Origin of the sequence: Paractinoplanes hotanensis (assembly GCF_023717965.1) — a bacterium.
GTDB lineage: Bacteria > Actinomycetota > Actinomycetes > Mycobacteriales > Micromonosporaceae > Actinoplanes > Actinoplanes polyasparticus.
Map to the genome: position 1 here is coordinate 115344 of NZ_JAMQOL010000041.1, position 54750 is coordinate 170093.

The following is a 54750-nucleotide window of genomic DNA, read 5'->3' on the forward strand; positions in this document are numbered from 1 at the left end:
AGGAGCCGTAGTCGGCGAGAGAAACATCGTCGGCCACGGCCGCATGCCAGATCCGTGCGCCGTCGCAGTGCAGCCCGACGCCGGTTCTGTCCGACAGGCCGCGCAGATCTCGCAGCACCGACAGCGGCACCACTGTGCCGCCGCCCAGGTTGTGGGTCTGCTCGACGGCGATCGCCCGGGTCGGCACCGACGGATAGCCCAGCGGCCGGATCATCGTGGCGATCTGCTCGACGTCCAGCTCGGCGCCGACCGACGGCCAGGTGCGGGTGCTGATGCCGCCCAGAGCCGCCGCTGCGCCGAGCTCGTACGTCACGACGTGCGCGTCCCCGCCGGCCAGCAGCTCACCCCCGGCCGGCACGTGCAGTTGCAGCGCGATCTGGTTGGCCATCGTGCCCGAGGGCGCGAACAGCGCCGCCTCGTGCCCGAACATCTCGGCCGCGCGCGCTTCCAGCCGCAGGACCGTCGGGTCGTCGCCGAAGACGTCGTCGCCCACCTCGGCGTACGCCATGGCCTCACGCATCGCCGGGGTGGGCCGGGTGACCGTGTCGGACCGAAGATCAACCACGAAGCATCTCCGCCACCAGGAACGCGAGCTCCAGGCTCTGCTGGGTGTTCAGCCGAGGGTCACAGGCCGTCTCGTAGCGGCCGGGCAGATCGAGGTCCTCGATGCCCTGCGCGCCGCCGAGGCACTCGGTGACGTCCTCGCCGGTCAGCTCGATGTGGATGCCGCCCGGGTGGGTGCCGAGGCCGCGGTGCACCTCGAAGTAGCCCAGCACCTCGTCGACGATCCGGTCGAAGTGGCGGGTCTTGTAGCCGTTGGACGACTCGTGGGTGTTGCCGTGCATCGGGTCGCACTGCCACACGACCTTGGCGCCGGCCGCGGTCACCTTCTCGACGATCGGCGGCAGCGCGTCGCGGACCTTGCCGTTGCCCATCCGGCTGATCAGCGTGAGCCGGCCCGGGATGTTCTGCGGGTTCAGCTTCTCGCAGAGCTCGATCGCCGTCTCGGGGGACGTGCCGGGGCCGAGCTTCACGCCGATCGGGTTGGCGATCCGGCTGATGAAGTCGATGTGGGCGTGGTCGAGCTGGCGGGTGCGTTCCCCGATCCACAGGAAGTGCCCGCTCAGGCCGTACGCCTTGCCGTCGCTGACCCGGGTGAGCGCGCGGTCGTACTCGAGCGCGAGCGCCTCGTGGGAGCAGTAGAGGCTGACCGTCCGCAGGGCCTCGCTGTCGGTCATGCCGCAGGCCCGGATGAAGTCGAGGGCGCGGTCGATCTCGCGGGCGATGGCGTCGTACCGCTCACCGGCCGGCGAGGCCCGGACGAAGTCCTTGTTCCAGTCGTGCAGACCGTGCAGGTCGGCGAGGCCGCCGGCCAGGTAGGCCCGCAGCATGTTCATCGCTGCCGCCGAGTTCGCGTAGGCCCGGATCATGCGCTGCGGGTCGGCCACGCGCGCCGCCTCGGCGGGCTCGAGCGAGTTGATCAGGTCGCCCCGGTAGGCGGGCAGGCCGAGCGAGTCGGTCGGGGCGGAGCGGGGCTTGGTGTACTGCCCGGCCACGCGCGCCACCTTGACGACGGGCATCGAGGCCCCGTACGTCAGCACGACCGCCATCTGCAGCAGCGTGCGCGCGTTGGCCAGCAGGTGGCTCTCGGTGTTGTTGTCGAACGTCTCGGCGCAGTCGCCGCCCTGGAGCAGGAACGCCCGCCCCTCGCAGACGTCGGCCAGTTTGGCCCGCAGCTGGTCGACCTCGTAGGGCGCGACGATCGACGGCACGTTGTCGAGGACCTGGCAGACGGAGGCGACCTCGTCCGGGTCGGCCCACGGCGGCATCTGCACCCGCGGCAGGGTGCGCCAGCGGTCGAGGCCGAGCGCCTCGTCCTCGGCCGAGTCGGTGGACGGGCGGGAGGTCTGGACGGCCGAGTTGCCCACCCCCGGGTAGCTGAGCTGATGCCACTCTCGCTGCATATCCCAAGCGTACGGAAGCGGGGCACCAGCCTTGCGGCCGGTGCCCCGCTTCCTTACTGAGGAGGAATATGGTCTTCAGTCCGCTTCAGGGGCGGAGGTCGGGGTGGTTGGAAGGGCTACAGGTTGTTCTTGATGGCGCTGATCAGTTCGCCGTTGCTGGTGTCGCCGGAGAACTCCCAGAAGAAGGCTCCGCCGAGGCCCTGCTGCTTCACGTACGACATCTTCCCGGCGATGGTCGACGGGGTGTCGTAGCTCCACCAGTTGCTGCCGCACTTGGCGTACGCGGTGCCGCCGACCGTGCCCGTGGCCGGGCAGCTGTTCTTGAGCACCTTGTAGTCCTCGATGCCGGCCTCGTAAGTGCCCGGCGCCGCGCCGGACGCCGAACCACCCGGGGCGGCCTGGCTGACGCCCGTCCAGCCGCGGCCGTAGAAGCCGATGCCGAGGAGCATCTTGCTGGCCGGAACGCCCTTGCTCTTCAACTTCTGGATCGCCGCGTCGGACCAGAAGCCCTGCTGCGGGATGCCGGCGTACGAGTTGAGCGGCGAGTGCGGTGCGGTCGGACCCTGCGGGGCGAAGGCGCCGAAGTAGTCGTACGTCATCGGGAAGACCAGGTTCAGCTTCGAGATGCCGGCCGCGTAGTCGGCCACGTCCAGCTTGCCGCCGTTGGAGCCGTCGGCCGAGATGGCCGAGGTGACCAGGAAGTTGTTGCCGAACTTGTTCCGCACCGCGGTGATCACGTTGTTGTACGACGCGGGACCGCTGGCGTCACAGGTCAGGCCACAGGCGTTCGGGTACTCCCAGTCGAGGTCGATGCCGTCGAAGACGTCCGACCAGCGCGGGTCCTTGATCAGGTTGTAGCAGGAGTTGGCGAACGCGGTCGGGTTGGCCGCGGCCTGCGTGAAGCCACCGGACCAGGTCCAGCCGCCGAACGACCAGATCACCTTCAGGTTCGGGTACTGCTTCTTGAGCTTGCGCAGCTGGTTGAACGAGCCGCGCAGCGCGCCGGCGTCCCAGGTGTCGGCCACGCCGTCCACACTGTTGGCCGCGGTGTAGGCCTGGTCGTAGTCGGCGTAGGCGTCACCGATCGAGCACTGGCCGCCGGTGGTGTTGCCGAAGGCGTACAGGATGTGGGTCAGCTTGGCCGCGGAGCCCGACGTGACCAGGTTCTTCACGAAGTACTGGCGGCCGTAGACGCCCCACTCGGCGAAGTAGCCGACCACGTTCTTGCCACTGGTGCCGGGCGGTGTCGTCGTCGGCGGCGTGGTGGGCGGGGTCGTCGGGGGTGTCGTCGGCGGGGTGGTGGGGGGTGTGGTGGGGGGCGTCGTGCCGCCGCAGACACCGTTGTCGATCCAGACGGCCCACTGACTGCTGTTCGTGGCCGGAGACTCGTTCTGAGTCCACCACTTGGCGGTGTAGTTGTGGCCGTTCTGGGAGGCGACGTTGTCCTTGACGTACACAGCACTCGAGGACCACGCGGGGGCACAGGCCGCAGCAGCCGAAGCCTGGGTCGCCGGGATCGCGGCGGTGGCAGCCACCAGCACGATCGCCGACGCCCAGGTGGCGCGGCGGAGGGATTTCTGCACTGGGTCTCCTCATGGAACAGTTAGGAAACTTTCCAAAAAGTTCGTTGGGAGTGACCGTAGTCATAGGAATTCACACTCGTCAAGATGTCCCGGCGGGATTGCCCCAACGCTTGACTTTGCGACCACCGCCGCTACGGGGTGCACACTTACGGACACAGCGCGTAGTCTGCGAGCATGACCATCTCCGACGCTGTAGTCACTGAGGCCACACGCCGCCGATGAGCATTCGTGTGATCGGAGTCGATGCGTACGCCCTCGGCTGGGTCGGTGTCGAGCTGCGCGACGGCGCGTTCGGCCGAGCTGTCCTGGCCTCCACGCTCTATGAGATCGTCGCCGGCAGCTCGGGCGCCTCGGTCATCGGCGTGGACATCCCACTCGGCATGCTGCCCGACCGCTGGCGCGCCGCCGACACCCTGGCCGCCGACCAACTGGGCCCGCGCCGCGGCAGTGTCTTCCGGGTGCCCCCACGCGCGGTCTGGCAGGAGGCCGAGTTCACCACGGCCAACCGGCTCTGCCGCGAGCTGACCGGCGCCGGGCTGAGCCGGCAGTCCTGGGCGTTGCGGCCCAAGCTGCTCGAGGCCAACGCGATCTGGGAACGGCATCCCGGCCTGCTCTTCGAGGCGCACCCCGAGGTCTCGTTCCGCACGATGGCGGGCGAGCCCCTGCAGTACGCGAAGAAGACGTGGACCGGTCAGGCCCGGCGCCGCGAGCTACTGGCCCGCAACGGCATCGTGCTGCCCGACCAGATCGGCCCGGCCGGCCAGGCGCCGCCGGACGACATCCTGGACGCGGCCGCCGTCGCCTGGTCGGCCCACCGCATGGCCACCGGGGCGGCCCTGAGCCACCCCAGCCCGCCGGAGGAGAACAACGGCAGCAAGATCGCTATCTGGTACTGAGACGGCTGTCGCGTCCTACCGGCCCGGGCCCGCCATGTCGCTCGCGATCTGACGGGCCCGGTCGCGGGCCGCCTCGAGAGCGCCGAGAAAGGCCGCGCGCACGCCGCCGACCTCGAGTTCGCGCAGAGCCGCGGCGGTGGTGCCGGCCGGGGAGGTCACCGACTCGCGCAGCTTGGCCGGGTGCTCCCCCGAGTCGCGGAGCATGACGGCCGAGCCGACCGCGGTCTGCACGGCCAGCTCGTGGGCGACAGTGCGCGGCAGTCCGAGCAGCACGCCGGCCTCGATCATCGACTCGACCACGAGATAGAGGTACGCCGGGCCGGAGCCGGAGAGGGCGGTGACCGCGTCCTGCTGGTATTCCGGGACGCGCAGGGTGCGGCCGATCGGCTTGAAGATCTCTTCGGCGGTCGCCAGGTGCTCCTCGGTGGCGTGCGCGCCCGGCGACAGCACCGACATCGCCTGGTCGACCAGGGCCGGCGTGTTTGTCATGACGCGGACGACGGGGACGCCGTCGGGCAGCCGCTCGGCGAAGAAGCTCGTGGGCAGGCCGGCACAGAGCGACACGACCAGCTTGTCCGCCGTCACCTTGCCGCCGACCTCGTCCAGCAGCTTGCCCGCGTCCTGCGGCTTCACGCCGACGACGAGCACATCGGCCCGGGCCACGGCGGCCTCGTTGGACAACGGGCGGATGCCGTAGCGCTCGGCCAGCTCGGCCGCCCGCTCGGGGCGCCGCGCGGTGGCGAGCACCTGGTCGACCGGCCGTCCCGAGCGCAGCAGTCCGGCGAGGACCAGTTCGCCCAGCTTGCCCGTGCCCATCACCGCGACGCTCATGCCCGCCCCCTTCGACAAGCAAGGGGCGACCATGGCGGCCGCCCCTTACTGCAATGACAAGATCAGCTGCCGAAGAAGACTTCGGCCTCTTCGTAGCGCGACAGCGGAACGGTCTTGAGCTCGCCGGTGCCGTCGATCAGCGGCACGCGCACGATGTCGGTGCCCCGCAGCGCCATCATCTTACCGAAGTCGCCCTCGTGGACAGCGTCGATGGCCTGCAGGCCGAAGCGGGTCGCGAGCACCCGGTCGAACGCGGTCGGCGTGCCACCGCGCTGGATGTGACCGAGGACGACCGTGCGGGCCTCCTTGCCGGTCTTCTCCTCCAGCTGCTCGGCCAGCCACTGGCCGATGCCGCCCAGGCGGACGTGACCGAAGGAGTCGAGCTCCTTGCTCTGCAGCGACATCTGGCCGTCGAGCGGCTGGGCGCCCTCGGAGACGACGACGATCGGCGCGTACTCGACCTGGAAGCGCTTGGTCACGTACGTCGCGACCTGCTCGACGTCGAACGGGCGCTCGGGCAGCAGGATCACGTTGGCGCCACCGGCCAGGCCGGCGTGCAGGGCGATCCAGCCCGCGTGGCGGCCCATGACCTCGACGACCAGCGTGCGGTGGTGCGACTCGGCCGTGGTGTGCAGCCGGTCGATCGCCTCCATCGCGATGTTGACCGCGGTGTCGAAGCCGAAGGTGTAGTCGGTGGCGTTCAGGTCGTTGTCGATCGTCTTGGGCACGCCGACCACGTTGACGCCCAGGTCGTTCAGCTTGGTGGCGACGCCGAGGGTGTCCTCGCCGCCGATCGCCACGAGCGCGTCCACGCCCTGCTCGGCCAGGTTGGCCTTGATCTTCTCGACGCCACCCTCGATCTTGAACGGGTTGGTTCGCGAGGAGCCCAGGATGGTTCCACCCCGGGGCAGGATGCCGCGGACCTCGGCGATGCCGAGCGGCTTCGTCAGACCCTCGAGCGGGCCCTTCCAGCCGTCGCGGAAGCCGACGAACTCGTGACCGTACGCGGCGACGCCCTTGCGGACCACCGCCCGGATCACCGCGTTGAGACCGGGGCAGTCGCCGCCGCCGGTGAGCACGCCGATACGCATGTTGCTCGTCCTCCCTGTAACGGGGTTTGCGAGAAGCTGTTCGAGCCCGTCGAGCCCCAGGGAGAAGTGAGTCGGCAGCGCTGCCGAAATTTCCCGTTGCCGGGCCTTGGGGCGGGCTTGCGACCCGAACTTTAGTCGCCGCCCGCCGCCTGGATGCAGCCGCCCCGCTAAAGCCGCACAGTTTCGTTCTCGCCCACGTCGGGCGTCTTTCCGGTAACGGCCGCTTTGGCCGCACCCAGCAGCGTGATCACCTTCGAGCTGTGCGCGGCCTCCCAGTACTCGGCCGTGTCGGCGTGCACCTTGACCAGGGTCAGGTTGGGCGTCTCGAGGCCCTCCGGGAACCACGCCTTGAGGAACGGGTTCCACAGCTCCTTGGCCTTGGCCGGATCGTCCGTGCGCACGGCGCGGCCGGCGATGGAGATCCAGTTGTTCTGCTTCCGGTCGCTGAACGACACGTTCACCTCGGGGTGCACGGCGATCTGCTCGACCAGGTCGGAGTCGGAGTACGTGAAGAACCACAGGTCGCCGTCGAACTCGACGTCCTGCAGGGCCATCGGCCGGCTCACGTGCTTTCCGTCCGTCGTCATGGTGGTCAGCATGCCGATGCGGGCATCCTCGACCATCTCCTTGACCTTGTCGCGGCGTTCCTGCTCGTTGTCGGTCATGCCAGTCCACTGCCCGTGAATCGACCGGTCAAACGGTGCGGCGTCGGGGTTCGTCCGGGGTTCCGCCGCGGGCAGGCTCAGCTCTCACCCGCCCATGGCGCGCCAGCGGGCCAGGTTGTGGCGGGCGTCGACCAGCGCGTCGTGCCGGCCCGACATGGTGGGCAGCGCCGGGCGGCCGCGGTCGTCCCAGAGCTGGCGCAGATCCTTGGTGAAGCGCGGGATGTCGCGGGGCAGGGCCGGCATCGCGCCCCACAGCTGGGCCAGCGCCACGTGGTCGTACGCGGCGAACCAGGCCCACAGCTCGATCTGCTCGTCGCGCCCGGCCACCGGCTCCTTCAGGAACGCGTACAGGTCGTCGCGGATCCGCTCGCGCGAGCGCCACGCCTTGTCGGAGGGCGACGGCAGCTTGTCGAGCACGTTGCGGCGCACCCAGGGGATCGCGCGGCTGTCGTCGAACTCGGTGCTGACCGCGTAGAACTCGCGGCCGAACTCGTCGACCACGCCGATCGAGACCAGGTCGACCAGGCGCCCGTCCTCGATGAACTCGCAGTCGTAAAAATATCTGTACGGCCCCATCCGACCTCCCCTCCACCGCCCCTGACCCGACTGAAGACTGATCATCTTCTCCTATTGTTCCAGGGCCGTCCGGGCCCGTCGCAGCGCCTCCACGCATCCGTAGCGGGCCGCCCGTTCGGCCTGCACAGCCCAGCGCAGTCGCAGCAGCACCGGGAGCACGGCGTGTAGTTCGTCGGCCTCCACCGGCCCGGCCGCGAGGTAACCGTCGATCAACTCGCTCGAGTGCGCGGGCCCGCCGGCGTAGACCACCGCCGCGGCCACGTCGTAGACCAGCGGCCCGACCCCGCTCGCCCCGCAGTCGAGCAGCCCGGCCCGGCCCGTGCCCGGGTCGACGACGAAGCCGCCGGGCGCCGGGTCGCCGTGCAGCACCCCGTACGTCAGCCGGTCGGTGACCGTGAGGCGCTTGGCGGCGGCGGACGCGTCGGTGACGGCCGCACGCAGCCACGGCTCGGCGTCGAGGTGACCGGCGTCGGGGTCGATCGGCTGCCAGGCGCGCAAGCCGGGGTGATGGAAGCCCTGCAACGCGCGGTGCACGGCGCCGAGCCGGTCGCCCCACCACTGCTGGTCGACCGGGTCGGCGCCGTCGAGCCGGCGGCCGGGCACCCGGCGCAGCACGGCGAACGCGCCGGCCTCGGTCTGGGCGGTGAGCCCGCCGGCCAGAGTGCGCACCGGTTCACCGGCCGGGATGTCCCGGCCCCGCAGATGTTCGGCGGCGACCAGGCCGGCCTCCACCGGGAGACGGGCGCCGGGTTCACTCAGCCGGACGACGTACTGGTCACCCGCGACGGTCACCTCCCATCCGTGTGACAGCAGCACGTCGTCGAGGGCAGTGATGTCGCTCGGGACGAGATGCCACTCGTCCCGCAGCGTCGTTCGAAGCAGTTCGGCATCCGGCACCGCGGGATTGTCAGGGCAGATGACGTAAATCTGACGGACAACGGGGGTGACCTCGGGCGGGCGATCACTCTTGGCATCCAGAGGTTTACAGATAGCAACAGGAGCGGAATGATCCTATGAGGCGCTCGCGGTGCAGGTGCGCAGAAATGGCGCTGGCGGGTTGCTGTGTGCTAAGAGTGATCGTTCGCGTCGTGGGGCCGGCGCGGCCACTCGTCGCTACGGCTCCCACCGGGGGAGGGATGACGCCGTGGACCATCGCATGCCGGACAATGGCGACGCGCTGACCGGGGTTGAGATGTTTGCCGGTCTCGAGCCTGAGGTCCGCCAGCGGGTGATCGCCACCGCGGTCCCACGCACGTACCGCAAGGGCCAGATCATCTTTGTCGAGCACGACCCCGGCGAATCCTTGATCATTCTCAAGCGCGGCGCGGTTGCCATCTTCCGCACCGCGCCGACCGGCGAGCGCGCGGTGCTCACCGTCGTCCGCCCGCCGGACGTGCTGGGTGAGGTGTCCCTTCTGGACGCGTCGGCCCGCAGCGCGTCGGCCGAGGCGATCGAGGACTGCCAGGCGCTGAGCCTCTCGCGGTCGGCCTTCATCGACCTGGTGCACGCCAACCCACGGATCCTCGACGCCGTGATGCGCTCGGTCGGCGCCCTGATCCGCCGCCTGACGGAACAGAACACCGACCACGTCTTCCTCGACCTGCCGGGCCGGGTGGCCAAGACGCTCGTACGGCTGGCCGGCGAGAGCCAGGCTCCGATGATCACCATCGAGCTCAACCAGAGCCAGCTGGCCGAGATGGCGGGCGGCTCCCGGCAGAGCGTGAATCAGGCCATCGGCTCGTTCGCCAGCCGCGGCTGGCTGCGCACCGAGGGCCGCCGCATCGTCGTCACCGACCTGCAGGCTCTCCGCCGTCGCGCCGGGATGAGTGTGGGCTGAGCCTGACGGCCTCGCTCCGCTCGGCCGGGCACTGCGCCCCGAGAGGTCGTTGTCAAGGCCACCGAAAAGGCCTCGGCCTTCGCCTAGCCTTTTTCGGCGCCCTCGACAACGACGGGCGGAGTGCGACTTTGGTCGCGGCTGCCGGGAGACTCGACAGACGTCTTCAGCTTTGAGGCGTACACATCGACGTACTCGCGGCCGGACATGGCCATGAGCTCGAACATGATCTCGTCGGTGATCGCGCGCTCGACGAAGCGGTCGCCCTTGGCCTGGGCGTAGCGCGAGAAGTCGAGCGGCTCGCCGAACCTCATCCGGACCCGCTTGACCTTGGGGATCAGCGTGCCGGTGGGCTGGATCTCGTCGGTGTTGAGCAGCGCCACCGGCACCACCAGCGCGCCGCTCTCGAGCACCAGGCGGGCCACGCCGGTCTTGCCGCGGTAGAGGCGCCCGTCGGGCGAGCGGGTGCCCTCGGGGTAGATGCCCGCGACACCGCCCTCGCGCAGCACCCGCAACAGCGTGTTCAGAGCGGCCTGGGCCGCCCGGCCACCCGAACGGTCAACGGGAATCGTCCCGGTTCCGCTGAAGAACTGGCGCATGAGCCAGCCTTTGATGCCTTTACCGGTGAAGTACTCCGCTTTGGCGACGAACGTCACCCTGCGGCCGACGACCAGGGGTGTGAAGATCGAGTCGGAGAAGGAAAGGTGGTTGCAGGCCAGAATCACCGGCCCGCTACGGGGCAGGTGGGGCAGGCCGCGAACATCGGGGCGGAAGAGGAGCTTCAGCACCGGTCCGAGAACCACATACTTGAGCAACCAGTAGAACACGGTGTCCTTTCCTGGACGGCCGGGCGTCTTGGAAGCGTACGAAGCGGGGCGGCGCGCCACAACGCACTCCCGCAACCTGTCCATGTCGTGTCACCATTCAAGGCACGGTCGGCGAGGGAGTGTGCAGGGGTGACAGCGGGTGGTGCCCGCCGCGGGCGGCGGGACAACGGGCTCGACGCGGCCGATTACGCGGTCGCGGGTGACGTGGATCCACGCGTCGGCGAGCACCTCCTCGATGTGCTGGCAGCGGGCGGCATCGCCGCGTATCTGCAGCCCACGGCCGATCTCAATCCCATCTTGCGCGCCACCACTCTGCCCGCGCGGCCGATCGACCGCCTTTATGTAGACCGGGCCCATCTCGAGGTCGCGCGCGAGCATCTGCACAGGGCGACCGACGGTGAACCGCCCACGCCGCCCGCTCCCCCGGCCGACCCGACGGCCGCCCCGGCCACCGAGCCCGACATCGAGGCCGAATGGGCCAAGATTGTTGCCGGTTTCCACAACTCGGTCGACCCCACCGCCGCGCCGTGGCCGGCCTCCGAGGCCATCGAAGCGCCCAAGGAGCCGCCCCGTGCCGGCGGCCTGTCGAACGCGTCCGACTTCTCCGGCGTCTCGCTCAACCGCCGCCGCACCGACCGCCCCGCCCCCGGCGAGCAGGATCCGTCGCTGCTCGACGGCCTCGACACGTTCGGGGCCGGACTGCCCGACGACGAGGACGACGAGGGCGAGGACGAGCGCTACGTCCCGCCGCCCCCGCCGCCGCTTCCGCGTTTCTCCAAGTACGCGATCATCGGCGTCCTCTCCGTGGTGGTCGGCTTCCTGCTCTTCCTGTTCCCGACGATGCTGCCGATCGACCGCGACTACGTGACGCTGCTCGGCTTCGCGGCGATCGTCTCGGGCGCGGTCATGCTGGTCTGGCGGCTGCGGTCGGGCGACGACGAGGACGACTACGACGATGGCGCGGTCGTCTGACACATTGGCCGAAAATTAAAACCATGTTTAATCGATGGCCGTCGCTCTCATTGCGAGTAGCCATCCGATAACCTTCGGTGATGCGTCAGAGCTCGCTGGTCGTCGTGGCCAACCGTCTCCCGCTCGATGACAACGTTGCGCCGGACGGCGCGTGCGAATGGCGCCGAAGTCCCGGCGGTCTGGCCGGCGCGCTGCACGCGATCCTCGAACAGACCCCGGCCACCTGGGTCGGCTGGAGCGGCGCCATCGGCGAAGCCCCCCGCCTGCCCGACATCGGCACGCTGCGGCTGCGTCCGATGTCGATCAGCGAGGACGAACTGCGCGGCTACTACGAGGGTTTCGCCAACTCGACACTGTGGCCGCTGTATCACGACGCGGTCGAGCAGCCCGTCTTCGACCGGGGCTGGTGGGAGACGTACCGCTCGGTCAACCGGCGCTTCGCCGAGGCCGCGGCCGAGGTGGCCGAGCCGGGCGCCACGGTCTGGGTGCAGGATTACCACCTTCAGCTCGTGCCGCAGCTCCTGCGCGAGATGCGGCCCGACGTGGTGATCGGGTTCTTCCTGCACGTGCCGTTCCCGCCGCCCGAGCTGTTCATGCAGCTCCCCCGCCGGCTCGAGCTGCTGCGCGGCATGCTCGGGGCCGACCTGGTCGGATTCCAGCGGCCCCAGGCGGCCCACAACGTCGCCCAGCTGGCCGCGAAGCTGCTCGGCGCCCACGGCGCCGACGACGCGATCACGATGGATGCCAGTCCAACCGCCCCGCCCGCCACCCATAACCGGACTGAAGGCCAACGTATCGTGCGCACAGGCGCGTTTCCCGTCTCGATCGACGTGGCCGAGATGCGGTCGCTCAACGCCCGGCCGTACGTGGTGAATCAGGCCCGCCGCCTGCAGCGCGACCTCGGCTCGCACAAGCGGGTGCTGCTCAGCGTCGACCGCCTCGACTACACCAAGGGCATCGAGCACCGGCTCACGGCGTACTCGGAGCTGCTGCGCGACGGCCTGGTCAAGGTGCGCGACGTGGTGATGGTGCAGGTGGCCGTGCCCAGCCGCGAGCGTGTCGAGAACTACCGCGGCCTGCGCGACCGCATCGAGCGCGAGGTGGGCCGCATCAACGGCGAGTACGGGCGGGTCGGCGAACCGGCCATCCACTACCTCAACCAGCCGTTCGACCGGGCCGACCTGGCCGCTCTCTACCAGACGGCCGACGTCATGGTGGTGACCCCGCTGCGCGACGGCATGAACCTGGTCGCCAAGGAGTTCGTGGCGGCCCGGCGCAACGACACCGGCGCGCTGGTGCTCAGCGAATTCGCCGGCGCCGCGGCCGAGTTGGAGGACGCCTTCCTGGTCAACCCGCACGACGTCGACGGCCTGAAAGAGACGCTGCTGCACGCCCTGGCGGCGGACCCGGCCGACCTGGCCGCCCGCATGAAGGCGATGCGCGCCTACATCACCGCCAACGACATCCACGCCTGGGCCCGCGCGTACCTCACCGAGCTCGACCTAGCTCGTCCCCTGGTCTCCTAGGGTCTTGTCGAGCCAGTCGAGGATCGCCTCGATCGGCTCGGCCCGCGCGACGTCGAGCATCAGGTCGTGGCCCATGCCGGGGAAGAGCAGCGGCGCGCCGCCGTAGCGGGTGGCGGTGCGGTCGAGCGACGTCCGCGGCACGACGCGGTCGTCCGGGCTGCCTATCACCAGCACCGGCGGATCGCCGACCGGGCGCGGTGCGGGGTCGTGCGTGACCAGTTCGCGCCGGGGCCGCGCGACGATGCGGTCGAGGTGCCGCTGGGCGTCCTCGGCGGGCATCTCGGGGCCGAAGAGCTGTTTGCGGCTCAACCTCAGGCGGCCGCCGAACAGCGCCGGCAGCGTGCCGAACGGATTGGTCCGCAACGCCGCCCCCAGCGTCGGCCAGCCGTCCATCACCGGCGCGGCGAGCACCGCCGCCCGGACCGGATAACGGCCCATCGCGTACGCGACCACGAGCGCACCGGCGCCCTGGCCGACCAGCACGGCCTGCCGCGGCAGGGACGCCGCCACCTGCACCACGTCGTGCACCTGGGCCCGCAGGTCACCGCCCGGCCGCGGGGTGACCGCATGGGCCGCGTAGCCCCGCGACGCGGCCTGCGGCAACCAGTGCTCGGCGAACGCCCACGCGCCGTGGCCGAGCCCGGGCACGAACAGCATCGGCGGCAGGTCGGCCCGGGCGTCCGCGGTGAGCGAGACGACCTCACGCTCGACCGGCGGCACCGGGTCGGTCCAGTCCTCGAAGCGCAGCAACCCCGACCTCACGAAACCGGCTCCATCTCGCGCAGCAGGCCCTCGACGGCCCGCAGGTAGTCGGTGTGGTCGACCTCGAACCAGTGGCGGGCGGTGGGCACCACCCGGCGCCGCGACCAGCTCGCGACCGGACGGACCGACTCCTTCTGCTGCACGGCGGCCGCGCGCTGCGGATCGGTCACGCGCAGCCGCAGCCACCGCGCCACCGCCACGCTCTGCCAGTGGGCCAACGGGAACAGCCCGAAGTCGGCCTGCACCAGCCCGACCACGGCCAGTGTCGGGTGCTTGCGGGCGAACGCGTGCAGATGCAGGTCGGGGCGCCCGTCCTCGGCGGTGTCGAGCAGTTCGGGCGCGAGGAACTCGAAGCGCGGACGATAGCCGGTCGCGGTGATCACCAGGTCGGGCTCCACGCGGCGGCCGTCGGCCAACACGGCCGAGCCGCCGTCGAAGGCGGTCACGTCGGGCACCGGCGTGATTCGGCCGTGGCCCAGGTAGTACGGGAGCTGGCTGTTGACGATCGGGTGGCTCTCGTACGGCTGGTGGTCCGGCGCCGGCAGGCCGTAGCGGGTCAGGTCGCCGGTGGTCAGCGCGACGGCCCGGCGATAGAGCCACTGCCGCAGGCGCAGCGGGAGGCGCAGCTTCAGCATCCGGTCGTTGACCTGGTCGGCCGGGCGGCCGATGAGGTATTTCGGCGCGTACCAGTAGCCGCGCCGCGTCGAATGCCACACCGTGCCCGCCTGCTGGGCGGCCTCGACCGCGATGTCGCAGCCGGTGTTGCCGCCGCCGATCACGAGAACCTTGCGGCCACGCAGCTGGGCCGGGTCCTTGTACTGGGCCGAGTGGATCACCTGGCCGCGGAAGTCACCGGGGATCTCGGGCCGGGCCGGGGACCAGTTGTGCCCGTTGGCCACGACCACCCCGGCGTACCGCTGCACCCGCGACGAGCCGCCGCCGGTGCTCTGCGTCGTGACGTCCCAGCGGCCGTCACCGGCCGGCGCGACCGACACCACCTCGGTGCCGAACCAGACACTCGTCTCCAGCCCGAAATGCGCCGAATAACGCTCCAGGTAGGACAGCACCTTCCGATGGTCGGGGTAGTCCGGCCAGGTGTCCGGCATCGGGAAGTCGGGGAACTCGGTCAGCGGCCGCGAGGTGATCACATGGGTGCCGGCGTAGACCGGGCTGCGGTCGTGGCGCCAGTTCCACGCGCCGCCGACCGACGTCTCCCGCTCGTAGCAGTCGACCTCGAAACCGGCCTCACGCAGGTTCTTGATTGCGGCGAGACCGCTGGCGCCGGCCCCGATGACGCACACGGCGTCTCGACGATCGGCTATGTCGGGAGTGTCGGGCACCCGGCGATATTGTCAGACCGGCCGCTCAGGTGGAAGGGAGCTGGACGTCGGCGACGACGGGAAGATGATCACTCGCGCGGCGGGCCTGCTCGGACTCGACGACTTCGTACTTCTCGATCGTGATGTCGGGGGTCAGGAAGATCCCGTCGATGCGGCGGTTGGGCAGCGTGGCCGGGAAGGTCGGCGGCGCCTCCGGGAACGAGACGAACCCGTCCTCGACCGTGCGCCACGCCCCGCCGCCGGGCCCCTCGTTGAGGTCGGCGGCGGCGATGACCGGCCCCTCGGCCCGGCTCAGCTCCTGCTTCCAGAGCGCCGCCTGGACCGGCCGCTCAGCCGGATCGGTGGCCAGGTGCGAGCCCGAGACGGTGAACTGGCCGCCGCGTACCGAGCCCCGGGCGAACGCGGCCCCGCGCAGGTGCCGGCCGGGGGTGAGCGGGTAGCGCATGCACCAGGTCTCGTGCACGGCCACCCGCAGGCTCACCAGCAGCAGGTTGCCCAGCGAGGGAAGCCCGCCGGCGGCCACCACCATGCCCACGTCGTCGGCGAGGGCGGCGCACTTGTGCCGCCAGCGGAACCGGCGCGGCGCCTCCTGCACGACCAGCACGTCGGGCGCCAGCTCCCGGATCACCCCGGTCAGGGCGGCCCGGTCGTCCTTCAACCCGTGGACGTTGTAGCTGACCACCCGCAGGCGCGCGCCGGACATCAACCGCGTCGCGCCAGGTCGGCCGCCCCCACCACGCCGGCCGTGTTGCCCGTCTCGGCCGCCCGGAGGTCGGCCACCGGGAACCGTCCGCGCTGCTTGAGCTGGTCGCGATAGGTGGTCTGGGTCGGGACCATGAGCAGGTCGCCGGCGTCGACCACGCCGCCGCCGACCACCAGGATCTCGGGGTCGAAGCTCTGCGCCAGGTCGGCCATCGCGACGCCGAGCCAGTAGCCGATCTGGGCGAAGGCGTCGCGGGCGACACCGTCGCCGGCGTGGGCGGCCTCGGTGATCTGCCGGCCGGTGATCGCCAGCGGGTCGCCGCCGGCCAGTTCCAGCAGCTTGGCGGCGCGTTCCGGTTCCTGCCGCGCGCCCGCCCGGGCGAAGCGGACCAGGGCGTTGCCGCTCGCGTACTGCTCGAGGCAGCCGAGCCGGCCACACCCGCAGGGGTGGCCGTCGGGGACCGACTGGATGTGGCCGAGTTCGGCCGCGATGCCGTTGGCGCCGCGCCACAGCTTGCCGTCGAGCACGATGCCACCGCCGATGCCGGTGCCGACGGTGATCATCACCATGGAGTCGGCGTGCCGGGCGACCCCGAACCGGAACTCGGCCCAGGCCGCGACGTTGGCGTCGTTCTCGAGCACCGTGGGCAGGCCGACGGCCTTGGCCACGTAGTCGCGCAGCGGCTCGTCCCGCCAGGCCAGGTTGGGGGCGAACAACACGGTGGAGCCGGCCGCGTCGATCCAGGCCGCCGCGCCGATGCCGATCGCGGTGGCCTGCGGGAAGTCCCGCGCCAGCTCGGCCGCCACCTCGACGATCGTGTCGCGGGTGCCGGCCGGGTCCTCGGCAGGGGTGTCGCGGCGGTTCGAAGCCAGCACCGTGCCGTGCTCGTCCACCACCCCACCGGCCACCTTGGTGCCGCCGACGTCGACTCCGATGGTCAGCGTCACGCTGCCCGTCCCCTCATAAGCTCGCTATGCCGCGCCGTCGCCACGGGCTTCGTCGCCCGCCCCGCCGGCACCCTCGGCGCCCGTGTCCCCGGCCGCCGCCTCACCACTGTCTCCACCCGGCGTCGCGCCACCCGTGTCGCCGGCAGCCGCGTCGCCCACGCTGGTGCGCGTGGCGCCGCTCTCACCGGCCGGCTCGTCGCCCGCCACATCATGATCCATCGTCCCGGCCGAAGCCACGGCGTCAACACCCGCATCGGCGGTCGCCGCCGCCCACACATCCAACCTTCGTGCGCCGCGGGCGCCCGGCGCCACCGGCCAGGACGTGTCGCCCGTCTCGTGGGCCGCGGCGGCCGCCTCGCGTCGAGCCTTGGCCTGGGCTGCGGCCTCGGCCACCCGGCGCTCGGCCTCCGCGGCCGCCCGCAGCGCCGCCGCCCGCCGCTCGGCCAGCTCGGCCGCATAGTCGGCAGCCACGCTCGCGGCGCTGGCCGTGGTCGCGGCCCCCCACGGGTCGTCGCTCCGGACCCCGGCCCCGCCGCCATTGGTGGCCGCCGCCCACGCGCCGTCGGCGTTGTTGAGGCCGGCCCCACCCGTCTGGTCGAGCTCGCCGTCGTCGACGTCACCGGATTCGCCCCGGCCGCCGCTGCCTGTTCCGCCGGGGTCGACGCCCGGTCGGGCCGCGCGGGTGGCCACGGACCACGCCTGGTCGGCGTTGGGCGCCGGCGGAGGCGGTGGCGGCGTCGCCGGCCGGGGCCGCTCGCCCACGACGGCCGAGACGGAGCGCAGCAGGCCTGCGACCGACCCCGCGAGGTCGCCCGCGCTGCCGGCCAGCCGCGCCGCCGTCTCGGGTTTCGGATCGCGCACGGCCGCGATGGCCTTGCACACCGGGCACACGCAGCACTCCGGCTCGCCGGTGGCCCACCGCTCCCCGAACACTTGACCCGTCACGGCCCGCGCCAGCACCGATGCGACGAGCCGCTCGGCCTCTTCACGCGCTGATCCGGCCATCGAATCCTCCCCGCCTGTCAGCTCACTGGGCCGGAAGGCTCTCGACCCGGCGCTTGAGCTGCTTCAGCGCCGTGTCCATGATCATCTTTTCGGCCTTCCGGCGGAACATGCCCAGCATGCCGATCGAGAGCTCGACCTCGAGCGTGTAGGTCACCGTGGTCACCCCACCCGGGCCCTCGGCCAGGTCGTACGAGCCGCGCTGCGACTTCTGCGTCTTCGAGGGCTCGACCAGGTGCCACTCGATGCGGGAGAGGTCGTCGGCATACGCGTACTCGAGCGTGTAGTCGTCGGCCATGACCCCGGCGTCGATCACGAAGCGCACGCGGTAGGCGTAGCCGTCCTCGTACTCCTCGAGGACCTCCACCCGCTTCATCGCCTCGGCCCACTCGGGATAGCGCGCGAAGTCGCTGATCACCGCGGCCACACGGTCGAGGGGCGCATGGACCTGGATCGACTGCGTCGAGGTATCCGCCATGCACGGAGGCTACCTCCCACGACCCACAATCCCGGCGGCCGGGCCGGGCGGAGAAGCCAGATGGTCGGCAGGCGGCTACCATCCGTCAGGTGCCGCTCCTTGCCAACGTCAACGCGCGCGTCCAACCGCTCGCGGTGGCCGCGCGCATCGTCATGCTCGCGCTGGTCGCGGCGCTCACGCTGATCGCCACCGGCGATCCCGCGCAGCTGGGCTGGATCGCCCTTCTCGCGGTCGCCGCGCTACCCGCGGTCATCGCCCCCGATCATCACCTCTTCGCCCCGCTGGGCCGCTTCGCCGAGGTGGTGATCACGGGCCTCGCGGCCGGATCGATCGCCGTCGCCAGCGACCTCAACAACACATTGGACGCGGGCTTCGGCGCCGAGGCGATCCTGCCCTATCTGGCCGTGCCGCTGCTCACCGCGGCGCTGCGCCGGCGCCCCACCGAGGGCACCGCCCTGCTCGGTGTCGCGGCGGTCGCGCTGGTCGTCGGGGGCACCCTGGTCGGCGAGGTCAGTCCGATCACGCAGCCCGGCTTCCTCGCGGCCAGCGGTCAGTGGCTGGTGCTGGGCGCGATCATCACGTTCGCGGCCGACACCATGCGCCAGTTCATGCAGCCGACGGAACCGACCCCCCAGCCGTACGCGGAAGCCACTCGCCTTCTCACCCAGCTGCGCAGTGTGGCCCGCTCGCTGCCGGGCGCCACCCTCGACCCGGGCGGCATCTCGGAGCACCTGCTCGAGGAGTTGCGCCTCGTCAAGCCGTCCGACCGGGCTGCCGTGCTGTCGGCCAGCGGCGGCGGCCGGCTCGTCGTGCTCGCTCAGACCGGCGCCGAGCGCGTCGACTGGGAGGTCACGCTCGACGCCGACTCCGCGATCGCCGACGCCTGGGCCAGCCAGCAGCCGCAGACGGCCAGCCGCTCGCAGGCCCGGTCGAGCCGCCGCGGCGATGTCTCGTCGCTGGTCGTGCCGCTGGTCGCCGGTGTCCGCACGATCGGGCTCGTCGTTCTGGAAAGTGACGTCACCAACGCGTACCCGAAGGAGACCGTCAACGAGGTCACCTGGGTGACCGACGCCGCCGCCCTGCGGCTGGAAGCCGCCCTGCTCTTCGACGACGTCCGCTCGCTGGCCACCAATGAGGAACGTCAGCGGCTCGCCCGCGAGATCCACGACGGGGTCGCGCAGGAGCTGGTGATGGTGGGTTACGGCATCGACAACGCGCAGGCGACCCTGCCCGAGGGCGCCGAGGAGACGGCCGAGGAGCTGCGCTCCCTGCGCGCCGAGGTGACCCGTGTGATCACCGAGCTGCGGCTGAGCCTGTTCGAGCTGCGTTCCGAGGTGGATCGCAACGGTGGCCTGGCCGCCGCGATCGCCGAGTACGCCCGCACCCTGGGCACCTCGGCCGGCCTGCGGGTGCACTTCACTTTTGACGAATCGACGGCCCGCCTGCCCGCGGCCACCGAGGCCGAGCTGCTGCGCATCGCCCAGGAGGCGATCACCAACGCGCGTAAGCACGCCGGAGCCTCTAATCTGTGGGTTACCTGCACCGTCGACCCGCCGTACGCCGAGATCGAGGTCTCGGACGACGGCCGGGGCTTTGCTGACGACCGCCCGGACGGCCGGTACGGTCTGACCATCATGGCCGAGCGGGCCGAACGGATCCGGGGCCGTTTGAAGATCACGCCGCGACACCCCAGCGGGACAACCGTTGCCGTAGTGCTGGGATCTTCCGCTAGGCGCGATAGCGTGCGGAATAGCGTTTCCGCTCCAGAAGGGGAGTAACCCGAGCATGTCGACCAGTCCGGCGCCGACGACGCGCACCAAGGTCCTCCTTGTTGACGATCATGACTTGATTCGTAAGGGGCTGCGACACGCATTCGAGCGCGACCGCCAGTTCGAGGTCGTCGGCGAGGCGGCCACGGCCGCCGAGGCTGTCCGCCAGGCCGGCGCCCTGCAGCCGGACGTCGTGATCATGGACCTGCGGCTGCCCGACGGCAGCGGTCTCGAGGCGACCAAGGCCCTCCGCAAGAACAACGCCAACATGGGCATCGTGGTCCTGACCATGTATGCGGGCGATGACCAGCTGTTCGGCGCGCTCGAGGCCGGCGCCAGCGCGTTCGTGCCCAAGACCGCCCCGGCCGACGAGGTCGTCGCGGCGGCTCGGCACGCGGCGTCCGCGCCCAGCGCGTTCACCGCGGCCGACCTGGCCGAGGCCATGAAGCGCCGGCTGGCCCCCTCGGGCCCGCAGCTCTCGCCGCGCGAGGGTCAGGTGCTGCGCCTGCTGGCCGACGGCATGAGCGTGGCCGGCATCGCCAAGCAGCTGTTCGTGTCGGAGTCCACGGCCAAGACCCACATCTCCAAGCTGTACGAGAAGCTGGGCGCCGCCAACCGGGCCCAGGCGCTGATGACGGCGCTGCGACTCGGTCTGCTCGAGGCGCCCGACGCACCCAAGTTCTGAGCTTTCCCCGCTCCACCACGACGTCAGCGCCCGGTCCCCCCACCGGGCGTGTCGTCGTTTCCAGACCTTTGTCGGGCGGCTCAACCGTTTGATGGCCAGGCAGGCCCCGCAAGTCCGGGCACAGGCCGAAGGCTGCGTTGAGGAACGCCGTGAGCAGCCCGGACGCGGTGAAGACGACGCCGAGCGTGGTCACTCCGGCGAGGTAGCCGACACTCGCGACAGCCAAGAAGCTAAAACCGATCAACCGCGCAAATCGTACGGGCGGAACGGGCTCGCGGTCGACCGGCGGCCCAGCCCCGGCAGCAGCAGAGCGCGATAGACGTACGCGTACGGCCCCCGCGGTCAACTTTCCAGGTCGAGCAGCACCTTGCGCAGCAGACCGTTGAGCTGGATCAGCTCCTCGTGCGAGAGGGCACGCAGCAGGCGCTGGTCGCGAGCCATGCCCTCGAAGATGTATTTGCTCCACATCGCCCGCCCGGCCGCGGTCGGCCGGATCAGCACGCGTCGCCGGTCGGTCTCGTCGTTCTCGCGGGTCACCAGTTCGGCGGCGACCAGCCGGTCGAGCCGGCTCGTCATGGCGGCCCGGGTCACCTTCGCCGCCTCGGCCAGCTGGGCCGGGGTGGCCTCGACCGGCCACGGCTGGATCATCAGGACGTGCAGGGTCTTGTAGTCCTCGGACGTGAGCTCCCGGGACTCGGCGAAGGCGGCCGCGTCGGCGCGGCGGGCCTCCCGCTGGATGAAGTTCATGCGCACCAGGGCGCCCTCGACCTCGGGGGCGAAGGCGGGCTCGTTCTTCCAGAACGCCGACCACCTCGCCACGTGCTGGTCGACGCTGTCCTGCTCCTGATCGTCATCCCGGGCCATGACGCCATCATGCCACCGTCTGATTTTTAGATTGCTAATAGTTAGACGGTGAACTAATTTCTCGTCCATGCGGATATCCGATTTCCGGCTGCTCGCCACCGGGCAGACCCTGTCCTGGGTCGGCAACGGCTTCCAGACCGTGGCGCTGGCCGTCGCCGTCGTCCTGGCCGGCGGCGGCCCCGGCGACCTGGGCCTCGTGATGGCCTCGTCGATCGTCGCGCGGCTGGTCTGCACGCTCTTCGGTGGCGTGTGGGCCGACCGTCTGCAGCCGCAGCACGTCATGGTCGCGTCCGACCTCGTACGCCTGCTCGCCGCGGGCGGCATGGCGCTGATGTTCTTCGGCGGCGCCTACCACCTCGTGCTGCTCTGCGCCCTGGCCGCGATCTCAACCGGCGCCGCGAGCTTCTTCGATCCCGCCTTCAGCTCGCTGCGCCCGCTGCTCGTCCCGCCCGAGAAGCGCCAGTCGGCCAACGCCACCCTGAGCATGCTGCAGACCGGCAGCCAGATCGCCGGCCCCGCGCTGGGCGGCGTCACCGTGGCCGCGTTCGGCGCCTCGGCCGGCTTCACCGTCAACGCGTTCAGCTTCCTGGCCTCGATGGTGGCGGCCCTGCTGCTCCGCGTCCGGGCCCAGCGTGGCGAACGCTCCTCGATGCTCAGCGAACTGGCCGCGGGCTGGCGCGAGATCGCCCGGCGCGACTGGCTGATGTTCGGCCTGTTCGGCGCCACGGTCTACCACATCGCCAACGGCGTGATCCTCGTGCTGGTGCAGGTGGTCGCCATCGAACGGCTGGGCGGCGCGTCCGCCGCCGGCTTCATCGCCGCCGCCGAGGGCCTGGGCGGCCTCATCGGCGCCGCGGTCGCCCTGCGCTTCAAGCCCTGCCGCCTGCTGCGCGCGGGCTGGCTGACCCTGCTGCTGATGCCGCTGTGGGCCCTGGCCTACGTCTGGCCGGCCGAACTGATCGCCGTCATCGCGGGCGCGATCATCGGGTACGCCGGCCTGATCTTCTTCGACGTGGCCTGGGAGACCGCCATCCAGGACAACGTCCCCCAGCGCATGCTGGGCCGGGTCTCCTCCTGGGACTACCTGACGTCGTTCCTGGCCATGCCGGTCGGCAACGTCCTGGCCGGCCCGCTGGCCGCCGCGTACGGAACCTCCAGGGTCCTCACCGCCTGCGCCGCCGTCCTGTTCCTCTCGGCCGCCGCCCAGTTCCTCGTCCCCGGCACCCGCGCTCTGACCCGCACCGCCGCCACGGACCCGGCCGTCCCCGGTCGCCCACCCGAGCTGATCGAGACCACCGGCGCCTGACGCCGCCGCCCTTCGCCGGCGCGCGACCGTCAGAGAACGTCGCCGAGGGCCGCGATGAGTTGGGGCTTACCGGGAACGCCGGTGGCCCGCTTGGCGACACGGCCCTCGGCGTCCAGGACCAGCAGCGTCGGCGTGCGCCAGATCCCGAGCGCCCGCACTGCGTCGAGGTGGCTCTCAGCGTCCACCTCGACGTGCTGCACCCCCGGCACCAGCGCGGCCACCTCGGAGCTGACCCGCCGCACGGCCCGGCAGGGCGCACAGAAAGCAGACGAGAACTGCAGGAGCGTGGCCTTCGCCGCGCCGACACCGAGCTCGCGCAACAGACCGGCATCGAGCCGCTGACCGGCAGCGCTCGGGTCGCCGCCATCCTCGATCACACCCGGCTCCTCACGCAGATCCGTCCGCTCCGGCCGCACCGGAACTCCGATCCAAGACCCACCGAATCCACCGGCCCACTGTGACACGCCACCACCGTGTCAGCTGAGCCCCGAGTCTCGCGACGGTCACGGATCGCCGGTCAGCCGGCCACCGCGGGCCGCGGAATCGCTACCACTGTCACCAAACGGTCCAGCCCGACGAAGTCATCGGGATTGGTCGTAAACAACGGAATGCGTTCGCCGCGGTCATGAGGTCGGCGATCCGCCGACGGGGCGTCCGGCCTGCCGCCCTGACAGCGGCACAGATCACGCCATAGGCCCGAGCCGCCTCGGCATCGAACGGAAGCGGATCGAATGTCGCTTCGGTGTGCTGCAAGACGCTGATCCGCCGAGCGCGTTCAGCTGGATCGTCCGTAAGGTGCGGACCGGCAGACAGCTCGGCCAGAGTCACCGAACTGATGACCATCTCGTCAGGAAGCAGCGAGAAGTCGAGCGCGGCCAGGTGGATGACGATATTGGTATCGATCAAGCCACGGACAGTCGGCTCACCAATCACGATCGAACGGATCCTGGTCGATGTCGGCGTCAAGATCGGCGCGGAACCGATCGGCGTCGATCATGGCGGCTGTGGCAAACGCCGCCCGCACGTGCTCACGCGGCACGTAGATGCGCCTTCTCAGCGGGATCAGCCGCCCGATCGGGGTTCCGTTTCGCGTAATGGTGAATGACTCGCCTCGCTCAACCCCACGCATGATCGCGCCGGAGTCGTTGCGCAACTCCCGCTGAGTGATCTCACGATGTGCCGGCTTGGCCATGGAAAGAGCTTACGTCGTGCTACAAGGCGCTACAACGTGTTACACGGTCTGTCCTCAGGGGGTGGCGAGGAGCTTGGCCAGGCGGGTGGCCTGGTTCTCCCAGCGCCACTCCTGTTCGACCCACGCCCGGCCGGCCGCACCCATCGCCTTGGCCTTGGCCTGGTCGGTCAGCAGGTCGGTGATGCGGGCGGCGATCGCCTCGACGTCGGTGCCGCCGACCACGTAGCCCGTCTCGCCCTCGCGGACGGCGTCGGGGGCGCCGCCGGAATCGCCGCCGACGACCGGCAGGCCGGTGGCCGACGCCTCGAGGTAGACGATGCCGAGGCCTTCGACGTCCAGACCGGCGGCCCGCGTGCGGCACGGCATGGCATAGACGTCGCCGGCCGCGTAGTGGGCCGGGAGCTCGGGCCACGGGACCGAGCCGGTGAAGACGACGTCGCGTTCCACGCCGCTCTCGCGGGCCAGGCGGGCCAGCTTCTCGCGGTAGGGGCCGCCGCTCACCAGCAGCAGCGCGGCGTCGGGGACGCGGCGGCGGATCGTGGGCAGGGCGCGGATCAGCATGTCCTGGCCCTTGCGGGGCACCAGCCGGGAGACGCAGACGACCACCGGGCGGCCGGTCAGGCCGTGGCGGGCGCGGACCTCACTGCCGTCGACGCCGGGGTGGAACGCGTCGACGTCGACGCCGGGGGCCAGGCGTTCGAGCGAGGTCAGGCCGTGCAGGGCCCGGTCGAGCCGGCTGCGCTGGTATTCGCCCAGGTAGGTGATCACGTCGTTGCCGCGGGCGATGCGGCGCAGCAGCGTGCGGGCGCCGGGCAGCGCGGCCCAGCCGATCTCGTGGCCGTGGGTGAGCGACACGGCCCGCTCGACGCCGGCCCGCCGGCGCAGACCCTCGGCCAGCAGGCCCAGCGGCGCCGCGGCCCCGAACCAGACCCGGTCGCACCCGTGGGCGCGCGCGACCTCGGCGGCCCGGCGGGCGACCGCCGGCGTCGGCAGCAGGGCGCCGGTCTGCTCGCGGACCACTTCGAAGGCCTGGTCGGCGTCGAAGGCCGGGGCGCCGCGCCAGGTGGAGGCGTAGACGACGAGCGACCCGGCCGGCTGCCGCAGGGCCAGGTTGTGGACGAACTGCTGGATGCCGCCGGGGCGGGGCGGGAAGTCGTTGGTGACCAGCAGGGTGCGGCCCATCAGCGGGCGCCCCGGGCGAAGGCGCGAGCGGCGGCCATGCGTTCCACCGTGGACGGGTGTGAGGCGAACAACGCGTGCTCCCAGGCGGGCGGATCGGGGTCGGAGAGGTTCACCGTACCGAGGCGGCGCTGCATGGCCTCGAACGTCGCCGGGTCACTGGTGAGGACGAGCGCGTGCTCGTCGGCCCGGGCCTCGATGCGCCGGGACACGAAGGCCTGGGCCGGGCCGGCGGCCAGGCCGGCCAGCGTGACCAGGGCGATGAGCAGGCCGATGGCTCTCGGCTCGCCGATGGAACCGACCCCGGCCCGGTCGAGCAGCCAGCCCCAGGATCCGAGCAGGAAGAGCGCGATCACCGCGGCCGCCGTGCCCAGGGCGCCGAGGATCGTGCCGGTCCAGACGTCGCCGTCCTTGGCGTGGCCGAGCTCGTGGGCGGCCACCGAGACGACCTCGGCCGGCTCGGCCTCGGTGAGCATCGTGTCGTAGACGACGATGCGCCGGGTCGGACCGAGACCGGAGACGTACGCGTTGACGGCCTTGGTGCGCCGGGACGCGTCGGCCACCAGCACGTCTTTCACCGGGACGCCGTCACGGGCCGCCAGCTCGACCAATTCCGTACGCAAGGGACCGTCGGCCATGGGGGTGAACTTGTTGAAGACCGGCTCGACCAGCACCGGCAGCACGAACGAGAGCAGCACCACCAGCCCGGCCGCCCCGGCCGCGCCGAACGCCCACCACCAGCGCGGCGCGAAGTGCGTGACCGTGTAGAAGCCGGCGAGCGCCAAACCGCCGATCACGGCGCTGACCGCGAACGACTTCAGCAGGTCGACCGACCACGCGCCCCAGGACTGGGTGGAGATGCCGTAGCGGACGACGATCGTGTGCCGCCAGGCGGCGAGCGGCAGCGTGACCACCTCGGCCACCAGGACCACCGCGAAGCCGCCGAGAACGGCCTGGGCCAGCCAGTGTCCGCCGAACGGGCGACCGGCCTGGGTGACCAGCCACGCGCCGACCGGAGTGAGCCCGATGACCAGGGCGATGACGAGCCCCAGAATCATCGACGCGTAGCTGCCGGGGCGCAGTTCGGAGCGGAAATCGCGGGCGCGGGCCACCTTGTCGGCCGGGAGCTGGCGCAGGGCGTCGATCTGGTCGGGGCGCGGGGCGGGCGGACGGTGCCACGGGATCATCAGGTAGGCCACCACGGCCAGCGCGACCAGCAGGACCGCCAGCGTGCCGGCCGCCCAGAGTCGATTCATGCCCACCTCCCCAACGCACCGTGACCGCCCATCCTAGAGACTCGTGATCACGCCACGTGACGCCCTCGCGGGTACATGGGGACCACCACGGGCGGGTCGGGCGTCTCGAGCAGCTCGACCTCGAAGCCGGCCAGCTCGAACACCTCGATCGCGCGCAACTCGCCTGGGGTCAGGTCGGCGATGCCGTCGGGGGTGTTCATCAGCGCGCCGACCAGGCAGCCCTTGCATTCGGCAGACCTCTGGTCGCAGCGACCGCAGTCGATGATCATCACTCCTCCTCCCCGGGTGGCGGCGCGACGTCAGAAGTCGCGGGCCGACCACCATCGGTAACCAGCACGCTAGGGGTGGGGTATGACAAAAACGGGAAACCGCAGCTCAGGACCGTGATAGGCGGCGCAGGAGCGAATCGGCGCCCATCGGGTACGCACCGTGGCGGCGGACGCCGTCGGCGACCTCGCGGTCGGACGAGATGACCACGATCGGGCGCCCCGCCGGCTCGCCCCGCACCAGCTGGCGGATCAGCTCGTCGGCGGTGTCGCCCTTGCGCGAGAACAGCACCCGGACCCCGCGCGGCGCCGGCGGCAGGCCGTGCACCCGCTCGGCGCCGTCGAAGACCACGGTCACCTCGTCACCGGTCTGGGCCGCGATGCCGCCGAGACCGGTCACGAGGCGCTTGCGCTGCTGCTCGAGCGACATCTCGGCGAAGCCGCGCTTGGTGACGTTGTAGCCGTCGACGATCAGGTGCGCCCGGGGCAGGGCGAGCAGCTGGTCGAGCCGGCCGGGGTCGTCCGTGTCCTGCGCGCGGGCCTGCGAGCGCTCGGGCGTGCCGGGACGGTCGGCCGAGGCGTCGGCCACGTAGTCGGCCGGCATCTTGTCGGCCGGGTTGAGCGCCAGCTCGCGGCGCAGCCCGGACGCGGCCTGGCCGATCGTCTCGATCAGCAGCCACAACCGGGCGTCGTCGGCGGCGCGGGCGTCCTTGGCCGCCGCCTTGCCCGTGGCCGCCAGCGCCTCGGCCTCGGCGAGGCGGGTCTTCAAGCGGCGCACCTCGGCATCGTGGTCGGCCGCGATACGCGACGCGCGCCCCTTCTCCGTGGCCAGCAGGTCGCTCGCGCGTTTTTGGGCGGCCTGCGCCTCGCGCAGGGCCTTGGCGGTGGCGCGCGACTCCTCCCGCAGCTGGCCGAGCTCTTCGCGGACACGGGCCAGTTCGTCACGCAGCTTGTCGGCCTCGACCTTGGCCACGGCCCGGTCGTGCTCGGCACGGGCGGCCCGCTGCTCGGCGTCACGCAGCTGGGCGGCGCTGGCGGCGCTGTCGGCCTCGGCCAGCACAGCGTGGCCCGCCGCGTCGACCAGCTCGCGCCAGCCGTCGGGCCGGGCCAGGTAGGCCAGGGCGGCCACCTCGACCGGGTCGGCCGCGGCCGGGGCCATGCCGGAGGCCACCGCGGCGCCCAGGTCACCCGTGTCGGTCACGACCCGGCCGCTGATGCGCTGGCGGAACAGCGGGTCGGCGGCCAACTGGGCGGCGATCTCACGCCCGCCGAGCCGGGCCCTGCGATTGGGGGCGAAACGGGCGACCTTGCGCATCTGCGCCGGCATCTCATCGGCCGGCAGGCCGGGCAGCGCGGCGGCGGCCAGCGCGGTGATCCGCTGGCGGACCGGTTCGGGCAGCACCGGTTCGGGTGCGAACTCCCCATCCGAAACGGCCGCCTCCTGATCGGGGCGGTCGCCGGGTGGCAGGAGCTCGGACATCTCCCCATTCTCCCACCGTGGGCCGGAGAAATGCTTGTCGAAGCAAGTGATCTTTTCCGGCGCCGCGCGCGTTCTTGTCGTACCCCCGCTCTAATCTCCCCGCCGTGGCACAACCGGCATATGTCCAGGGCACTCTGGACACGCTCCTCAGCGCTGACGGGTCCGTCGACCCGGCGGCGCTCTCCCTCGCCGACACCACTTTCGTGGTGCTCGACCTCGAGACGACCGGCGGTGCGGCCGACGGCGCCGGCATCACCGAGATCGGGGCGGTCAAGGTGCGCGGCGGTGAGGAGCTCGGTGTCTTCGCGACCCTGGTCAACCCGGGTGAGCGGCTGCCGCCCTTCATCACCGTCCTGACCGGCATCACCGAGGCGATGCTGGCCCCCGCCCCGCCGATCGAGACGGTGCTGCCCAGCCTGCTCGAGTTCCTGCGCGGCTCGGTGCTGGTGGCTCACAACGCGCCCTACGACGTCGGCTTCCTCAAGGCCGCCTGCGCCCGGCACGGCTACACCTGGCCCAACCCCCGCGTGCTCGACACGGCTGCGGTCGCCCGCCGCGCGCTGACCCGTGACGAGGTGCCCAACCGCAAGCTCGGCACGCTCGCCCAGTTCTTCCACGCCACCGTCCAGCCCACCCACCGCGCGCTCGACGACGCCCGGGCCACGGTCGACGTGCTGCACGGCCTGATCGAGCGGCTGGGCAGCTTCCGGGTCCACACGGTGGGCGACGCGATCGAGTTCGCCAAGGCGGTCACCCCCACCCAGCGCCGCCAGCGCCACCTCGCCGACGGCCTGCCCCACGTCCCCGGGGTCTACGTGTTCCGGGCGGGCGACGGGCGCGCGCTCTACGTGGGCAAGTCGAAAGACATCGCCACCCGCGTACGCAGCTACTTCACCGCCAGCGAGAAGCGGGCGCGCATCTCCGAGATGCTCGGCGCCGCCACCCGGGTCGAGGCGCTCGAGTGCGCCCACCCGCTCGAGGCCGAGGTGCGCGAGCTGCGGCTGATCGCGGCCCACTCCCCGCCCTACAACCGCCGGTCCAAGTATCCCGAGCGTGTCGTCTGGCTCAAGCTCACCGCCGAGGCCTATCCCCGGCTGTCGGTGGTCCGCACATTGGCCGACGACGGCGCGGCCTATCTGGGGCCGTTCTCGTCGCGCAAGACGGCCGAACTGGCCGCCGCGGGGGTCTACGACGCCGTTCCCCTGCGCCAGTGCAGCCACAAGCTCTCGGTGCGCACCCCCACGCCCGCGTGCGCTCTCGCCGAGCTGGGCCGCTGCCCCGCCCCCTGCGAACACAAGATCACCCCCGAGGCGTACGAGGCGACGGCCGCGCTGCCGTTCCGTTCCGCTCTCGACGGCGATCCGTCCCAGGTGGTCGACGCCCTGATGGACCGCATCGACACGCTCTCCGGCAAATGCCGCTACGAAGAGGCGGCCGTGCTGCGGTCCCGCCTGATCGCCCTGCTCCGGGCCACTGTGCGCATGCAGCGGCTGACCGCCATGACCAGGCTGGCCGAAATCGTCGCGGCCCGGCGCGACGGCATCGGCGGATGGGAGATCGTCGTCGTCCGGCACGGCCGGCTCGCCGCCGCGGCCACCTCGCCGCCCCGCGAGCATCCCCGGCCGACTCTCGAGGCGGTGCGCCTGACGGCCGAGACAGTCCTTCCCGGACGAGGCCCGGTCCCGGCCGCCTCCGCCGAGGAGACGGAGCGGATCCTGGCCTGGCTCGAACTCGCCGACACCCGGCTGGTGGAAACATCCGGCGACTGGGTGTCACCGGTTCGTGGCGCGGCGCGGTTCACTTCCCTGCTCAACCGGGCCGAGGCGGCCGCTTCGGGTAAAGACTCGTCCGTTCGCTCATCGGTAACTGACCGTTCGGATGACGCTCGCTCGCTTAGGCTGTAAGGCAAGTGGAATCCCGGGTCTGGTTCGCGGGGCTTCACGACGTTTTGGCCACCGGTTCCCGCGGTCCCCCGCGCGAGCGCCGCTGGCCCAGTGGTGAGGGGGTGTCCAGTGGACGTCGACGCCGGCCACGGCGCCGCCCTTGGACGTGCCCTGCCGACCCCCGAGCGCGAGATGTCGCTCACACAGCGTCTCCGCTCCTTCCTCAGCCTGCCCGGCAACGATGACGATCCAGTGACGACGCTGACGCGCGCCCACCGCACCGTGCATCCGTCGGCAGACGCGGGCGTCCTGCGACGCAGCTACGCGATCGCCGAGAACATGCACCGCGGCCAGATGCGCAAGTCGGGCGAGCCCTACATCACCCACCCGCTGGCCGTGGCTCAGATCTGCGCCGAGCTCGGCATGGACACGACCACCCTGGTCGCCGCCCTGCTCCACGACACGGTGGAAGACACCAGCTACACGCTCGAGGCGCTGCACGGCGACTTCGGCCCCGAGGTGACCCACCTCGTCGACGGGGTGACCAAGTTCGACAAGGCGTTCTACGGCAAGGCGGCCGAGGCCGAGACGATCCGCAAGATGATCGTGGCCGCCGGCAAGGACGTCCGCGTCCTGGTCATCAAGCTGGCCGACCGGCTGCACAACATGCGCACGCTGGACGCCCGCTCCCCCGCCTCCCGCGCCCGCATCGCCACCGCCACGCTCGACGTGCTGGTCCCGCTGTGCGACCGGCTCGGCATCCAGGCCCTCAAGCGCGACCTCGACGACGTGGTGCTCTTCCACCTCGAGCCCGACTCCTACGCGCGCATCGACGAGCACGTGAAGAACCGCCCCGGCTGGGACGACTATCTCGGCGAGGTCACTTCCCGGGCCCGCACCGCGCTGCGCCGCCAGCGGGTGGCAGCCGAGGTCACGCCCCGGCCGCGGCACTACTACTCGATCTGGAAAGACACGGTCGCCGGCGGCCACGCCGTCCCGTTCGACCTGCCCCGCATCGCGGTCGTGGTCGACGGCCCCGAGACCGACTGTTACGCCGCGCTCGGCGCGATCCACGGCCAGTGGCGCCCCGTGGCGGGCCGGTTCAAGGACTTCATCGCCTCCCCCAAGAACAACCTCTACCGCTCCCTGCACACCACCGTCACCGGCCCCGACGGCCGCCTGGTCGAGGTGCTGATCCGCACCCGGGCGATGCACCGCTACTCGGAATACGGCGTCGCCACGACCTACCGATATCCCAAGTACGCGGAAACCGCCGAGGCCTCGGGCGCCGACCAGCTGACCTGGTTGAAGCGGGTGCTCGACTGGCAGCAGGACACGACCGACGCCGCCCAGTTCCTCGCCTCGCTGCGCTGCGACCTCTCCGAGGGCCAGATCACGGTCTTCGCCCACGGGCACGCGTGCGAGCTGCCCAGCGGCTCCACCCCGGTCGACCTGGCCTACGAGCTCAGCCCGCAGAAGGGCGACCAGTGTCTGGCCGCGACGATCAACGGCCGGCTGGCCCCGCTCAGCTCGCAGCTCCGCGACGGCGACGTGGTCGAGATCTTCTCCGAGACAGACGGCCATATCGAGGTGGAGACGAACGCTCCGCGCGGCCCCCGCCGGGAGTGGCTCGGCTTCGTGAAATCGAGCCAGGCCCAGCTCCAGATCAACAAGTACTTCGACGAGAAGAACGAGCCCGGCATCAGCATCGCCGACAAGGTGCGCCTGGGCCGCGCCACGATCGGGCTGACCCTGCGCAAGCACGACCGGGGCCTGGCCAGCGAGGTGCCGCTGCGCCGCCTGGCCGAGGAACTGGGCTATCCCGATCTCGAAACCATGCTGGTCGCGGTGTGTGAACGCACCCTCGAGCCGGACACGGTGGTCGAACAGCTCATCGCCCTCGTCGACCACCCCGACTGATCGATCGCGCCGCGGCCCCGCGCGGTCAGCCGCACAGACGTACGCCACTTCGGAGGCGGCTGCGGCGCCCCGCTAGCCTTGCTCACGTGAGTTTTCCTCGGCGAGTGCGCGCGTACGCATATCAGGCGTTTTATCGCATGCCAAGTTCGCTGCGCCGAGCGGTCGTGATCCTGGTCGCCCCGAAATACCTGGTCGGCGCCGTCGCCGTGATCCGCGACTCCGAGTCCGGCAACCTGCTGCTGCTGCGCCAGCCGTCCAAAGCCGGCTGGAGCCTGCCCGCGGGCCTGCTGAAACGCCACGAGGAGCCGGCCGTCGGCGCCGCCCGCGAACTGTTCGAGGAGACGGGCGTCCGCATCGCCCCCGACGACCTGACCCCCGGCGTACCCAACGCGATCGTCCACCCCGTCGGCGTGGTCGACACCGTCTTCTTCGGCACGGTCGCCGCCACCCAGGCCCCCCTCGACATCGACGGCGGCGAGATCGTCGACGTGGGCTGGTTCCCCGTCGACGACCTCCCCCGCCTGACCGCCAACACGATCAAGCTCCTCGCGTGCTACGACCTGGCCCCCGAGCCCGCCACTCCTCAGCCCGCAGCTGAGCCCACCGCTGGGCCGGAAACCGGCACGAGGGATGACGGGGATCGGCCGTGACGACCGTCGCCGGGGTGGTGCTGGCAGCCGGCGAGGGGCAGCGGTTGCGGCCGCTGACCGAGCTGTTACCGAAGGCCCTCTGCCCGGTCGGCAACGTCGCCCTGCTCGACCGGGCGCTGGCCCGGCTGGCCGGTCTGGGCCTCACCGGGCCCGACTCGGTGGCGGTCAACGCCGCCTACCTGGCCGACCAGGTCGTGCGGCACGTCGGCGACCGCGCCCACCTCTCGGTCGAGCCCGACGGCCCGGTCGGCACCTCGGGCGGCGTGGGGCGCTTGAAGTCCTGGATCGACGGCCGCGGCGCGCTCGTCGGCAACGCCGACGCCTACCTGGCCGATCCCACCCGCGAGCCCGGCAAGGACATCGCCGCGCTGCTCGACGGCTGGGACGGCGAGACCGTCCGCATGCTCACCAAGCCCACACTGCCCGGCACCACGGGCGGCTTCAACGGCCGCCGTTTCACCGGCTTCTCGCTGCTGCCTTGGCGCTACATCCGCGACCTCTCCACGGAACAGAGCGATCTCGTACGCACAGTCTGGCGCCCGGCCGAGGCCGAGGGCACGCTCGAGTTGGTCAACTACGAGGGCGTCTACATCGACACCGGCACCCCGGCCGACTACCTCCTGGCCAACCTGCAGGCCACCCAGGGCGGATCCCTCGTGGACCGCACCGCCGAGGTCACCGGCGCCGTCACCAACTCGGTGGTCGGCGCCCGAGCCCAGGTGGCCGGCAACGTCACCCGCTGCGTCATCTGGCCCGGTGCCAGGGTCGACGCCACCGAGTCCCTCACGAACACCGTGCGCGCCCCCGGAAACCTCACCGTCCACGTGTGACCCCCGCGCCCGGACGAGCCGCTGCCGGCTTCCGGCCACCGATCCCGCACCCCGGTCCGCCACCCCGCCGCCCACCCGGCGCGCGGACCAGTGCCGCGGGAAGCGCTGCAGCCGTCCAGCCAGCCCGCGGACCAGCCACCCACCGGGCGCGCAGACCAGCCACCCAACCGCCGCGCAGACTGACGCGCAGACCGGCCGCCCAACCGGCGCACGGACCAGCCGCCCAACCAGCGCGCAGACCGGCCGCTCACTTGGCGCGCAGACCAGCCGCTCACCCGGCGCGCAGACCAGCCGCTCACCCGGCGAAGCAAATCCCGGGAATGAACGTCTCCGGCGGGTCGGCCCGGCGACGGCGATGAGTTCGGCGAGCGTGGGCGGTCTTACCGGGTGAAGGGAGACGACAACCATGGTTGTGCAGCAACGAGACGACGAGAAGCTCATCGGCGATCTGATCGAGGGGTGGGCGGCCGCCATCCGGGCCGGGGACCTGCCCGGCGTCGTGGCCGGGCACGCCGACGACATCGTGATGTTCGACGTGCCGCCGCCGCAGGACGGAGTGCGCGGCATCGACGCGTACCGGGAGACCTGGCCGCCGTTCTTCCGGTGGATCGAGTCGGGGGCCGTGTTCGAGATCGTGCGACTGGAGGTCACTGCGAGCACCGACGTGGCCTTCGCTCACGCCCTCCTACGCTGTGGCGAGCCCGCCGAGTTGGCCGCGTACCCCGACCGCCGCCTGCGGCTCACCCTGGGCCTGCGCAGGCAGGACGGCCGGTGGCTCGTGACCCACGAGCACCACTCGTTCCCGATCACGGGCGAGGGTTAGGGACCGGGCCACCCGCTTCTACGACGGCGGCAGCGGAGGTGTGACCGGTGCAACGGACGTTCAGTCGGCGTCGGGGAGGCCGATCGCGAAGGCGTCCTCGAGGTCGTGCTTCGAGTAGGCGCGGAACGCGATGTGCGACTCCGTGTTGAGCACGCCCGGCGTCTTGGAGATCTTGCCCGCGATGACCTCGGCGATGTCGTCGAACCGGGCGACACGGACGACCGCGATCAGGTCGACGTTGCCGGCGACCGAGTAGACCTCGCTGACGCCGTCGAGGGCCGCCAGTGCCTCGGCCACCTCGGGGATCGAGTCGGTGGCGCAGTCGATGTGCACGATCGCGGTGTTCACCTGCGGGCTCCTCGGCTGTGCGGGCTCAGTGGTCGCGACCATGCTATCCGCCGGGCCGCGCCGGTGAACGAAAAGGGGCCCGCCGAAGCGGGCCCCTTCGTCGTGCTGTGGTGTTACTTCCGGCCGGAAGTGATCTCTTCGCGGGTGTCGCCGCTGATCGGCGGCATACCGGGCGAGACTGGAGCCTCGGACGGCTTCTCGACCGGGTAGAAGAAGCCCTTGACCGCCGGCGCCAGGGCACCGACCCGGTTCATCTTCTTGGGAACGACCCAGCCGCCGTACTCGACCGGGAGCGGGTGGCCGTGGTCGTCGACCGGGCCGAGCGGCTGGTGGACCTCGACGAACTGCCCGTTGGGCAGGCGCCGGATGATGCCCGTCTCGACGCCGTGGGCCAGAACCTCGCGGTCGTGCTGCTGGAGACCCAGGCAGATGCGTACCGAGAGGTAGTAGGCCAGGGCGGGCAGAACGATCAGCCCGATCCGGCCGCCCCAGGTCATCGCGTTGAGGCTGATGTGGAACTTGTCGGCGATGACGTCGTTGGCGCCGGATAGGGTGGCCACGATGAAGAACGTGAACGCCATGGCGCCGATGCCGGTGCGCTCCGGGTTGTCGCGCGGGCGCTCCAGCAGGTTGTGGATGCGCTTGTCGCCGGTCTTGCGGGCCTCGAGCCACGGCCACGCCATCGGCGCGGTGGTGAAGAAGCCCAGGCCCACGACTGCCGGCCAGAACAGCGGCGGGATGCTGTAGTCGCCGATGTAGATCTGCCAGTTCGGCATGAGCCGGACCAGGCCGTCCATGAACATGACGTACCAGTCGGGCTGCGACGCCGAGGAGACCTCGGCGGCGCGGTACGGACCGAACAGCCAGATCGGGTTGATCTGGAACAGGCCGGCCAGCAGCGCCACCGTGCCGAAGACGGCCATGAAGAAGCCGCCCTGCTTGAGCGCGTAACGCGGGAACATGCGCTCGCCGACCACGTTGGTGTTCGTGCGCATCGGGCCGGGCCACTGGGTGTGCTTCTGCTTGAAGACCAGGCCCAGGTGGACGCTGATCAGGGCGAGCAGACCACCCGGGATGAGCAGCACGTGCGCGATGTAGAACCGGCCGATGATCAGGTGGCCCGGGAACTCGCCGCCGAAGATCGAGGCCGAGACCCACGTGCCGACCACCGGGATCGACAGCATGATCGCGGAGGCGATGCGCAGACCGGTGCCGGACAGGCCGTCGTCGGGAAGCGAGTAGCCGGTGAACCCGGCCAGGAAGCCCAGCAGGAACAGGGCCATGCCGATGACCCAGTTGATCTCGCGCGGCTTGCGGTAGGCGCCGGTGAAGAAGATGCGCGCCATGTGCACGACGATCGCCGCCATGAACAGCAGCGCCGCCCAGTGGTGCATCTGGCGCATGAACAGACCGCCGCGCACCTCGAACGAGAGGTGCAGCGACGACGCGTACGCCTGGGACATCTCCGTGCCGCGCAGCGCCGGGTAGGCGCCCTGATAGGCGGTCTCTGTCATCGACGGGTCGAAGAACAGGGTCAGGAAGACGCCCGTGAGCAGCAGGATGATGAACGAGAAGAGCGCGATCTCACCGAGCAGGAAGGACCAGTGGTCGGGGAAGACCTTGTTGAGCAGGGCACGCAGGGGCGTGGAGGCCTGGAACCGCTCGTCTACGCCCTTGGCGAAGGTGACCGGCGCCTGTTGAAGATCGGCTTTGCCTGTTCGGCGCTTCACGGCCGCTCCCAGAAGTCAGGTCCGACGGTGTCCTTGAAGTCGGACGTTGCCACGAAGTAGCCCTCCTCGTCCACCCCGAGCGGCAGCATCGGCAGCCGCCGGGTGGCGGGACCGAAGATCGGCTGCGCGTTCCGGGTGATCAGGAACTGCGACTGGTGGCAGGGGCACAGCAGGCGGTTGGTCTGCTGTTCGTAAAGGCTAGCCGGGCAACCGGCGTGGGTGCAGATCTTGGAGTACGCGACGTAGTTGCCCCACATCGACCCGGCGTTGCGGCGGTCGGCAGCGGCGTTGTTCCGCGTCTCCTCCGCGTCGTCGGGCCGCAGGTGGATCAGCAGGGTCGGCGAGTCGGCGTACTCGTTGGTCGCGCCGTGCGGGACGCCGGGGAAGACCGTCATCTGGCCGCCGGTGCTCACGTCCTCGGGCCGGATCGGAGTGCCGTCGTCACGCGTGAGCCGCACCAGGTTGCCGCCGTTCTTGACCGGGCTGAAGCCGGTCGTGAACAGGTCGGGCTGATCCGCCTTGTGCGGGTTCTCGATCAGGCCGCCGATCAGCGGGGCCGCGGCGACCAGGCCGATCGGCGCCAAACCGAAGCCGATCGCGCCCTTGAGCAGCGGCCGACGCTGAACGCCCTGGTTGAGCTCGTCACCGACGAAGAGCATGGTCTGGCCGGTGATCTTCTGCTCGTCGGTCGGCGACGCGCCGTCGTGCCGGGCCTGGATCGACACCTCGTGCGGCAGCAGCTTCTTGGCCCAGGCCAGGATCGCGAAGCCCACCGCGAACAGCGAGATGCCGAGCGTGATGCCGAGCAGCGGGGTGTAGTAGTCGCCCATCGTGTGCCCGAGCTCGAACCGCCACGGCCAGAAGATGTAGAAGCCGAGGAAGGCGAACGCGGCCAGGCCCGCGATGATGAACAGGAGCGCGATGTTGCGGACGACGCGCTTCTCGGCCTTCGAGTTCGTGCCGTGGAACTGCGACTCGTACGTGATCACCTCGATCTCGTCGCGGCGCAGTCCCTCCTTCACGATGTCGAAGCGGCTGAGCCTCGGGTCGTCGACGTCCACCGGCTCGGGAGCGTCGGGTGCGTCGTGATGCAGCGTGGTCATGACTTCCCCGCAATCCACAGCGACGTGAAGACCAGCAGCGTGATGCCGACGAGGAAGATCGCGACGCCCTCGGTCGACGGACCGTAGCGGCCCAGGTTGAACAGACCGCCCGGGTCCTTGTCCTCCTGCAGCTGCAGGGTGATGTAGGTGATGATCTCGCGCTTCTCTTCCGGCGTGAGCTGGTTGTCACCGAAGACCGGCATGTTCTGCGGGCCGCTCAGCATCGCCGCGTACATCTCTTCGGGCGTGGCGGCGTGCAGGGCCGGAGCGAACTTGCCCGAGGACAGCGCGCCGCCGCCACCGCCGAAGCCGTGGCACGAGGTGCAGTTGACCCGGAACAGCTCGCCGCCGCGGGCGATCGCCTCGGGGTTGTCCTCGAGGTTCTCGACCAGCTCACCCTCGGGCAGCTGGGGGCCTCCACCCAGCTCCTGGATGTACTGGCCGAGCTGCTTGACCTGGTTCTTGTCGAACTGCGGCTTCTTCTTCTCGGCCTGCGCCTCCTGGCGGGTCATCGGCATGCGGCCGGTGCCCACCTGGAACTCGACCGACGCCGAGCCCACGCCGATCAGGCTGGGACCGCGGTCGTCGACACCCTGGCCGTCGCGGCCGTGGCAGGAGATGCAGCTGTTGTCGTACAGCTGCTTGCCCTCTTGCGCGGTGGCGGAGAGCTGCTTCGGCTCGTCGGCGAACGCGCCCGGAGCGAAGGCGGTGTAGACGCCGCCGGCAAGCGCCAGGGCGGCGAGCATGCGCACCGCCGCGCCAAGACGCCGGCGCGCCCGGCTCGGCACGCCGCGCCGCCGGGAGAACACCCGGAGGCGCCGGCGGGCGGGGGTGTCAGAAGTCATGGGTTGTATCCCTCTGCGTTGAGACCTGTTGCTCATGGACGAAGGCGGGGTCTACTGCAGCCAATAGATCATGGCGAACAGCGCGATCCACACGATGTCCACGAAGTGCCAGTAGTACGACACGACGATCGCCGAGGTGGCCTGCGCCGGGGTGAACCTACCCATGGTCGTACGGATCATGTAGACGATGAAGGCGATCAGACCGCCGGTGACGTGCAGGCCGTGGAAGCCCGTCGTCAGGTAGAACATCGAGCCGTAACCGTCGCCGTTGAGCTTGATGCCCTCGTGGACGAGGTTGCGGTACTCGTTCGCCTGCCCGAGCACGAAGATCAGGCCCATCACGAAGGTGATGGTGAACCAGCGCCGCAGCGCGAACACATCACCCTTCTCCGCCGCGAACACGCCGAGCTGGCACGTGACCGAGGAGAGCACCAGGATCACCGTGAAGGTCGTCGCGTACGGGATCTCGAGATGCTGGGTGTGCTCCTCCCACTGCTCGGGCGCCGCCGCGCGGATCGAGAAGTACATCGCGAACAGTGCCGCGAAGAACATGAGCTCGCTGGAGAGCCACACGATCGTCCCGACGCTGACCATGTTCGGTCGCGTCAGCGAGTGGATCCGGCTCTTGTCGATGGCTGAGGCCGCTGTCACGAGGCTCATTATTGCCCCGCGATCAGTGCAACGTGCTGCGGGGGGTCGAATTCAGGCACGAGTTGCAGCCCGGAATTACTGGCCGCCACCGGATGGGCCTAGCCTCGGGTGGTGCACCTAGCCGAAATGCCCACACTCGCCGCCGCGAGCGGGGATACTGTTCTTCCGCCGTTCAGCCCGGGCGCGATCTTCACCGAGATCCACCTGGGCAGCCTGGTCGCCTTGTTCCTGCTGGTGGCGGCCGCGCTCTACGGCTACGGCGTCTACCGGCTGCGGCAGCGGGGCGACGTCTGGCCGGTGGGCCGGACGGTGGCGTTCGTCGTCGGTGGACTGGGCTCGATCGCGTCGGTGACGGTCACCGGGATCGAGGCGTACGACACCACGCTGCTCTCGGTGCACATGGTCCAGCACATGGTGCTGTCCATGGTGGGCCCGATCTTCCTCGCGCTCGGCGCCCCGGTCACGCTGGCCCTGCGTACGCTGCCCGTCCCCGCCCGCCGCCAGGTGCTCGCGGTGCTGCACAGCCGGGTCGCCCGCGTCCTGACCTTCCCGCTGGTCGCGTTCGGCATCTTCGTGGCCAACCCGTTCGTCCTGTACTTCACCGACCTCTACCGGCAGACGCTGCTGCACTCGTGGCTGCACGAGTTCATCCACATCCACTTCATCGTCACCGGCTGCCTGTTCTTCTGGCCGCTGCTGGGGCTCGACCCGCTGCCCAACCGCTGGCCCTACCCCGGCCGCGCGCTGCTCATGGTGCTGTCGGTGCCGTTCCACACGGTGCTCGGCCTGACGATCATGCAGAGCCCGACGCTGCTGGCCGGCGACTACTACAACAGCCTCGGCCTGAGCTGGACCGACCCCAAGGCCGACCAGGTCACGGCGGGCGGCATCCTGTGGGCCGGGGGCGAGATCGTCAGCGTCACGATGCTCGGCATCCTGATCCTGCAGTGGGTGCGCCAGTCCGAACGCGAGGCCCGCCGGATCGACCGCGCCCTGGACCGGCAGGAGGCCGAGGAGGCCGCCGGGCGGGCCCGCGAAGATGCTGCCAAGATCACAAACGGAGCACCCGCCGACACCCGCGCACCGGGTTCCGACACGGCGTAGTGGGTTCCGTTACGATCGGCGGGCGCGTACCCGCCCGAGCAGCCATAAAATTCTCCATGGACAACGTGAGCCGAGGCACAACAAATGAGCGATGCGCAGGTCACTCAGTACACGGTCCTCCTCTACAGCGACGACGCCGCTGTACGTGACCGCATCCGGCAGGCCATCGGCGTGCGTCCGGCCGCCGACCTCCGGGTCGAGTTCACCGACGCCTCCACCTGGGAGGACTGCCGCGACCTGCTCGACAAGTACGAGATCGACCTGATGGTGCTCGACGGCGAGGCGTCCCCGGCCGGCGGCCTGGGCATCGCCCGGCAGACCAAGGACGAGTACGCCACTCCCCCGCCGGTGTGCGTGGTCCTGGCGCGCGCCGCCGACCGCTGGCTGGCCGCCTACGCCCAGGTCGACCAGACCCTGGTCATGCCGCTCGACCCGGTCACCACCGGGCAGACGGTGGCCGCGATGCTCCGGGCCCGCCGCAACGGCGCCATCCCGCTGGGCACGCTCGGCCAGATCCCCTGACCCGCACCCACTGACCCGCATCCCCGAAGGGGCCCCGCCATGGGCGCACGCACCTGGCCGAATCTGACGAGCGCCCTGCTGCGCGGCGAGGAACTCGGGACAGCCGACACCGCCTGGGCCATGGGCGAGATCATGACGGGCAACGCCACCCCGGCCCAGATCGCCGGTTTCGCGATCGCGCTGCGGGCCAAGGGCGAGACGCCGGACGAGCTGGCCGGCCTGGTCGAGGCCATGCTGGCCAACGCCGCCCGCGTCGAACTGCCCGAAGAGGTCCGCACCCGCGCGGTCGACGTCGTCGGCACGGGCGGCGACCGGGCCAACACCGTGAACATCTCCACGATGGCGGCGATCATCACAGCCGCCTCGGGTGTGACAGTGGTCAAACACGGCAACAGGTCGGCCTCCTCGACGACCGGCACCGCCGATCTGCTCGAGCACTTCGGCATCCCGCTCGACCTCGGCCCCGAGGGCGTGGTGAGCACGGTGACCGGCGCCGGCATCGGCTTCTGCTTCGCCGCCCGCTACCACCCCGGCATGCGGCACGCCGCGGTCACGCGTCGTGAGCTCGGCGTGCCCACGTTCTTCAACGTCCTGGGCCCGCTGACCAACCCGGCCCGGCCGACCGCGGCCGCGGTCGGCTGCTTCGACCAGCGGATGGCGCCCGTGATGGCGGCGGTGTTCGCCGCCCGCGGCGACTCGGCGCTGGTCATGCGGGGCGAGGACGGGCTCGACGAGTTCACCACGGGCGCGCCGACACGGGTCTGGCAGGCCGGCGACGGCAAGGTCGAGGAGCACCTGATCGACGCCGTTGAACTGGGCCTGCCCCGCAGCGAGCCGGCCGCCCTGCGCGGTGGCGACGCCGCGTTCAATGCCGACGTGGCCCACCGCACGTTCGCCGGCGAGCCCGGCGCGGTACGCGATGCCGTCGTGCTCAACGTGGCGGCCGCCCTCGCCGCTCAGAGTGGCTTCCCCGGCGACCTGAGAGACACGCTGCGGGCCGGAATAGTCCGAGCCCAGGAGACGATCGATTCCGGGGCCGCGACGGCTCTGCTGGCCCGCTGGGTGGACGCGGCCCGGCAGGCCAAAGCCGCCGAATAGGCCAGACCTGGCGGCGGCTTCGATGAGCTGCCGGCCCCGGCTCCGAGGTTGGGCAAAGTCACAGCGGACACGCCGGGCCCAATACTCCCAAATGCCCCAAACACGTGGCAGCGTCGGAATCAGTTTCGGGTAATCCACCTTCCGGCGAAGAGAGGAGCCACCCGTGTCCGATCGAGAACCACGCTGTGTCATCTGCGACGGCGACATGATGTTCGAGGTCCCGGCGGAGGAGCTCGTTTGCACCCGCTGCGGCGCCGCCGAGGTCGTCGCCCCTATCGTCGCCCACCTGTGGCTTAGCCACCCCACCCCGCCCCGCCGCATAGCGCCCCAGCAGAGGCGGGCGGCTGCGTAACTGACCTTGGCTGAGCTGGGTGGGTACGGCTGCTGAGCTTGCTGGCTCCGCTTCGCTGCGCGTGGGGCGATCGCCTTTTAGGTCAATGAGCAGGCACCCGGTTTCCTGCCGCCGCAAACCCCGCGGCGTCAGGAAACCGGGTGCCTGCTCATTGACGGCGACCGCCCCGGCAGCTCACTGGAAACGGGCGCACGGGAGAGAAGTGTTTTTGGGTTGCTCACACTGCACGCGAGCCAAATGCCGTGCGCACGTAACCAGTCAGCCGCCCGGGGCCCGTCGCCGCCGGGGAAGGGCCACCGCGCCGCGAGCCAAATTGCCGTGCGCACGTAGTCAGTGAGCTGCAGGGGCGGTCGCCCCACGCGGAGCGAAGCGGAGCCAGCAAGCTCAGCCGTGAAGCAAGCTCAGTGCTCTGCCGGGTGCCGGGTGCCCGTGTAGTACTCGAAGATCATGGCGCTGGAGGACACGATCACCAGGATCATGCCGAACACCACCAGCCACCACATCCAGAAGACCAGGCCGAGGCCGGCGATTGTGGCCGACAGGGCGATGCCGAACGGCCAGTAGCTGCCGGGGCTGAAGAAGCCGATCTCGCCGGCGCCCTCGGCGATCTCGCCGTCCTCGCGGTCTTCGGGGCGCAGGTCGATGCGGCGGGCGACGAACCAGAAGAAGCCGCCGCACATCGAGCAGAGCAGGCCGGACAGGATCAGCGCGATCGTGCCGATCCATTCCAGCTGGCCGAGGGCTTCGTGCGTGTAGATGCCGTAGACGACGGCCGCTCCGAAGAGGAAGACGGCGACGCCGGCGAAGATCTTGTATTCGGTGCGCACGCTGTCCCTACTTCCCGGCCGTCACAGCCGCGCCGGTGCCGGCGGACACCGCGTCCTGCTGGTTCCAGCTGTTCTTCTGGCGCCGCGTGTTGAACGGCTCGGTCGTCGTGGCGTACGCCTTGTCGCCGGTGAAGCCGATCGCCGCCATCGCCTCTTGCGTGTTGGCGCCGTCCCTCTTCGCGGCGAGGAACTGGTCGAACCGCTCGGGCGAGACCGACACCAGCTCGAAGTTCATGAACGCGTGGTACGTGCCGCAGAGCTCGGCGCAGCGGCCGACGTAGCGGCCCTCCTTGTCGAGAGTGATCTCGAAGGTGTTGCGCACGTTGCCCGGGAAGACGTCCCGCTTGAACAGGATCTCGGGCACCCAGAACGAGTGGATGACGTCCCTGCTCGTCTCCTCGAACCGGATCTTCTTGCCGGTCGGCAGCACCAGGATCGGGATGACGTCGGAGGAGCCGACCGTCGAGGCGACCGTGTTGGCCTCTTCACCGATGCCGTCGCGGTAGTTGAACTGCCAGTTCCACTTGAAAGCGACGACCTCGACGACCTGGTCGGGGTTCTTCGACAGCTTGTCCACGTCGGTCTGCACGATGGCCGTGTAGTAGAAGAGCACCGCCACGATCAGCACCGGGGTGACCGTGTAGAGCACCTCCATCGGCATGTTGAACCGCGTCTGCACGGGCAGCTCGTCACCGCGCTTGCGGTACCGGATGATGCACCAGAAGATCAGGCCCCACACGAAGACGCCGACGATCAGCGCGGCGATCGTCGAGGCGATCCACAAGTCGTACATCTTGTGGGCCTGCAAGGTGATGCCCTTGCCGGGCCATCCGAAGTGGCCGAAGGCCTCGCCGACACCGTCGACGGAACACCCCGAGAGCACCAGCAGCAGCAACGACCCGCCGAGACCGAGCCCGGCGCCCCGGACTGCCGCTCGCGGCCGTGCGGCCGAACCTTTTGCGCTCACCTGCTCTTGCCTCCTTAGCAGCGCCGCCTCCCGCCCGAAAAGGACACGAGTGGCCAGGCGTTACCGACGGTCGCACATTACTCGACCAGGCCCTCCCCCACCGTTGCGGGGTCCGATCTTCAGTGGTGCGCGTATACCCGCCGACAATCGGACGATACCGTTCCCGGGGTGGAATACACGGGCGTTCCCGCCGGTCCGGCATACCTCGATGCGGCGACAGCTGTTCCCCTGCATCCAGTGGCGCGGGAAGCACTGCTGGCGGCGCTCGCCGACGGCTGGGCCGACCCGGCGCGGCTCTATTCCGCGGGCCGGCGGGCCCAGCAGCTCTCCGAGGCGGCCCGGGCCGCGTTCGCGGAGGTCCTGGGCGTACGCGACGACGAGGTGTCCTTCTGGCCGTCGGGCACAGCCGCCGCCCAGGCCGCGGTGCTCGGCGCGCTCGCCGGACGTGCCCGGCGGGGCGACACGCTGGTGCATTCGGCGATCGAGCACTCGGCGGTGCTGCACGCGGCCGCGCGCGGCAAGGCGGTCGAGGTGGGCGTCGACCGCCTCGGCCGGCTCGACCTCGAAGCCTGGGAGCGGGCGGTCGCAGCGCCCGGGGTGGCGATGGCCTCGCTGATCAGCGCTAGCCACGAGGTCGGCACGGTGCAGCCGGTGGCGGCCGCGGCCGGCTACTGCGACGAGGCGGGTGTGCCGCTCTTCGTCGACGCCGCCCAGTCGGTGGGCCGGGCCGACGTGCCGCCGGGCTGGTCGCTGCTGAGCGCGAGCGCGCACAAGTGGGGCGGCCCGCCGGGCGTCGGTGTCCTGGTGGTCCGCAAGGGTGTGCGCTGGATCTCACCGTACCCGCAAGATGATCTTTATCGTCCGGGGGCACCCGGCAGCGCCAACCTGCCGGCTCTGGTCGCGGCCGCGGCGAGCCTGCGAGCGGTGCGTACGGCGGCCCAAAGCGAGGCTGTACGGCTGAGTGCCCTGGTCGAGCGCATCCGGGAGCGTGTGCCGGCGACCGTTCCCGACGTCGAGGTGGTCGGCGATCCGGAGCTGCGGCTGCCTCACCTGGTGACCTTCTCGTGCCTCTACGTCGACGGGGAGGCGCTGCTGCACGCGCTCGACCGGGCCGGCTTCGCGGTGTCGTCGGGCTCGTCGTGCACGGCGTCGACGCTGCGGCCCAGCCACGTGCTGGAGGCGATGGGCGTGCTCAGCCACGGCAACGTCCGGGTCTCGCTGCACCGCGACACGACCGAGGCCGACGTCGATCGGTTCCTGGCCGTGCTGCCCGGCCTCGTCGCGGGCATCCGGCGAGAGGCGGGCATGTGATCGAGCTGGACTGCTTGGGTCAGAAGTGCCCGCTGCCGGTGATCAAGCTGGCCCAGCACATCGGGAAGGTCGAGGTCGGCGACGTGGTGCGCGTGCTCGCCGACGACCCGGCCGCCGCGAACGACATCCCGGCGTGGTGCCGGATGAAGCACCAGGAGTACCTGGGTTCCCCCGCCGGGAACGCCTTCGAAGTGCGGCGCCTCAGCTGAAGGCCGCCAGCTGAACACTCAACCGTCCGACCGTCTCGACCGCCACCCCTGAAGTCGTCTAAAGGCTCAGGTATTCGAGCACCGGGCCGACCGGGTCGCGGGCCAGGAACGTGTCGACGACCAGGCGCGGGCCCAGGTAGGGCTCGTACTCGGCCTGCCGCTCCAGCACGCGCACCCAGTCGGGCACGCCTTCGTGGTCACGGTTCTGGTAGCGCTTCTCGACCCGGCGGCGGTGCTCGGCGTCGTCGCCGACCACCACCTCGATCACCCGCAGCGGCACGCCGGCCCGCTCGGCCACCTCGACCCAGAGCTGGCGGGCCGCCTTGACCGGGCTGACCGCGTCGATGATCACGTGCTGGCCGATGCCGAGCTGGACCTCGGCCAGCGCGGCCACCGCGCCGTACGCCGCGAAGCCGGGTCTCGGCTCGACGACCTCGTAGCGCTGGAGCGCGAAGTCGACGGTGTCGACCGCGAGCACGCACGCGGGCAGCTCTCTGGCCACCCGCGCCGCGAGTGTGCTCTTCCCGACGCCGGGCAACCCGGCGAAGACGGCCAGCACCATGGATCCCCCCGAAACTATGCAGGCAGACTCAGTTACCGGAAGGCAGGAACTGCTTGATCTCGGCCGCCGCGGCGTCGCCGTACGAGTCGGCGAAGCGCTTGGCGAAGTCCTCGCCGCGCACCTCGTACTCCTGGCCGCCGGCCGATTCGAGCACCAGCGCGGCCAGCAGCGAGCCGACCTGGGCCGCCCGCTCCAGGCCGAGACCCCACGAGATCGCCGCGAAGAAGCCGCCCCGGAAGCCGTCGCCGACGCCGGTCGGGTCCTGCGGGATGACGTCGCGCGCGACCGGCACGTGGATGCGCTCGATGTCGCGTCCGGTGATCTCGACGCCGTCCTTGCCGAGCGTGGTGACCCGGATCCGCACCTGCTCGAGCACCTCGTCCCCGGTGAGCCCGGCCTTGGTCTCGAGCAGCGAGCGCTCGTAGTCGTTGGTGAACAGGTATTCGGCCCCGCTGATCAGCGTCAGCACGTCGCTGCCGTCCATGCGGGCGAGCTGCTGCGACGGGTCGGCCGCGAACTTGTAGCCGCGGGCCCGGCACTCCTGGGAGTGGCGCACCATGGCCGCCGGGTCGTTGGCGGCGATCAGCACCAGGTCGAGGCCGCCGGCACGCTCGCTCACCGGGCTCAACTCGATGTTACGGGCCTCGGCCATGGCGCCGGCGTAGAACGAGGCGATCTGGTTGAGGTCGTCGTCGGTGGTGCAGACGAACCGGGCGGTGTGGGCCACCTCACTGATGTGCACCGAGTCGCAGTCGACGCCGTGCCGCTCGAGCCACGAGCGGTAGTCGGCGAAGTCGGCGCCGACCGCGCCGACGAGGATCGGGCGCAGGCCGAGCTTGCCCATGCCGAACGCGATGTTGGGCGCCACGCCGCCGCGCCGGACCACCAGGTCGTCGACGAGAAACGAGAGTGAGACCTTGTGCAGCTGGTCCGCGATGAGCTGGTCGGTGAACCGCCCGGGAAAGTGCATCAGGTGGTCGGTGGCGATCGAGCCGGTGACGGCGATCTTCATGTGGGCCCTCGGGGTCTTTGGTTACGGGGGGCTTACGTACGCAGCCTACCGGCTCGTGAACGACAGCAGGCCGCCCCGTTAACGAGGCGGCCTCCCTACAACCGCCCCGCCCACCACCCATAAAGCGGACTGAAGGCTATCCGCTGGAGGGTCGTGGGCGGGTTATCCCTTTACACCGTATTTGTCAGTGGAACGAGTCACCACAGGCGCAGGAGTTCTGCGCGTTGGGGTTGTCGATCGTGAAGCCCTGAGCGTCGATCCGGTCGGCGAAGTCGATCGTGGCACCGGCCAGGTAGGGCGAGCTCATCCGGTCGACGACGACCTCGACACCGCCGAAGTCGCTGACGACGTCACCGTCGAGCGAGCGCTCGTCGAAGAAGAGCTGGTAACGGAGGCCGGAGCAGCCACCGGGCTGAACGGCGATGCGCAGGCGCAGGTCGTCGCGCCCTTCCTGCTCGATCAGGGCCTTGACCTTGACCGCGGCGATGTCGGTCAGGATGACGCCGGACGGGGCGGTCGCCTCGACCGACTCGGTGTGCGCTTCAGTGGTCACTAGGTATCTCCCTGCCAGGTCGAACTAGGTGTTGCCCGGGTTTCCGCTGCCGGAAGGCTCGGACATGCTGCCGTACTGGCCAACGCTAGCCCGAATCCCCATGATTCCCAATCCGGGTGGCTTGTTTCACCGCTGGGCCTGATCAAACCAAAGATCAACGGGGGTTACCGGCGGCTCCACTGCTCCGAAAGACGTCCGGCCAGCTCACGCAGCCCTCGGGCGGGCTCGGTCAGCGCCATTTCGGTGCTGCCGAAATGTTCGGTCAGGGAATACGTCTCGGTCACACCGGCCGCGGCGGCTTCCCGGTAGCCCGTCTCGTTGCGCCCGGCCAGCACGATGCAGGGCAGCCCACGGTCGCGGGCGGCGTTGGCGATGCCGGCCACGACCTTCCCGCGCAGCGACTGGTGGTCGAAGGATCCCTCTCCCGTGATCACCAGGTCGGCCGCGTCCAGCTCCCGCTCGAGCCCGATCGCCGTGCTGACCAGCCCGATGCCCGAGACCACCCGGCCACCCAGGGCGATCAGCGCCGCGCCGATGCCGCCGGCTGCTCCCCCGCCGGGCGCCTGCTGCAGACCCTCGACCCCGAAAGCCTTTTCCAGTACGCCGGCGAACTGTTCCAGGGCGGCGTCGAGACGGTAGACGTCCTCCCGGCTGGCGCCCTTCTGCGGGCCGAAGACGTTGCTCGCGCCGTGCAGGCCGGTGAGCGGGTTGTCCACGTCCGTCGCGGCGATCAGGCTCACCTGCCGCAACCGGGGAGCGCCACCGAGCGAGGCGGCCGCGTTCAGGTAGGCGCCGCCGTACGGCAGGGCGTAGCCGGCGATGTCGACCGGCGGGGCACCCAGGGCGGCCAGCATGCCCGCTCCGGCGTCGTTGACCGCCGACCCGCCGAGCCCGATCACGACCTCGGCCGCGCCCGCCTCGACCGCCGCCATGAGCAGCAGGCCCAGCCCGTACGAGCTGGCCGAGTTCGGATCCCGTTCCTCCGGCGTCAGCAGGTGCAGGCCGCAGGCGTGCGCGCTCTCCACGTACGCCGTGGCGCCGACCAGCAGAATCTCGCCCTCGACGGGCCGGCCCAGCGGGTCGACCGTCGGCACGGCGATCCGGCGGCCGCCGGTCGCCCCGGCCAGCACCTCGATGAACCCCGGCCCGCCGTCGGAGAGGGGCCGCCGGATCAACTCGTCGGGGCGCGACCAACCGGCCACGACCGCCTCGGTCACTTCGAGGGCGGAGAGGGTTCCGGCGAACTTGTCCGGACAGATCAGCACGCGCACGCGATGAGTGTGGCAGCCCCCGTCCGCCACCCCTGAGCGGCCCGGCGGCTGTGCCATTCGCCACGGCGATCGCCCGCTCCGGCTGTGCGACGATGGCTGATGTGACGTCGACCTGGACCGAACCCTCGAACACCGCGACCGCGCTGCTCCTGCTGGGCCGGGGCAGCGACCCCGCCTCCGAGCGGGGCGTCGACTGCCCGGGCGAGCTGCCCGCCCCCAGCGACCCCAATCTGGTCGCCCGCGCCACCGCCGCCAAGGCCGCGCTGGGCGATCGTGTCTTCGTGCTCGGTCACCACTACCAGCGCGACGAGGTCATCCAGTTCGCCGACGTCACCGGCGACTCCTTCAAGCTCGCTCAGCAGGCCGCGGCCCGGCCCGACGCCGAGTTCATCGTGTTCTGCGGCGTGCACTTCATGGCCGAGAGCGCCGACATCCTGACCACGCCGGCGCAGCAGGTGATCCTGCCCGACCTGGCCGCCGGCTGTTCGATGGCCGACATGGCCGTGCTGGGCCAGGTGCAAACCGCGTGGGAGCACTTCGAAGACCTCGGCATCGCGGGCGAAACCGTCCCGGTCACGTACATGAACTCCTCGGCCGACATCAAGGGCTTCGTCGGCCGCAACGAGGGCGTGGTCTGCACGTCCTCGAATGCCAAGCGGGCCCTCGACTGGTCGTTCGAGCAGGGCAGCAAGGTGTTCTTCCTGCCCGACCAGCACCTGGGCCGCAACACCGCGGTGCTCGAGATGGGCTTCGACCTCGACGACTGCGTGCTCTACGACCCCCACAAGCCGCAGGGTGGCCTGACCGACGAGCAGCTGCGGAACGCGCGGATGATCCTGTGGCGCGGGCACTGCTCCGTGCACGGCCGCTTCACGCTCGACAGCGTCAACGACGTGCGCGAGCGGGTGCCCGGCGTGAACGTGCTGGTCCACCCCGAGTGCCGGCACGACGTCGTCCAGGCGGCCGACTACGTGGGCTCCACCGAATACATCATCAAGGCGCTCGACGCGGCGCCCGCCGGGTCGGCCTGGGCGGTCGGCACCGAGCTGAATCTCGTACGCCGGATGGCCCTGGCCCACCCCGACAAGCAGATCATGTTCCTCGACAAGACGGTCTGCTACTGCTCGACCATGAACCGCATCGACCTCCCCCACCTGGTGTGGACGCTGGAGGAACTGGTCGCCGGCCGCGTGCCGAACGTCATCACGGTGGACGAGGAAACGGCCAAGCACGCGCGTGTCGCGCTGGACCAGATGCTTGCCCTGCCGTAACGGAATGTAGTCGGCAAGATCCGTACAGCGCGCGATTTTCTTTCCGCTGTCTTAACTGTCGGCTTTTCACGGCCTCCCGCGCGTTGTGTGACTGGCGTCCTTGTCACTCAGCGCTATGCTCACCCGGTTGCAGAAACGGGGTACCCCCAACCCGTCTGCCCCCTCGATCATCTTCGGGCGCTCCCCTCGCGCCCACCGGCTGGAGGTTACGTTGACCGACGACGTCTTGGTCGTGCACGGCGGTACGCCGTTGCAGGGTCAGATCCGGGTCCGTGGCGCCAAGAACCTCATCTCGAAGGCGATGGTGGCCGCCCTGCTGGGCGAGTCGCCGAGCCGCCTGTTCGACGTCCCGCGCATCCGTGACGTCGAGGTCGTCCGCGGCCTGCTCGAGCTGCACGGCGTCAAGGTCAGCGACGGCCAGGACGACGGCGAGCTGGTGATGGACCCGACGAACGTCGAGAGCGCCAGCACCGACCAGATCAACGTGCACGCCGGCTCCAGCCGGATCCCGATCCTGTTCTGCGGCCCGCTGCTGCACCGCCTCGGGCACGCGTTCATCCCCGACCTGGGCGGCTGCCACATCGGCCCGCGCCCGATCGACTTCCACATCCAGGCGCTGCGCGAGTTCGGCGCGGTCGTCGACAAGCAGCCCGAGGGCATGCACCTGAGCGCGCCCAACGGGCTGCACGGGGCCAAGCTCGAGCTGCCCTACCCGAGCGTCGGCGCGACCGAGCAGGTGCTGCTGACCGCCGTCCGCGCCGAGGGCGTCACCGAGCTGCGCAACGCGGCCATCGAGCCCGAGATCATCGACCTCATCTGCGTGCTGCAGAAGATGGGCGCGATCATCACGGTGCACACCGACCGGGTCATCGAGATCCAGGGTGTGCCGCGGCTGCACGGCTACCAGCACAAGCCGATCCCGGACCGGATCGAGGCGGCCAGCTGGGCCGCCGCGGCGCTCGCGACCAAGGGCGAGATCGAGGTGCTCGGCGCCCGCCAGGCCGACATGATGACATTCCTCAACGTCTTCCGCTCGATCGGCGGCGAGTTCCAGATCACCGACGACCGGGTGGCGCGCCCGGGTGTGACCGGCGCCGAGGGTGGCATCAAGTTCTGGCACCCCGGCCACGAGTTGCAGGCCGTCGCCCTCGAGACCGACGTGCACCCCGGCTTCATGACCGACTGGCAGCAGCCCCTGGTGGTCGCGCTGACCCAGGCCCGCGGCCTGTCGATCATGCACGAGACCGTGTACGAGCAGCGGCTCGGCTACACCGACGCGCTGAACCAGATGGGCGCCACCATCCAGGTCTACCGCGACTGCCTGGGCGGCACGCCGTGCCGGTTCGGCCGCCGCAACTTCAAGCACTCCGCGGTCATCGCCGGTCCGTCCAAGCTGCACGCGGCCGACCTGGTCATCCCCGACCTGCGGGCCGGCTTCGCCCACCTGATCGCGGCGCTGGCCGCCGAGGGCACCTCCCGGGTGTACGGGGTGGACCTGATCAACCGCGGCTACGAGGACTTCGAGAACAAGCTGGCCGCCCTGGGCGCGCACGTCGAGCGGCAGAACTGAGCTGAGCTGACCCGCAGCGGAAAACCGAAATGAACCGGCAGTAACAGCCTCTCTTTCATCACTATCAGCGGCGCGGTGTGAAACACACCGCGCCGCTTGGCTACTCTCTGAGCGTGCCCTCGCTCTTTCGCCGCAAGCAGTCCGACGTCGCCGCTCCTGAGGAAGTCGAGGAGGTGACGTCGGCCGAGTCGCGTCCGAAGAGCTACACGCCCAGCAAGAAGGAGCTCGGCCAGGTCACGCCCAAGCGGGTCACCACCGGCCGCCGCTTCGGCGCCGAGACGGCCGCCCCGGCCAACCGCCGCGAGCAGGTCAAGCAGATGCGCGAGCGGCAGCGCCAGGAACGGGCCGAGGCGACCGCGGGCATGAAGGCCGGCGACGAGCGCTACCTGCTGGCCCGCGACCGCGGCCCCGAACGCGCGCTCGTGCGCGACATCATCGACAGCCGCCGTACCGTCGGCACCTACTTCTTCGGCGGCGCGCTGATCGTGCTCATCGGCTCGACCGTGCAGATCTCCGCCGTCCAGCTCGCCAGCAACCTGCTGTGGCTGCTGCTCGCCATCGGCGTGGTGATCGACAGCGTGCTCATCGCGCGCAAGGTCAAGCGCCTCGTGAAGGAGCGCTTCCCCAAGACCACCCAGCGCGTCGGCTCGCTGCAGATCTACGGCGTGATGCGCGGCCTGACCTTCCGCCGCATGCGCGTCCCCAAGCCGCGCGTCGAGCTCGGCCAAGCGGTCTAGCTCCCCTCCGGCTGACCCGGCTCCTCCGGCCGCCCCGGCCCGAGGTGGGTGCGCTGGCCCTCGTGGTCGAGGATGCACAGCACCTCAGCCGGCTCGCCGTGCGCGCCGAACGCGTGCGGCACCATCGTCGAGAACTCGGCCGCCTCGTTCGTGCCGACCAGGATCGTACGGTCGCCCAGCCGCAGCTCGACGGTGCCGGAGAGCACGGTGAACCAGTCGCGCCCCGGGTGCACCCGCAGCTGGTCGGGCACCTTGCGGGTGATCCGCATCTTGGCCACCGTCTGACCACTGTCGCGCGACAGCAGCCAGGTCGTGACGCCGCGATCCGGATGCTGGTGCGGGCGGATCACCACGTCGTCGTCGGCCTCGGACTCGACCAGCTGGTCGATCGTGGTGCCGAGCGCGCGGGCGATCGCGGCCATCTGGTCGAGGGCTATCCGCCGATGCCCCGTCTCGATCCGGCTCAGGGTGGACGGGCTCAGCAGCGAACGACCGGCCAGCTCGTCGAGGGACCAGCCGCGGGCCACCCGCAATCCCCGGATCCGCTGCCGGACCACCGCCTCCAAATTCTGGTCTTGCTTCATACGCAAGATGCTATGCGCTGACAGCAAGGCGCGGCTACCTTCGGGACATGGCTCACGACCACATGATCGAAATGCTCGACCTGGACGCCGAGGTCCTGCACGACTACCACAGCGACGTCATCGCCTGGGTAGGCCGCGAGGCCGCCGAGAACCCCCGCATCGTCGACCTGGGCGCCGGCAGCGGCACCGGCTCACTCGCCCTGGCCCGCGAACTGCCCGGCGCCCGCGTCACGGCGGTCGACGTCGACCCCGAGATGCTGGCCCACCTGCGCGCCCGGGCCCAGCAAGCGGGCCTCGGCGACCGCATCGGCACCGTCGAGGCCGACCTCGACGAACCCTGGCCCGCCTTCGGCCCCGTCGACGTGGTCTGGGCCGCCTCCTCGATGCACCACATGGCCGACCCGGCCCAGGCGCTGGCCTCAGCCTTCACCGTTCTGGGCCCCGGCGGCCTCCTGGTGATCGCCGAGCTCGACTCGTTCCCCCGTTTCCTCACCGGCACTCCCGACGAGCCCGTGGAAGACGCCGGCCACGCCGAGATGGACAAGCGCCGCCACGAGGCCGGCCTGCACATGCACGAGAACTGGGGCGAGCGCATCCGCCAGGCCGGCTTCACCGAGCTGACCGAACGCCACTTCGACATCGCCCTGCCCGCGCCGCTGCCGCCGGCCGCCGCCCGCTACGCCGTGGTGACCCTGAGCCGCATGCGCCACGGCCTGGAGGACCGACTGACCGCCACCGACCTGGCCGCCCTCGACCGGGTGGTGGCCGGTCTGCCCGGCCGCGACGACCTCAGCGTCCGCACGGATCGCACGGTCTGGCTGGCCCGCCGCTAGGTTCGGAGCACTGGGAAGTTGCCCGACGGCGTGCGCCGCCTGCTGGCCGGTTAGTCGACGCCGGCCAGGCGCAGCAGGGCGGCCACCGCGGCCGCCGCCACGACCACGACGACGAAGGGGGCCCGGCGCCAGGCCAGCAACGCGCCTACGGCCACGCCGGCCGGGCGGGCCACGCCGGCGAAACCGCTGCCCGCCATCAGTGTCGCGGTGCCGGCCAGGGCAGCGAGCAGGGCGGCGGCAGCCATCGGGAGCAGGCGCTGGAGGCCGGGGGACAGCGTGAGGCGTTCCCGCAGCAGCACGCCGCCGAGGCGCATCGTGTAGGTGCCGACGCCCAGCACCAGGATCGCGGCGAGCAGCATCAGGCCTCCCGGCGACGGCCGAAGCGGATCAGGGTGAGCAGGCCCAGCAGGGCGCAGAGCACGGGCAGGCCGGCGGGCAGGAAGGGCGTCGTGACTACGGCGACGGCTGTGCCGGTGAGCGCGACGATCCGGGTCGGCCGGTCGCGCAGTGCCGGCAGGATCAGGGCGATGAGGGCCGCCGGGAAGGCCGCGTCGAGTCCCAGGGCCTCGTAGTCGCCCACGGCCGAGCCGAGCAGCACGCCCAGCAGCGTTCCGACGTTCCACGAGGTGAAGAGCGTGATGCCCATCAGCCAGTAGGTGCGCCGGCGGCGGGCCGGGTCGTCCTCGGCCAGGGTGAACGCGACGACCTCGTCCGTCATCACGTGGGTGCCGACCAGGCGGCGCCAGCCCGTGCCCATGGTGCTGCCGATGGCCAGGCCGAACGGGATGTGGCGGGCGTTGAGCAGCAGGCCCGCGAAGACGGCGGCGATCGGATTGCCGGCGGCGAGCAGTCCGATGGCCAGGAACTGCGCTCCCCCGGCGAAGACGATCGTGGACATGGCGAACGGCACCCACGTCGGCAGGCCGTACGCGATCGCGATGGCGCCGAACGACGCGCCCACCGCCACCATGGCAGCGGCGATGGCGACGGCGTCGCGGACCTGCGCCCGGTCGAATGTCTGCGTTCGCTGTATCGTACGCATGGTTTGAAATACTGAACGACGTTCCCAGCGTTCGTCAAACCGAACGAATCGATCGACGGAGCGAACATGCAGCAACCGGCGCCCCCGCTCGCCACCATCGCCGCCGCCCTGCGCCGGGAAAGGGAGCGGGCCGGCATCTCGATCGCCG

At 70.7% G+C, this 54750-nt stretch carries 58 protein-coding genes and 2 pseudogenes (2 of these 60 running past the window's edge); 22 read left to right on the plus strand and 38 right to left on the minus strand.

All coding sequences use genetic code 11. The annotated features are described in order from the left end of the window. The 3 genes from LXN57_RS28725 to LXN57_RS28735 all read right to left on the minus strand — a co-directional run. A protein-coding gene (locus LXN57_RS28725; protein WP_285904686.1) for a threonine aldolase family protein crosses the window boundary here: on the minus strand, nucleotides 1-565 show its 5' portion. It extends 461 nt beyond the left edge of the window; the window shows 565 of its 1026 coding nt (coding positions 1-565); the start codon lies at nucleotides 563-565; the stop codon falls past the left edge of the window. Continuing rightward, the gene (locus LXN57_RS28730) at nucleotides 558-1964 is read right to left on the minus strand and encodes a class II 3-deoxy-7-phosphoheptulonate synthase (protein ID WP_251801329.1); all 1407 of its coding nucleotides are present in this window, start codon (nucleotides 1962-1964) and stop codon (nucleotides 558-560) included. The genes LXN57_RS28725 and LXN57_RS28730 overlap by 8 nt, the downstream gene beginning before the upstream one ends. Before the next feature lie 116 nt (nucleotides 1965-2080). Then, the gene (locus LXN57_RS28735) at nucleotides 2081-3547 is read right to left on the minus strand and encodes a glycosyl hydrolase family 18 protein (RefSeq protein ID WP_251801330.1); all 1467 of its coding nucleotides are present in this window, start codon (nucleotides 3545-3547) and stop codon (nucleotides 2081-2083) included. A gap of 218 nt (nucleotides 3548-3765) precedes the next feature. On the opposite strand from LXN57_RS28735, the gene LXN57_RS28740 reads away from it, so the two are divergent. After that, nucleotides 3766-4443 carry a DUF429 domain-containing protein gene (locus LXN57_RS28740; protein WP_251801331.1) on the plus strand — a complete coding sequence of 226 codons (678 nt, stop codon included), beginning with the start codon at nucleotides 3766-3768 and terminating at the stop codon, nucleotides 4441-4443. Between the two features lie 15 nt (nucleotides 4444-4458). Here the strand turns inward: LXN57_RS28740 and proC are convergent, their stop codons facing one another. The 5 genes from proC to LXN57_RS28765 form a co-directional block, all read right to left on the minus strand. Then, nucleotides 4459-5274: a pyrroline-5-carboxylate reductase gene (gene proC, locus LXN57_RS28745; protein ID WP_251801332.1), complete on the minus strand. Its 816-nt coding sequence runs from the start codon at nucleotides 5272-5274 to the stop codon at nucleotides 4459-4461. A 62-nt stretch (nucleotides 5275-5336) separates the two neighbouring features. Next, complete coding sequence (locus LXN57_RS28750) at nucleotides 5337-6365, minus strand: 6-phosphofructokinase (protein WP_251801333.1); 1029 nt, start codon at nucleotides 6363-6365, stop codon at nucleotides 5337-5339. Between the two features lie 167 nt (nucleotides 6366-6532). Then, on the minus strand, nucleotides 6533-7030 hold the full coding sequence (locus tag LXN57_RS28755) for a pyridoxamine 5'-phosphate oxidase family protein (RefSeq protein ID WP_251801334.1): 498 nt from the start codon (nucleotides 7028-7030) through the stop codon (nucleotides 6533-6535). Nucleotides 7031-7114: 84 nt separating this feature from the next. Continuing rightward, complete coding sequence (locus LXN57_RS28760) at nucleotides 7115-7606, minus strand: polyadenylate-specific 3'-exoribonuclease AS (protein ID WP_251801335.1); 492 nt, start codon at nucleotides 7604-7606, stop codon at nucleotides 7115-7117. Nucleotides 7607-7657: 51 nt separating this feature from the next. Next, nucleotides 7658-8503, minus strand: coding sequence for a phosphotransferase enzyme family protein (locus tag LXN57_RS28765; RefSeq protein WP_251801336.1), 846 nt, complete (start codon nucleotides 8501-8503; stop codon nucleotides 7658-7660). A 259-nt stretch (nucleotides 8504-8762) separates the two neighbouring features. On the opposite strand from LXN57_RS28765, the gene LXN57_RS28770 reads away from it, so the two are divergent. Beyond that, on the plus strand, nucleotides 8763-9443 hold the full coding sequence (locus LXN57_RS28770; RefSeq protein ID WP_255643986.1) for a Crp/Fnr family transcriptional regulator: 681 nt from the start codon (nucleotides 8763-8765) through the stop codon (nucleotides 9441-9443). 83 nt (nucleotides 9444-9526) lie between these two features. Here the strand turns inward: LXN57_RS28770 and LXN57_RS28775 are convergent, their stop codons facing one another. Beyond that, complete coding sequence (locus LXN57_RS28775) at nucleotides 9527-10267, minus strand: lysophospholipid acyltransferase family protein (protein WP_251801337.1); 741 nt, start codon at nucleotides 10265-10267, stop codon at nucleotides 9527-9529. A gap of 129 nt (nucleotides 10268-10396) precedes the next feature. Between LXN57_RS28775 and LXN57_RS28780 the strand changes: the two genes are divergently transcribed. Both LXN57_RS28780 and LXN57_RS28785 read left to right on the plus strand, forming a co-directional pair. Continuing rightward, nucleotides 10397-11239 (plus strand): DUF308 domain-containing protein, encoded by an 843-nt coding sequence (locus tag LXN57_RS28780; RefSeq protein WP_251801338.1) that lies wholly within the window; start codon nucleotides 10397-10399, stop codon nucleotides 11237-11239. Nucleotides 11240-11319: 80 nt separating this feature from the next. Then, on the plus strand, nucleotides 11320-12765 hold the full coding sequence (locus LXN57_RS28785; RefSeq protein ID WP_251801339.1) for an alpha,alpha-trehalose-phosphate synthase (UDP-forming): 1446 nt from the start codon (nucleotides 11320-11322) through the stop codon (nucleotides 12763-12765). On the opposite strand, the gene LXN57_RS28790 is transcribed toward LXN57_RS28785, so the two are convergent. From LXN57_RS28790 to LXN57_RS28815, 6 genes are read right to left on the minus strand one after another with little or no spacing between them, the layout of a single operon-like run. Continuing rightward, nucleotides 12742-13527 (minus strand): alpha/beta hydrolase, encoded by a 786-nt coding sequence (locus LXN57_RS28790; RefSeq protein ID WP_251801340.1) that lies wholly within the window; start codon nucleotides 13525-13527, stop codon nucleotides 12742-12744. The two genes, LXN57_RS28785 and LXN57_RS28790, sit on opposite strands and share 24 nt — an antisense overlap. Further along, nucleotides 13524-14867: a flavin-containing monooxygenase gene (locus LXN57_RS28795; RefSeq protein ID WP_251801341.1), complete on the minus strand. Its 1344-nt coding sequence runs from the start codon at nucleotides 14865-14867 to the stop codon at nucleotides 13524-13526. The genes LXN57_RS28790 and LXN57_RS28795 overlap by 4 nt, the downstream gene beginning before the upstream one ends. A gap of 25 nt (nucleotides 14868-14892) precedes the next feature. Continuing rightward, complete coding sequence (locus LXN57_RS28800) at nucleotides 14893-15570, minus strand: endonuclease/exonuclease/phosphatase family protein (RefSeq protein ID WP_251801342.1); 678 nt, start codon at nucleotides 15568-15570, stop codon at nucleotides 14893-14895. Beyond that, nucleotides 15570-16517, minus strand: coding sequence for an ROK family glucokinase (locus tag LXN57_RS28805; protein WP_251801343.1), 948 nt, complete (start codon nucleotides 16515-16517; stop codon nucleotides 15570-15572). Before LXN57_RS28805 ends, LXN57_RS28800 begins: the two co-directional genes overlap by 1 nt. Before the next feature lie 24 nt (nucleotides 16518-16541). Then, a complete protein-coding gene (locus LXN57_RS48640; protein ID WP_438872923.1) occupies nucleotides 16542-17522 on the minus strand; it encodes a hypothetical protein in 981 nt (326 codons plus the stop codon). Nucleotides 17523-17544: 22 nt separating this feature from the next. Further along, on the minus strand, nucleotides 17545-17997 hold the full coding sequence (locus tag LXN57_RS28815; protein ID WP_251801344.1) for an SRPBCC family protein: 453 nt from the start codon (nucleotides 17995-17997) through the stop codon (nucleotides 17545-17547). 89 nt (nucleotides 17998-18086) lie between these two features. Here LXN57_RS28815 and LXN57_RS28820 point away from each other — a divergent pair, with 89 nt between their 5' ends. Beyond that, nucleotides 18087-19775 carry a sensor histidine kinase gene (locus tag LXN57_RS28820; RefSeq protein ID WP_438872924.1) on the plus strand — a complete coding sequence of 563 codons (1689 nt, stop codon included), beginning with the start codon at nucleotides 18087-18089 and terminating at the stop codon, nucleotides 19773-19775. A 7-nt stretch (nucleotides 19776-19782) separates the two neighbouring features. Beyond that, nucleotides 19783-20451: a response regulator transcription factor gene (locus tag LXN57_RS28825; RefSeq protein ID WP_020512124.1), complete on the plus strand. Its 669-nt coding sequence runs from the start codon at nucleotides 19783-19785 to the stop codon at nucleotides 20449-20451. A gap of 178 nt (nucleotides 20452-20629) precedes the next feature. On the opposite strand, the pseudogene LXN57_RS48380 reads toward LXN57_RS28825, so the two are convergent. Both LXN57_RS48380 and LXN57_RS28830 read right to left on the minus strand, forming a co-directional pair. Then, nucleotides 20630-20797: pseudogene (locus LXN57_RS48380) on the minus strand (DUF4395 family protein); the annotation flags it as partial. Continuing rightward, nucleotides 20794-21315, minus strand: a complete 522-nt coding sequence (locus LXN57_RS28830) for a MarR family winged helix-turn-helix transcriptional regulator (protein ID WP_251801345.1) — start codon at nucleotides 21313-21315, stop codon at nucleotides 20794-20796. The gene LXN57_RS28830 and the pseudogene LXN57_RS48380, both read right to left, overlap by 4 nt. 67 nt (nucleotides 21316-21382) lie before the next feature. On the opposite strand from LXN57_RS28830, the gene LXN57_RS28835 reads away from it, so the two are divergent. Then, on the plus strand, nucleotides 21383-22621 hold the full coding sequence (locus tag LXN57_RS28835; RefSeq protein ID WP_251801346.1) for an MFS transporter: 1239 nt from the start codon (nucleotides 21383-21385) through the stop codon (nucleotides 22619-22621). 29 nt (nucleotides 22622-22650) lie between these two features. Here the strand turns inward: LXN57_RS28835 and LXN57_RS28840 are convergent, their stop codons facing one another. The 7 genes from LXN57_RS28840 to LXN57_RS28870 all read right to left on the minus strand — a co-directional run bounded on the left by LXN57_RS28840 (nucleotide 22651) and on the right by LXN57_RS28870 (nucleotide 27994). Continuing rightward, entirely contained in the window at nucleotides 22651-22998 is a 348-nt protein-coding gene (locus LXN57_RS28840; protein ID WP_251801347.1) for a TlpA family protein disulfide reductase, read from the minus strand. 178 nt (nucleotides 22999-23176) lie between these two features. Then, complete coding sequence (locus tag LXN57_RS28845; RefSeq protein ID WP_251801348.1) at nucleotides 23177-23527, minus strand: type II toxin-antitoxin system VapC family toxin; 351 nt, start codon at nucleotides 23525-23527, stop codon at nucleotides 23177-23179. A 16-nt stretch (nucleotides 23528-23543) separates the two neighbouring features. Further along, entirely contained in the window at nucleotides 23544-23813 is a 270-nt protein-coding gene (locus LXN57_RS28850; RefSeq protein WP_251801349.1) for a type II toxin-antitoxin system Phd/YefM family antitoxin, read from the minus strand. 54 nt (nucleotides 23814-23867) lie between these two features. Next, nucleotides 23868-24995, minus strand: a complete 1128-nt coding sequence (locus LXN57_RS28855) for a glycosyltransferase family 4 protein (RefSeq protein WP_251801350.1) — start codon at nucleotides 24993-24995, stop codon at nucleotides 23868-23870. Then, complete coding sequence (locus tag LXN57_RS28860; protein ID WP_251801351.1) at nucleotides 24995-26248, minus strand: M48 family metallopeptidase; 1254 nt, start codon at nucleotides 26246-26248, stop codon at nucleotides 24995-24997. Before LXN57_RS28860 ends, LXN57_RS28855 begins: the two co-directional genes overlap by 1 nt. A 47-nt stretch (nucleotides 26249-26295) precedes the next feature. Further along, nucleotides 26296-26517, minus strand: a complete 222-nt coding sequence (locus tag LXN57_RS28865; protein ID WP_221376186.1) for a hypothetical protein — start codon at nucleotides 26515-26517, stop codon at nucleotides 26296-26298. A 106-nt stretch (nucleotides 26518-26623) separates the two neighbouring features. Further along, nucleotides 26624-27994: an NYN domain-containing protein gene (locus tag LXN57_RS28870; RefSeq protein ID WP_251801352.1), complete on the minus strand. Its 1371-nt coding sequence runs from the start codon at nucleotides 27992-27994 to the stop codon at nucleotides 26624-26626. Between the two features lie 104 nt (nucleotides 27995-28098). Between LXN57_RS28870 and LXN57_RS28875 the strand changes: the two genes are divergently transcribed. From LXN57_RS28875 to LXN57_RS28895, 5 genes and pseudogenes are all read left to right on the plus strand, one after another. Then, nucleotides 28099-29898, plus strand: coding sequence for a DEDD exonuclease domain-containing protein (locus LXN57_RS28875; RefSeq protein ID WP_251801353.1), 1800 nt, complete (start codon nucleotides 28099-28101; stop codon nucleotides 29896-29898). A 108-nt stretch (nucleotides 29899-30006) separates the two neighbouring features. Further along, nucleotides 30007-31797 (plus strand): RelA/SpoT family protein, encoded by a 1791-nt coding sequence (locus LXN57_RS28880; RefSeq protein WP_251801354.1) that lies wholly within the window; start codon nucleotides 30007-30009, stop codon nucleotides 31795-31797. 137 nt (nucleotides 31798-31934) lie between these two features. Continuing rightward, on the plus strand, nucleotides 31935-32447 hold the full coding sequence (locus LXN57_RS28885; RefSeq protein WP_251801355.1) for an NUDIX domain-containing protein: 513 nt from the start codon (nucleotides 31935-31937) through the stop codon (nucleotides 32445-32447). After that, nucleotides 32444-33277: a sugar phosphate nucleotidyltransferase gene (locus LXN57_RS28890; protein WP_251801356.1), complete on the plus strand. Its 834-nt coding sequence runs from the start codon at nucleotides 32444-32446 to the stop codon at nucleotides 33275-33277. The genes LXN57_RS28885 and LXN57_RS28890 overlap by 4 nt, the downstream gene beginning before the upstream one ends. A gap of 406 nt (nucleotides 33278-33683) precedes the next feature. Beyond that, nucleotides 33684-34085, plus strand: a pseudogene (locus tag LXN57_RS28895) (YybH family protein); the annotation flags it as partial. A 75-nt stretch (nucleotides 34086-34160) separates the two neighbouring features. Here the strand turns inward: LXN57_RS28895 and LXN57_RS28900 are convergent. The 5 genes from LXN57_RS28900 to ctaE all read right to left on the minus strand — a co-directional run bounded on the left by LXN57_RS28900 (nucleotide 34161) and on the right by ctaE (nucleotide 38777). Then, the gene (locus LXN57_RS28900; protein WP_251801357.1) at nucleotides 34161-34448 is read right to left on the minus strand and encodes an Lrp/AsnC family transcriptional regulator; all 288 of its coding nucleotides are present in this window, start codon (nucleotides 34446-34448) and stop codon (nucleotides 34161-34163) included. A 113-nt stretch (nucleotides 34449-34561) separates the two neighbouring features. Further along, complete coding sequence (gene qcrB, locus LXN57_RS28905; RefSeq protein WP_251801358.1) at nucleotides 34562-36178, minus strand: cytochrome bc1 complex cytochrome b subunit; 1617 nt, start codon at nucleotides 36176-36178, stop codon at nucleotides 34562-34564. Then, nucleotides 36175-37281 carry a cytochrome bc1 complex Rieske iron-sulfur subunit gene (qcrA, locus tag LXN57_RS28910; RefSeq protein WP_251801359.1) on the minus strand — a complete coding sequence of 369 codons (1107 nt, stop codon included), beginning with the start codon at nucleotides 37279-37281 and terminating at the stop codon, nucleotides 36175-36177. Before qcrA ends, qcrB begins: the two co-directional genes overlap by 4 nt. Beyond that, nucleotides 37278-38126 carry a cytochrome bc1 complex diheme cytochrome c subunit gene (qcrC, locus tag LXN57_RS28915; RefSeq protein ID WP_251801360.1) on the minus strand — a complete coding sequence of 283 codons (849 nt, stop codon included), beginning with the start codon at nucleotides 38124-38126 and terminating at the stop codon, nucleotides 37278-37280. Before qcrC ends, qcrA begins: the two co-directional genes overlap by 4 nt. A gap of 51 nt (nucleotides 38127-38177) precedes the next feature. After that, nucleotides 38178-38777: an aa3-type cytochrome oxidase subunit III gene (ctaE, locus tag LXN57_RS28920; RefSeq protein WP_221376195.1), complete on the minus strand. Its 600-nt coding sequence runs from the start codon at nucleotides 38775-38777 to the stop codon at nucleotides 38178-38180. Nucleotides 38778-38903: 126 nt separating this feature from the next. Here ctaE and LXN57_RS28925 point away from each other — a divergent pair, with 126 nt between their 5' ends. The 3 genes from LXN57_RS28925 to trpD all read left to right on the plus strand — a co-directional run bounded on the left by LXN57_RS28925 (nucleotide 38904) and on the right by trpD (nucleotide 41501). Then, complete coding sequence (locus LXN57_RS28925) at nucleotides 38904-39881, plus strand: cytochrome c oxidase assembly protein (RefSeq protein WP_251801416.1); 978 nt, start codon at nucleotides 38904-38906, stop codon at nucleotides 39879-39881. Between the two features lie 84 nt (nucleotides 39882-39965). Further along, the gene (locus tag LXN57_RS28930; protein ID WP_251801361.1) at nucleotides 39966-40403 is read left to right on the plus strand and encodes a hypothetical protein; all 438 of its coding nucleotides are present in this window, start codon (nucleotides 39966-39968) and stop codon (nucleotides 40401-40403) included. Nucleotides 40404-40442: 39 nt separating this feature from the next. Then, nucleotides 40443-41501: an anthranilate phosphoribosyltransferase gene (trpD, locus tag LXN57_RS28935; RefSeq protein ID WP_251801362.1), complete on the plus strand. Its 1059-nt coding sequence runs from the start codon at nucleotides 40443-40445 to the stop codon at nucleotides 41499-41501. A 753-nt stretch (nucleotides 41502-42254) separates the two neighbouring features. Here the strand turns inward: trpD and LXN57_RS28940 are convergent. Next, nucleotides 42255-42680, minus strand: a complete 426-nt coding sequence (locus tag LXN57_RS28940) for a cytochrome c oxidase subunit 4 (RefSeq protein WP_251801363.1) — start codon at nucleotides 42678-42680, stop codon at nucleotides 42255-42257. A 7-nt stretch (nucleotides 42681-42687) separates the two neighbouring features. Beyond that, entirely contained in the window at nucleotides 42688-43647 is a 960-nt protein-coding gene (gene ctaC / locus LXN57_RS28945) for an aa3-type cytochrome oxidase subunit II (RefSeq protein ID WP_438872925.1), read from the minus strand. Between the two features lie 168 nt (nucleotides 43648-43815). On the opposite strand from ctaC, the gene LXN57_RS28950 reads away from it, so the two are divergent. Together LXN57_RS28950 and LXN57_RS28955 are read left to right on the plus strand one after the other, a co-directional pair. Further along, complete coding sequence (locus LXN57_RS28950; protein ID WP_251801364.1) at nucleotides 43816-44958, plus strand: cysteine desulfurase family protein; 1143 nt, start codon at nucleotides 43816-43818, stop codon at nucleotides 44956-44958. Beyond that, the gene (locus LXN57_RS28955) at nucleotides 44955-45167 is read left to right on the plus strand and encodes a sulfurtransferase TusA family protein (RefSeq protein WP_251801365.1); all 213 of its coding nucleotides are present in this window, start codon (nucleotides 44955-44957) and stop codon (nucleotides 45165-45167) included. Before LXN57_RS28950 ends, LXN57_RS28955 begins: the two co-directional genes overlap by 4 nt. Nucleotides 45168-45225: 58 nt before the next feature. Here the strand turns inward: LXN57_RS28955 and LXN57_RS28960 are convergent, their stop codons facing one another. From LXN57_RS28960 to LXN57_RS28975, 4 genes are all read right to left on the minus strand, one after another. Continuing rightward, the gene (locus LXN57_RS28960; RefSeq protein ID WP_251801366.1) at nucleotides 45226-45729 is read right to left on the minus strand and encodes a P-loop nucleotide/nucleoside kinase family protein; all 504 of its coding nucleotides are present in this window, start codon (nucleotides 45727-45729) and stop codon (nucleotides 45226-45228) included. A 28-nt stretch (nucleotides 45730-45757) separates the two neighbouring features. Further along, a complete protein-coding gene (locus LXN57_RS28965) occupies nucleotides 45758-46741 on the minus strand; it encodes a carbohydrate kinase family protein (RefSeq protein ID WP_251801367.1) in 984 nt (327 codons plus the stop codon). 184 nt (nucleotides 46742-46925) lie between these two features. Further along, nucleotides 46926-47294: an iron-sulfur cluster insertion protein ErpA gene (gene erpA, locus LXN57_RS28970; protein ID WP_251801368.1), complete on the minus strand. Its 369-nt coding sequence runs from the start codon at nucleotides 47292-47294 to the stop codon at nucleotides 46926-46928. Between the two features lie 164 nt (nucleotides 47295-47458). Beyond that, on the minus strand, nucleotides 47459-48565 hold the full coding sequence (locus LXN57_RS28975; RefSeq protein ID WP_251801369.1) for a glycerate kinase family protein: 1107 nt from the start codon (nucleotides 48563-48565) through the stop codon (nucleotides 47459-47461). A gap of 92 nt (nucleotides 48566-48657) precedes the next feature. On the opposite strand from LXN57_RS28975, the gene nadA reads away from it, so the two are divergent. From nadA to LXN57_RS28990, 3 genes are all read left to right on the plus strand, one after another. After that, entirely contained in the window at nucleotides 48658-49836 is a 1179-nt protein-coding gene (nadA, locus tag LXN57_RS28980; protein ID WP_251801370.1) for a quinolinate synthase NadA, read from the plus strand. A gap of 211 nt (nucleotides 49837-50047) precedes the next feature. After that, nucleotides 50048-51406: a UDP-N-acetylglucosamine 1-carboxyvinyltransferase gene (gene murA, locus LXN57_RS28985; protein ID WP_221376206.1), complete on the plus strand. Its 1359-nt coding sequence runs from the start codon at nucleotides 50048-50050 to the stop codon at nucleotides 51404-51406. Between the two features lie 113 nt (nucleotides 51407-51519). Further along, a complete protein-coding gene (locus tag LXN57_RS28990) occupies nucleotides 51520-52143 on the plus strand; it encodes a DUF3043 domain-containing protein (protein ID WP_251801371.1) in 624 nt (207 codons plus the stop codon). On the opposite strand, the gene LXN57_RS28995 is transcribed toward LXN57_RS28990, so the two are convergent. Next, a complete protein-coding gene (locus LXN57_RS28995; protein ID WP_251801372.1) occupies nucleotides 52140-52727 on the minus strand; it encodes a helix-turn-helix domain-containing protein in 588 nt (195 codons plus the stop codon). The genes LXN57_RS28990 and LXN57_RS28995 overlap by 4 nt on opposite strands. Before the next feature lie 47 nt (nucleotides 52728-52774). Here LXN57_RS28995 and LXN57_RS29000 point away from each other — a divergent pair, with 47 nt between their 5' ends. Next, a complete protein-coding gene (locus tag LXN57_RS29000) occupies nucleotides 52775-53560 on the plus strand; it encodes a class I SAM-dependent methyltransferase (RefSeq protein WP_251801373.1) in 786 nt (261 codons plus the stop codon). A gap of 50 nt (nucleotides 53561-53610) precedes the next feature. On the opposite strand, the gene LXN57_RS29005 is transcribed toward LXN57_RS29000, so the two are convergent. Further along, nucleotides 53611-53919 carry an AzlD domain-containing protein gene (locus LXN57_RS29005; protein WP_251801374.1) on the minus strand — a complete coding sequence of 103 codons (309 nt, stop codon included), beginning with the start codon at nucleotides 53917-53919 and terminating at the stop codon, nucleotides 53611-53613. After that, complete coding sequence (locus LXN57_RS29010; protein WP_251801375.1) at nucleotides 53919-54602, minus strand: AzlC family ABC transporter permease; 684 nt, start codon at nucleotides 54600-54602, stop codon at nucleotides 53919-53921. The genes LXN57_RS29005 and LXN57_RS29010 overlap by 1 nt, the downstream gene beginning before the upstream one ends. Nucleotides 54603-54668: 66 nt before the next feature. Between LXN57_RS29010 and LXN57_RS29015 the strand changes: the two genes are divergently transcribed. Next, nucleotides 54669-54750, plus strand: the beginning of a protein-coding gene (locus tag LXN57_RS29015) for a helix-turn-helix domain-containing protein (protein ID WP_251801376.1). The gene runs 473 nt beyond the window's last position; only the first 82 of its 555 coding nucleotides appear in the window; the start codon lies at nucleotides 54669-54671; its stop codon lies beyond the right edge, outside the window.

What these genes read in the sequence shown, in the direction of transcription:
- LXN57_RS28740 (WP_251801331.1), top strand. Translation starts at nt 3,766, where the DNA reads ATGAGCATTCGTGTGATCGGAGTCGATGCGTACGCCCTCGGCTGGGTC.
- LXN57_RS28865 (WP_221376186.1), bottom strand. Translation starts at nt 26,517, where the DNA reads ATGATCATCGACTGCGGTCGCTGCGACCAGAGGTCTGCCGAATGCAAG.
- LXN57_RS28965 (WP_251801367.1), bottom strand. Translation starts at nt 46,741, where the DNA reads ATGAAGATCGCCGTCACCGGCTCGATCGCCACCGACCACCTGATGCAC.
- LXN57_RS29005 (WP_251801374.1), bottom strand. Translation starts at nt 53,919, where the DNA reads ATGCTGCTCGCCGCGATCCTGGTGCTGGGCGTCGGCACCTACACGATG.
- nadA (WP_251801370.1), top strand. Translation starts at nt 48,658, where the DNA reads ATGGCTGATGTGACGTCGACCTGGACCGAACCCTCGAACACCGCGACC.
- LXN57_RS48640 (WP_438872923.1), bottom strand. Translation starts at nt 17,522, where the DNA reads ATGGCCGGATCAGCGCGTGAAGAGGCCGAGCGGCTCGTCGCATCGGTG.
- LXN57_RS28825 (WP_020512124.1), top strand. Translation starts at nt 19,783, where the DNA reads ATGTCGACCAGTCCGGCGCCGACGACGCGCACCAAGGTCCTCCTTGTT.
- qcrC (WP_251801360.1), bottom strand. Translation starts at nt 38,126, where the DNA reads ATGACTTCTGACACCCCCGCCCGCCGGCGCCTCCGGGTGTTCTCCCGG.
- LXN57_RS28855 (WP_251801350.1), bottom strand. Translation starts at nt 24,995, where the DNA reads ATGGGCCGCACCCTGCTGGTCACCAACGACTTCCCGCCCCGCCCCGGC.
- LXN57_RS28785 (WP_251801339.1), top strand. Translation starts at nt 11,320, where the DNA reads ATGCGTCAGAGCTCGCTGGTCGTCGTGGCCAACCGTCTCCCGCTCGAT.
- proC (WP_251801332.1), bottom strand. Translation starts at nt 5,274, where the DNA reads ATGAGCGTCGCGGTGATGGGCACGGGCAAGCTGGGCGAACTGGTCCTC.
- qcrA (WP_251801359.1), bottom strand. Translation starts at nt 37,281, where the DNA reads ATGACCACGCTGCATCACGACGCACCCGACGCTCCCGAGCCGGTGGAC.
- LXN57_RS28885 (WP_251801355.1), top strand. Translation starts at nt 31,935, where the DNA reads ATGCCAAGTTCGCTGCGCCGAGCGGTCGTGATCCTGGTCGCCCCGAAA.
- LXN57_RS28760 (WP_251801335.1), bottom strand. Translation starts at nt 7,606, where the DNA reads ATGGGGCCGTACAGATATTTTTACGACTGCGAGTTCATCGAGGACGGG.
- trpD (WP_251801362.1), top strand. Translation starts at nt 40,443, where the DNA reads ATGGGCGCACGCACCTGGCCGAATCTGACGAGCGCCCTGCTGCGCGGC.
- LXN57_RS28770 (WP_255643986.1), top strand. Translation starts at nt 8,763, where the DNA reads ATGCCGGACAATGGCGACGCGCTGACCGGGGTTGAGATGTTTGCCGGT.
- LXN57_RS28815 (WP_251801344.1), bottom strand. Translation starts at nt 17,997, where the DNA reads ATGGCGGATACCTCGACGCAGTCGATCCAGGTCCATGCGCCCCTCGAC.
- LXN57_RS28730 (WP_251801329.1), bottom strand. Translation starts at nt 1,964, where the DNA reads ATGCAGCGAGAGTGGCATCAGCTCAGCTACCCGGGGGTGGGCAACTCG.
- LXN57_RS28755 (WP_251801334.1), bottom strand. Translation starts at nt 7,030, where the DNA reads ATGACCGACAACGAGCAGGAACGCCGCGACAAGGTCAAGGAGATGGTC.
- LXN57_RS28830 (WP_251801345.1), bottom strand. Translation starts at nt 21,315, where the DNA reads ATGGCCCGGGATGACGATCAGGAGCAGGACAGCGTCGACCAGCACGTG.
- LXN57_RS28925 (WP_251801416.1), top strand. Translation starts at nt 38,904, where the DNA reads ATGCCCACACTCGCCGCCGCGAGCGGGGATACTGTTCTTCCGCCGTTC.
- LXN57_RS28870 (WP_251801352.1), bottom strand. Translation starts at nt 27,994, where the DNA reads ATGTCCGAGCTCCTGCCACCCGGCGACCGCCCCGATCAGGAGGCGGCC.
- LXN57_RS28860 (WP_251801351.1), bottom strand. Translation starts at nt 26,248, where the DNA reads ATGAATCGACTCTGGGCGGCCGGCACGCTGGCGGTCCTGCTGGTCGCG.
- LXN57_RS28800 (WP_251801342.1), bottom strand. Translation starts at nt 15,570, where the DNA reads ATGTCCGGCGCGCGCCTGCGGGTGGTCAGCTACAACGTCCACGGGTTG.
- LXN57_RS28835 (WP_251801346.1), top strand. Translation starts at nt 21,383, where the DNA reads ATGCGGATATCCGATTTCCGGCTGCTCGCCACCGGGCAGACCCTGTCC.
- LXN57_RS29010 (WP_251801375.1), bottom strand. Translation starts at nt 54,602, where the DNA reads ATGCGTACGATACAGCGAACGCAGACATTCGACCGGGCGCAGGTCCGC.
- LXN57_RS28930 (WP_251801361.1), top strand. Translation starts at nt 39,966, where the DNA reads ATGAGCGATGCGCAGGTCACTCAGTACACGGTCCTCCTCTACAGCGAC.
- LXN57_RS28960 (WP_251801366.1), bottom strand. Translation starts at nt 45,729, where the DNA reads ATGGTGCTGGCCGTCTTCGCCGGGTTGCCCGGCGTCGGGAAGAGCACA.
- LXN57_RS28995 (WP_251801372.1), bottom strand. Translation starts at nt 52,727, where the DNA reads ATGAAGCAAGACCAGAATTTGGAGGCGGTGGTCCGGCAGCGGATCCGG.
- LXN57_RS29000 (WP_251801373.1), top strand. Translation starts at nt 52,775, where the DNA reads ATGGCTCACGACCACATGATCGAAATGCTCGACCTGGACGCCGAGGTC.
- LXN57_RS28750 (WP_251801333.1), bottom strand. Translation starts at nt 6,365, where the DNA reads ATGCGTATCGGCGTGCTCACCGGCGGCGGCGACTGCCCCGGTCTCAAC.
- LXN57_RS28850 (WP_251801349.1), bottom strand. Translation starts at nt 23,813, where the DNA reads ATGGCCAAGCCGGCACATCGTGAGATCACTCAGCGGGAGTTGCGCAAC.